Raw genomic sequence first — 57,671 nt, 5'->3', positions numbered from 1 at the left:
CGGACCTTCTTCATATAACGACGCCGGGAACGTCTTGAAAGGCACTCTCGAAATTAACTGCGCAGCGATGGGATTAGCCGAAGTAGAGTATTCAAAGTACCGTGCATCTTCAGTAATGCCATAGTCATCCACAACGGGAACAGCTATATCTTTCAGCATATATTACTCCTTGAAAATTTCCTTAGCCCTCAAGCAGAACGCCAAGGCACGCCCACACTATAAAGCGACAAAAATGCATTCCCCTACCGGATCTATGCAAAACACTATTCAAAAAAATGCGCTTGTAGTGAAACTCAAGGCGTTAGCTCAAGCGTGCGGCATCTTTTTTTGAGGCGAAGTTTCATGACAGGGAGCCGACGCCTTGCGGCGCGGACTCACCCCCTTCAAGAGGAGGATTTAAGACTGATATTCATTTCGGAACGAAGGACTCCAGCAAAACCTGATGTTCTGCCTCCAAAAGCCGCTGTTGTAGGGCTTGCTCACTCTTCTAATTCCGGGGGGGGGGGGACAAAGATCGCTGCGGACTGATCGCATACCGTGAAACTGGCCCTGCGCTGAGCGTCTCATGAAAAAATATTCACTCGCTCCATTTATCAGAACGATCCTGCTTGGTTACCCTAGTCCAATACCAAAGCACCTAAGATTCACGACGGTGAATAATCTAATCACGGGGTTATTGTCCAATCGTGGGCGAGTGAAGGTCGCGACCGAATTGAATGCGCAGTACTCATCGGGGCCCCTGGCTGCTCATTAAGCCGCGTTGGAGGCGTAGTACGCCGCAAGGATCTATGTCTTTTGCTAAAAATTCGCGCGTTTTACAGAGTATATCGATAGTTCCCAAACAACCCCGAATCATATTTTAAAGGGGATGGGGCCTCTCCCAGTAATCCGGAGAGTTATATAAAGTTTTAAGATACTCGACAAAAAGACGTACTTTGGCTGGTAAATAGCGCTGTTGGGGGTAGACCGCCTGAATATTGTAATTGGGCAAAGCAAACTCATCCAGTACTGTAACCAGTTCACCTCGCTTAAGCTCTCCTTGGATTTCCCACGTTGAGCGCCAACCAATACCGAGCCCCTGACGTATCCAGGCGAAAAGTAATTCACCATCATTGCAAGCAACGTTACCGCTGACTTTCATCGCGATCTGTCGGCCATCGCGCAAGAACGTCCAGCCCCGTTGCTGGCCACCCTGCAAATTGAAAGCCAGGCAATTGTGGTGTGCCAAATCCTCTAGCGTTTGCGGTGCACCATGCTTAGCAAAATAATCTGGCGTCCCGCAAACCACCCTCCAATTGGGGAAGAGCTTGATCGCCACGTAGTTTGGGTCAGTGACTTCTCCGATACGGATGCTCATATCGTACCCCTCGCTGACCAGGTCAATCACGCTGTCCGTAAAGTTAAAGGATAACTGGAGATCTGGAAAACGCTGCTGGAAGGCATAGACATGAGGGGCAATATGATGTCGTCCAAAAGCAGCCGGAGCGGACACCACTAAGTGGCCGCTGACTGTAGTGCTACTGTTGCTGACGCCTGATTCGACCTCGTCAAATTCGCGCATCAAATGCTTGGCCCCTTCCAGTAACTGCTCTCCCGCCTCGGTCAACTTCAAGCCTCGCGTGGAGCGATGCATCAACTTGACACCCAAGCGCTTTTCGAGCGCATCGAGTCGTCGACCAAGGATCGCCGGAGTCACCCCCTCATTCAGTGCAGCGGCGGCAAAGCTGCCCTTATGGGCGACCTGAATAAAACTGTGTAGCTCGACATAACGACCCATCGATACCTCATGTATCGGCAGAAACCGATTTTTGGCTATTCACGCCAATAATAACCTGCTCCATGCTGAGATCCGCTAATAAAAATATCGACCAGCCTGAAGGAGGCAATAATGGCCAGAATGAGAGCAATCGAGGCAGCAGTATTGGTGATGCGTCGTGAAGGCGTCGACACCGCTTTCGGCATCCCCGGCGCAGCCATCAATCCATTGTATGCCGCACTGAAAAAACTCGGCGGTGTTGACCACGTTTTGGCACGTCATGTGGAAGGTGCCTCCCACATGGCTGAAGGTTACACACGTACCAATGCCGGCAATATCGGCGTTTGCATCGGAACATCTGGCCCTGCCGGTACCGACATGGTCACCGGCTTGTACTCAGCATCCGCCGACTCCATTCCTATCCTCTGCATCACCGGTCAAGCCCCACGTGCGCGCATGCATAAGGAAGACTTTCAGGCAGTCGATATCACCAGTATCGTCAAACCCGTAACTAAGTGGGCAACCACCGTAATGGAACCCGGCCAGGTACCTTATGCCTTTCAGAAAGCGTTCTATGAGATGCGTTCTGGTCGACCAGGCCCCGTACTGATCGATCTGCCATTTGACGTACAGATGGCAGAGATCGAGTTTGATATTGATGCCTATGAACCACTGCCATTGGCGCGCCCCTTTGCTACTCGAGGGCAGGCTGAGAAGGCGCTGGCGATGCTTAACGACGCCGAGCGCCCACTAATCGTTTCTGGTGGTGGCGTAATAAATGCTGACGCCAGTGCCAAGCTTGTCGAGTTTGCCGAGCTAACCGGAGTGCCCGTGGTTCCAACCCTGATGGGCTGGGGAACAATTCCGGACGATCATAAGTTGATGGTGGGTATGGTCGGCTTGCAGACCTCGCATCGCTACGGCAACGCCACCTTACTCGCGTCCGATTTGGTATTCGGTATCGGAAATCGCTGGGCCAACCGCCACACTGGCTCGGTCGAGGTGTATACCGAAGGTCGACGATTCATTCACGTCGACATCGAACCAACCCAGATTGGCCGAGTGTTCACCCCAGACTTAGGCATCGTTTCAGATGCCGGTGCCGCTCTGGATATGTTCTTGACCGTGGCTCGTGAGTGGAAGGCCGCTGGCAAGCTGAAAGACCGTAGCGCTTGGGTGGATGCTTGCCGCGAGCGCAAGCGTACTCTCCAACGTAAGACGCATTTTGAAAACGTGCCGATCAAGCCTCAGCGTGTTTACGAAGAAATGAATGAGTTCTTCGGTAAAGACACCTGCTACGTCAGCACCATCGGCTTGTCACAGATTGCTGGCGCGCAGTTTCTTCACGTCTACAAGCCACGGCATTGGATCAATTGTGGCCAAGCTGGCCCGTTAGGCTGGACTATTCCTGCAGCATTGGGTGTGGTCAAAGCAGATCCAAGTCGCCAAGTCGTCGCATTGTCTGGCGACTATGATTTCCAGTTCATGATCGAAGAATTAGCCGTCGGTGCGCAGTTTAATTTGCCATATATCCATGTGTTGGTGAACAACTCTTATCTGGGATTGATCCGCCAAGCACAGCGTAACTTTGACATCGATTTCTGTGTCCAGTTGTCGTTCGACAACATCAACGCTCCGGAGCTGAATGGCTACGGCGTCGACCATGTGGCTGTAGTCGAAGGGCTCGGATGCAAAGCGATTCGTGTACGCGATCCAAATGACTTGCAGGCCGCCTTTGCTCACGCCAAAGAATTAATGCAGCAACATCGCGTGCCCGTGGTTGTAGAAATCATCCTTGAGCGCGTGACCAACATTTCCATGGGAACCGAGATCAATAACATCAACGAGTTCGAGGAATTGGCTCTGAGCGGTGCCGATGCACCTACCTCTATCTTGCCATTGGATTAATCTTTCCTTTCCAAGCCTTCGCCCAGACTTCAACAAAGGAGCATCACATGCCCCGATTTGCAGCCAACCTGTCTATGTTGTTCACGGAAGTGGATTTTCTGGATCGCTTCGCGGTCGCCGCAGAAGCTGGTTTCACCGGTGTTGAGTACCTATTCCCTTACGATTTTAGCGTTACCGAAATCAAGGCAAGACTCGAGAGCAACGGCCTTACCCAAGTGCTTTTCAATCTGCCAGCGGGGAATTGGGCCAAGGGGGAGCGCGGCATTGCCTGCCATCCCGACCGCATTGAAGAGTTCCGAGCTGGCGTCGATTTGGCCATCGCTTATGCCCAAGTTCTGGGCAATAAGCAACTTAACTGCTTAGCCGGTATCCGCCCTCAAAGTGTGGACCCCGAGACAATAGAACGCACCTTCGTGGCCAATCTCAAATATGCCGCCGACAAGCTGGAAGCCGCGGGCATCAAACTCGTGATCGAAGCCATTAACACCTTGGATATTCCAGACTTCTACTTGAACAACACGCACCAGGGACTCGACATCAGGGAAAAAGTAGGTAGCGCCAATCTTTTCCTGCAATACGACATTTACCACATGCAGATCATGGAAGGCGATCTGGCCAGAACTATGGCCACCTACCTGGAGGAAATTAACCACATTCAGCTCGCCGACAATCCGGGCCGTAATGAACCTGGCACCGGCGAAATTAACTTTCACTTCCTGTTCGAACACCTGGACCGAATTGGCTACCAGGGATGGGTCGGTTGTGAATACAAGCCGGCTACGACCACCCTTGCAGGCCTTAGCTGGCTGAAAACTCATAAAGTGATCTAACGGAGACTTTCCATATGGCCAAGATCGGATTTATCGGCACCGGTATCATGGGCAAGCCCATGGCTCAGAACCTGCAGAAAGCAGGTCACAAACTGTTCTTCTCTGAACACTTCGATAAAACGCCCGCCGACTTGCTGGGTGAAAATGGAGTTGGCTTAGCCAATCCAAAGGAAGTCGCTCAAGAAGCGGAATTCATCATCATCATGGTGCCGGATACTCCCCAGGTTGAAGATGTACTGCTACGCGAAAATGGTGTCGTAGAAGGCGTAGGTGCTGGCAAGGTAGTAATCGACATGAGTTCGATCTCTCCTTCCGCCACCAAAGTCTTCGCCCAGAAGATCAAAGCAACCGGGGCCACCTATCTAGACGCCCCCGTTTCCGGCGGCGAGGTCGGTGCGAAAGCCGCAACACTAAGCATCATGGTTGGTGGTGAAGATCACGCCTTTGAACGCGCGTTACCGCTATTCCAAACCATGGGCAAAAACATTACTCACGTTGGAGGCAACGGCGATGGTCAGACTGCTAAGGTTGCCAATCAAATCATCGTCGCACTGAACATTCAGGCAGTAGCCGAAGCGTTGCTTTTCGCCGCGAAAAATGGTGCCGATCCAGCCAAAGTTAGGGAAGCATTAATGGGTGGGTTTGCTTCCTCGAAAATTCTGGAAGTGCACGGTGAACGCATGATCAAAGGCACTTTCGATCCAGGCTTCCGCATCAGTCTGCATCAGAAGGATCTCAATCTGGCCCTTTCTGGAGCCCGTGAACTGGGCTTGAATTTGCCCAATACCGCGAATGCACAACAGGTATTCAGCACCTGTGCTGCGCTCGGTGGTAGTAACTGGGATCATTCGGCGCTAATTAAAGGCCTGGAACACATGGCCAACTTCTCAATTCGCGAGGAGTGATTTCTCCCCTTCAAACCCAAGACTGATTTGACCTTTCTAAAATCAAATTAGTCTTTGTCCCCCTTTTCGACCTCCCAGGCCAGTGGTGTCACGGCCCAGCAAGCATGGGAGGTCGATTTTAGTCCCGAGCCGCCGGCTTCGGCGGTTGGGGAGTGCAATCGGCTAGCAACCCAATAACAATAATTGAAGTCCGGAGCCTGATATGACCATCAATCCACTAGAGCTGATGCGCACCCTTTTCACGACTGCCATCTCCGCCTCGCATCCATATCATGTGCTGCCGCAATATTTGCCCAAAGACCGCAGCGGCCGCCTTATTGTCATCGGCGCAGGCAAGGCAGCCGCAGCTATGGCCGAAGTCGTCGAGCTTGAATGGCAAGGCGAGGTTAGCGGCTTAGTTGTCACGCGTTACGGACATGGCGCTAATTGCCACAAGATAGAGGTGGTGGAAGCAGCTCACCCAATACCTGATGTTGCCAGTCACAAAGTGGCTCAACGAGTCTTGCAACTGGTCAGTGATCTACAAGAGTCCGATCGAGTAATGTTCCTACTTTCTGGGGGCGGCTCAGCCTTGCTGGCATTACCTGGAGACGGTATCGATCTCGCGGACAAACAATCAATCAACAAAGCCTTGCTAAAATCTGGCGCCACAATCGCTGAGATGAATTGCGTACGTAAACACTTGTCAGGGATTAAGGGCGGCCGGCTGGCCAAAGCTTGCTGGCCAGCCAAAGTGTATACCTATGCGATATCGGATGTTCCTGGCGACGAAGAAACAGTAATTGCCTCCGGCCCAACAGTTGGTGATCCGACCACCTCCGCACAAGCGCTGGCGATCTTGGCTCGCTATGACATCGAGATTCCGGAAAATGTCTATGCGTGGTTACGAGACCCCCGCTCAGAAACAATTAAACCTGATGACCCGGCGCTGGAACGCAGCCAATTTCAATTGATCGCCACTCCTCAGCAATCGCTAAATGCAGCGGCCGAAAAAGCACGCGCTGCTGGCTTTACACCTTTGATTCTCGGCGATTTAGAGGGTGAGTCCCGCGAAGTTGCGAAAGTGCATGCAGGCATCGCCCGACAAATCGTTCTACACGGCCAACCAATCAAGCCACCTTGCATAATTCTGTCCGGCGGGGAAACCACCGTCACAGTACGAGGCAATGGTCGTGGCGGACGTAACGCTGAATTCCTCCTAAGCCTGACAGATTGCCTTAAGGGGCTTCCTGGTGTTTACGCACTGGCAGGAGATACCGATGGCATAGATGGTTCAGAAGACAATGCCGGAGCCATCATGACGCCCACCTCCTATGCGCGCGGCCAAGATAAAAAACTAAACGCAAGCTATGAGCTGGATAACAACAATGGCTATGGGTACTTCGCCGCTCTTGACTCATTGATCGTCACTGGGCCAACCAGAACCAATGTTAATGACTTTCGTGCCATCCTAATTCTCGAGACCCCAACAAAATGACGCCCAATAAAAAAGTTAAGATTCTTGCTACCTTAGGTCCTGCGACTAAAGGTATCGACGATATTCGTCAATTGGTGGAAGCAGGCGTCAATCTGTTCCGACTCAACTTCAGTCATGGCGAGCATGCTGATCACGCTCAGCGTTATAAGTGGATACGCGAAGTTGAGCGCCAAATGAGCCAGCCCATCGGTGTTTTGATGGACTTGCAGGGGCCGAAGTTGCGGGTAGGCAGATTTGCCGAAGGCAAGGTCAACCTGGAACGAGGGCAGGCATTGCGATTGGACCTTGACTGTACGCCAGGCGACACGCATAGGGTTAATTTGCCTCATCCGGAAATCATCGAGGCACTGAAACCAGGCATGAACCTGCTTTTGGACGATGGTCGACTTCAGTTACGGGTAACTGCCAAACACGCGGACGCCATCGACACCGTAGTCATTGCTGGTGGCGAACTGTCCGATCGAAAAGGCGTGAATGTTCCCGAGGCTGTATTGCAACTCAGCCCGCTGACTGCCAAAGATCGCTGCGATCTGGATTTCGGGCTGGAGTTGGGTGTCGACTGGGTCGCTCTATCGTTTGTACAACGTCCTCAAGACATCACCGAGGCTCGCGAGCTGATCAAAGGCAAAGCACTGCTGATGGCAAAGATTGAAAAGCCGTCTGCAGTGCTACACCTAGAGGAAATTGCTCACTTGTGTGACGCAATTATGGTCGCTCGCGGCGATCTTGGAGTTGAGGTCCCAGCGGAGAATGTGCCTCGCATACAAAAAGACATCGTACGCATTTGCCGCCAACTTGGCCGGCCGGTGGTGGTGGCTACGCAGATGCTTGAGTCGATGCGCTTTTCACCAGCGCCGACCCGCGCAGAAGTGACCGACGTTGCAAACGCTGTGGCCGAGGGAGCGGATGCCGTAATGCTCTCTGCGGAGACCGCTTCTGGTGACTATCCCTTGGAAACGGTAGAGATGATGAGCAAAATCATCCGCCAAGTGGAGTCTGGTCCAGACTTCCAAAGCCAACTGGATGTGAGCCGTCCAAAAGCTGAAGCAACAGTGTCAGACGCAATAAGCTGCGCCGTCCGCCGCATCAGTAGCATCCTGCCCGTAGCGGTGCTGGTGAACTACACTGAGTCGGGCAGTTCCAGCTTGCGCGCATCACGCGAACGACCGAAAGCGCCAATACTCAGCTTAACAACAAGCGAGAAAACGGCTCGCTATCTGACCATTGCATGGGGCGTCTACTCAGTAGTTTATCAAAACCTGAGTGAGATCGAGAATGTTACGAAGACTGCCCTAAATATCGCTCAGCATCAAAATCTCGCGAAGAAAACGGACATTGTAGTAATCACTGCGGGAACTCCATTCGGTCAACTAGGCAGTACCAATACTCTTCGGATTGAAACTATCTCATAGGGCAAATCATTACCTGCAACCTTCATCAAACCAATATGAGGGATATTGAATTATCTGCGGCCGGTCGTCTCCTAGATCTATCAGGTCGACGACCATCCGACAGAATTAGAAAGACAAAAAACCCAGAGAATTTAATTAGCGCACAGCATCGGCAGAGAACCGGAGCACTATCGAGGTCTCGAATGTGCTTAAGTCGGCTGTACGAATTTAAAAACTCAAGTAATGGCGAACGTCTTTTTCGAACAGTTCGGAATCGCGGCTGCCTCCTTATATAAACGATAGATCCGAAAAACTCACATACCCTCGCGAGTTAGCTCCCGTCGAGCGACGAAAAATAATAAAATATGTGCCTGTCTAAAGCTCGAATGATCATGAGTTAGTAACAGCTATGCCCCTAAATTAGAATCACCGCGCCGGAGACTAATCGACCGACCGCGAGTCATGTTGAGGAAGGTCATTTTCCTCGCTAAGTTCGTTGCGTTTGCACCTAATCAGTCCTTATGACCTTTTACATCCACCCTTCCAATCGCATTGTCGCACGCACCAAGCGCTGCTCTTCTTGCTCAATGTCCTTCAAATTATCTCGAATACTGTGAATATGGTCACGGGCCGCACGCAGCGCCAAGTCAGGCAGACGCTCGATCACAGCTTGGTAAATTCGTGTGTGCTGACGGTCAATTTGCCGTTTCTGCAAGGGTCGATGATAAAGATTATTAACCGAAGCAAATACGGTACTAAGCATCAAATCAGTAAGTGATCGCAGAGTATGTACCAAAACCGGATTATGCGACGCCTCACAAACAGCCAAGTGGAAGGCATGATCAAGACGAGCATGCTCGCGCGACGCAATCCCATCAGGCTGCGAATGGGAAGCAATCATCTCCTCGTAACGCCGAGTCAGCAGAACAAAATCAGCATCGGTTCCTCGTAGCGCAGCCAGTCGCGCCGACTCCCCCTCAAGCAAAGCGCGAACCTCAAGCAGGTCATAGAGAGTGCGCGGTTGCGAGCTGAACAGATGAAATAGCGGGCTTGAGTCCTCTTCTGCGGTAAGTCGAGCCACACGCGAATCGCGCCCCTGAGCTGTCTCTATGATACCGCGCCCGCGCAACACGGTAAGACCCTCGCGTAACGCAGAGCGAGAGAATCCAAGTTTTTCACACAAGCGCCGTTCGGACGGTAAGGGCTGCCCCACTTTGAGGACGCCATCCACGATCAGACGTTCAATACGCTCAGCGACTATTTCGCTGATTGGCCGCCGAGCAGCCCCTTCTTCTTCGTTCATTTTGACCTCGAGCAACTGGTAGGACCAGTTCAAACCAATCTTTCACGCTTCGAAAAATATAACGAAAACCCTATGCCATTGCTAGATATTTGCGACTGGACGATCACTGATCGCACAAAAAACTGGTAGGACCAGTTAAAAACCAATGGACTGTGGACCTCCAGGGAACAATCATGGACGACATAGAAGCAGTTCTAGGCGCCCTGGCCGACTGCAATAATAAAAACGCTACAGAGTGAATCCTTGGCATGAACATTTTGTACGATGAACGCCTCGACGGCGTATTGCCTAAAGTCGACAAAGCAGCTCTCGTCACAGAGCTAAAACAGCTGCTACCTGACCTCGAAATTCTTCACACTCAAGAAGAACTCACCCCCTACGAATGTGATGGGCTTTCTGTATACCGTACAGCGCCTTTGCTGGTTGCATTACCCGAACGACTTGAACAGGTCGAAGAACTGCTCAAGCTCTGCTATCGCCGTAAGGTACCGGTGGTCGCGCGCGGAGCGGGCACTGGATTATCCGGGGGCGCGCTTCCTCTGGAACAGGGCGTCCTCTTAGTCATGGCACGCTTCAACCGGATTATTGAGGTCGACCCTAATGGTCGTTTTGCCCGGGTACAGCCAGGTGTACGTAACTTAGCCATATCTCATGCTGCAGCCCCTTATGGGCTTTACTATGCACCCGATCCATCATCACAAATTGCTTGCACTATCGGCGGAAACGTCGCCGAGAACGCCGGTGGTGTGCACTGCTTAAAATATGGACTGACAGTACACAACTTACTCAAGCTGGACATTCTCACGGTCGAAGGCGAAAAGATGACGCTGGGAGCCGATGCTTTAGATGCTCCGGGCTTCGACTTGCTTGCACTGTTCACCGGATCGGAAGGCATGCTCGGTATCATTACCGAAGTCACGGTCAAGCTGCTGCCTAAACCTCAGGTGGCCAAAGTATTAATGGCCAGCTTTGATTCGGTCGAGAAGGCAGGCCGCGCCGTAGGAAACATCATCGCCGCAGGCATCATCCCTGGCGGTCTAGAAATGATGGACAACTTGTCCATTCGTGCCGTGGAAGACTTTATCCACGCAGGCTATCCGGTAGATGCTGAAGCAATCCTGCTCTGCGAACTGGATGGTGTTGAAGCAGACGTCCAGGACGACTGTGACCGGGTTAAAGAAGTACTAGAAACCGCCGGTGCTACCGAAGTTCGTTTGGCTCGCGACGAGGCTGAACGCGTCAAGTTCTGGGCCGGGCGCAAAAATGCGTTTCCAGCCGTCGGACGCATCTCGCCGGATTATTACTGCATGGACGGCACTATTCCGCGCCGTGAGTTACCAGGTGTTCTTAAAGGTATCGCCGATCTGTCCGAGGAATATGGTCTGCGTGTGGCCAACGTTTTCCATGCCGGTGACGGGAACATGCATCCACTGATTCTGTTCGATGCCAACCAACCTGGTGAGCTGGAGCGTGCAGAAGCCCTCGGCGGCAAAATCCTTGAACTCTGCGTCAAGGTCGGTGGAAGCATCACCGGCGAACACGGGGTGGGCCGTGAAAAGATCAACCAAATGTGCGCGCAGTTCAACAGCGACGAACTCACCTTGTTCCATGCGGTGAAGGCAGCGTTCGATCCCAGCGGCTTACTCAATCCAGGCAAAAATATTCCGACCCTGCATCGCTGCGCTGAATTTGGCGCCATGCATATTCATCACGGCCAATTGCCCTTCCCTGAATTGGAGCGCTTCTGATGCAGCATGATCAAGACAGTACTTCAACACTGCTAGAACAAGTCAACCATGCGCTCAATCATGCGATTCCACTGCGCATTCAGGGCAGCAACAGCAAGGCTTTCCTCGGTCGCCCGGTAGCAGGTGAGGTACTCGATACTCGGTGCCATAGCGGCATAGTGAGCTATGACCCAACTGAACTCGTTATCAGTGCGCGAGCTGGTACAACACTTACTGAGATTGAGGAAGTGTTGGAGGCCGCCGGGCAAATGCTGCCTTGCGAACCTCCCCATATGGGTCATGGTGCAACTTTGGGCGGCGCAGTGGCGGCTGGCCTGTCCGGACCTCGACGGCCGTGGTCTGGCTCCGTCCGTGATTTTGTTCTTGGAACCCGGGTAATAACCGGTCGAGGTAAGCATTTGCGCTTCGGCGGTGAAGTTATGAAAAACGTCGCTGGTTACGACCTTTCTCGCCTGATGGCGGGGAGCTTCGGATGCCTAGGCGTGCTCACGGAAGTTTCTTTGAAGGTCCTTCCCAAGCCTCGGGAGTGCTTAAGCCTTCGTCTCGAAATGGATGTTCATGAGGCGCTTAGTGAACTCGCGGAATGGGGTCAGCAACCGATACCAATTAGTGCCGCATGCTATGACGGTCACGCTCTGCATTTGCGTTTGGAAGGCGGTGAAGGCTCGGTTCAAGCTTCTCGTCAGCGACTTGGCGGAGAGGAAATTAATAGCGCGTTCTGGCAAGACTTACGCGAACACCGACATGCTTTCTTTGATAACACCACTCCGCTATGGCGACTATCGCTCCCAAACAATACCGCACCGTTGGATTTGCCAGGAACTCAGTTAATTGACTGGGGAGGCGCCCAACGATGGCTTAAGTCCAACGCAGAAGGCGAGCTGATTCACCGCGTGGTCATGGAGCTCGGAGGTCATGCCACTTTGTACAGCAAAGGACCGAATCCGTTTCCACCGCTGACGCAACCCCTACTTCGTTATCACCAACGACTTAAGAGCCAACTCGACCCCTTGGGAATATTTAACCCAGGTCGCATGTACGCGGAGGTTTGATCGAGCCATGCAAACGAATTTGAGCGAACAAGCCAAACTGCTGCCCCGCGCTGAAGAGGCTGAAAGCATTCTTCGGTCCTGTGTTCACTGTGGTTTTTGCACTGCAACCTGCCCCACATACCAATTGCTAGGAGACGAATTGGACGGTCCACGCGGCCGGATTTACCTGATCAAGCAAGTTTTAGAAGGCAATGAAGTTACTGCGAAAACTCAGTTGCATCTTGATCGCTGCCTAAGTTGTCGAAACTGCGAAACCACCTGTCCATCTGGTGTGCAATATCACAACCTGCTGGATATCGGTCGCGCAGTGGTTGATGCACAAGTACCACGCCCCCTCGGCCAACGGATGCTTCGCGAAAGTCTGCGCGCCGTGCTACCACGCCCAGCGCTGTTCAAGGCTTTAACACAGGCTGGTCAGATCTTCCGTCCATTCTTACCCGAGGCTTTGAAAGCCAAGCTGCCACGCCAAGCCTCTGCGGTAAAGCCTCGCCCAGTACCTCGCCACGCGCGACAGGTATTAATGCTTGAAGGTTGTGTGCAACCAACCCTATCTCCGAATACCAATGCTGCCACTGCGCGAGTATTAGATCGCCTCGGTATTAGCGTCTCACCGATTAGAGAGGCAGGCTGTTGCGGTGCGGTTGATTATCACCTGAACGCCCAAGAAAAAGGCCTTTCACGTGCACGGCAAAACATCGATGCCTGGTGGCCGGCGATTGAGGCGGGAGCAGAAGCGATAGTACAGACCGCTAGCGGTTGTGGTGCCTTCGTTAAAGATTATGGTCATCTTCTAGAAAATGATTCTCTCTACGCAGACAAGGCTGAACGTGTAAGTGCGTTAGCTAAGGATCTTGTGGAAGTACTGGGCGAAGAACCATTAGAGGATCTCCATATCAATGGCGATAAACGCTTAGCGTTCCACTGTCCTTGCACCTTGCAGCACGCTCAGAAACTCGCTGGCTCGGTCGAATCCGTGCTTAGACGTTTGGGCTTCAGCCTCACTGACGTTCCGGATGGTCATCTGTGTTGCGGCTCAGCGGGCACCTATTCAATAACCCAACCGCAACTATCCCGCCAATTGCGCGACAACAAAATGAATGCCCTCGAAAGCGGCAATCCTGAGGTGATCGTCACCGCTAATATCGGCTGTCAGACACATCTCGAGAGCGCTGGCCGCACTCCGGTGCGGCATTGGATCGAGCTAGTGGAAGAAGCCCTGAATTAGGAGATGACTCATGCAAAGCAAACCAATACTCACTCAAAAGGAAGTTACACGAATCCTCGCTGCGGGTAGAGCAGAGGCCCAACAGAATCTATGGCCAGTAACCATCGTAGTGGTAGACGACGGGGGACATCCTTTATCCCTGGAACGCCTCGATGGCTGTGCAGCAATTGGTGCCTATATAGCCACAGAAAAAGCACGCAGTGCAGCTCTCGGACGCCGCGAAACTAAAGGATACGAGGAAATGGTCAACGGCGGCCGCACAGCTTTCATTAGCGCTCCCCTACTCACCTCTCTAGAAGGTGGAGTCCCCATTGTGGTGGAAGGCCACGTAGTAGGTGCTGTCGGCGTATCGGGTGTGAAGGGCGAACAAGATGCTCAGATTGCCAAGGCGGCAGCAACAGCATTGTCATAAGCGGAACTACCCTGACGCTTTGGGGCCAGGGAGTAACAAAAACTCTCACGCCGAATGGCTGAGAAACACCATCAGGAACAACGTAGATGATCGATAGAGTGCAATGCCAGCGCCTGCAAGTGGCCCAGAATTTTAAGCGTTTCATTGACGATGAAGTACTGCCAGGTACCGGCATTGTTGCAGATACGTTCTGGAGTGGTCTCGACTCTTTAGTTCATGACTTGGCGCCTCAGAACCGAGCTCTATTGACCGAGCGAGTTCGCCTTCAAAACGAGGTAGATACGTGGCACCGCGCACATCCGGGACCTATTCGTTACATGGTCGCTTACAAGTCGTTTCTTAAAGATGTCGGCTATTTGGCACCACAGCCTGATGATGTTACGGTAACTACAGCCAATGTTGATACTGAAATCACAGTGCAAGCGGGACCGCAGTTGGTAGTGCCCGTTATGAATGCGCGTTATGCCTTGAATGCGGCCAACGCACGCTGGGGTTCCCTTTACGATGCACTTTACGGTACAGACGCGATCAGCGAAGAAAACGGTGCTCAAAAGGGATCGGACTATAACAAGATTCGTGGTGATCTAGTCATTGGCTTCGGCCGCACTTTCCTCGACCAAACTATACCTCTCGCCAATGGCACTCATGCCGACGCTTTCCGTTACCACATTGTCGACAGCCAGCTTACTGTTGAGCTTCGAGATGGCAGCTCTAGCCACCTAAGCCAACCCGAGAAATTCGTCGGCTATCAAGGCGATCCATCTGCGCCTAACGCGGTACTTCTCCAAAATAATGCTTTGCATTTTGAGATCCAGATCGATGCAAACAGCCTAATCGGAAAGTATGACCTTGCGGGGGTAAAGGATCTTTTGTTGGAAGCCGCGCTGTCAACCATCATGGACTGTGAAGACTCAGTGGCCGCAGTCGATTCTGCAGATAAAGTAGAGGTTTATCGCAACTGGCTAGGCCTCATGAAGGGTGATTTGAGCGAAACCCTGATTAAAAATGGCAAGACGATCGTTCGCCGCCTCAATCCTGATCGCGTGTACAGCAGCCCCGATAATGGAGAATTAAGCCTACCAGGTCGCTCGCTGCTGTTCGTCCGTAATGTTGGTCACCTGATGACCAACCCTGCAATTCTAGATGGCGATGACAATGAAATACCTGAAGGTATTCTAGATACTGTTTTTACGAGCCTAATCGCCGTACACGACCTCCAACGAAAAGGTAACTCCCGTACGGGTAGTGTTTACATCGTCAAACCGAAGATGCACGGTCCGACAGAGGTGGCTTTCGCTAATCAGCTATTCGGCCGCGTTGAAGAATTGCTCTCCCTTCCAGCCTACACCTTAAAGATGGGGATTATGGATGAGGAGCGTCGCACATCAGTAAATCTTAAAGCATGTATCGCTGCTGCTAGTGCAAGGGTGGCTTTTATTAACACCGGCTTTCTTGATCGGACCGGTGATGAAATGCACACGACCATGGAAGCCGGTGCGATGTTGCGTAAAGGCGACATGAAAACTACTGCGTGGATTCAAGCCTATGAACGCAACAACGTACAAGTAGGCTTATCGTGTGGTATGAGTGGCAAGGCACAAATCGGTAAGGGCATGTGGGCTATGCCAGACTTGATGGCAGATATGCTCCGTCAAAAAATTGATCATCCAAAGGCTGGCGCAAACACAGCCTGGGTACCGTCGCCGACTGCAGCAGTACTACATGCCCTCCACTATCATCAGGTAAATGTCAAAGCGGTACAGCGAGGCCTGAACACACTAAGCCTCACTGTCCAGCATGAAGAGTTGCTCAATGACTTGCTGACCGCACCAGTAGCTGCCGAGCGCAACTGGAGTGCCGAGGACATCCAACAGGAATTGGATAATAATGCGCAAAGTATATTGGGTTATGTCGTACGCTGGGTAGAACAAGGCATCGGTTGCTCCAAGGTACCCGACATACACAACGTCGCACTTATGGAAGACCGTGCAACCCTACGGATTTCTAGCCAACACATTGCTAACTGGCTGCATCATGGAGTTATCCATACAGAACAGCTTCAAACAACCATGGAACGCATGGCAAGGATTGTCGACGAGCAAAATTCTGGCGACCCAGCTTATAAACCAATGGCAGTGAACTTTGAAACTTCATACGCCTTCCGCGCGGCTTTAGACCTTGTATTCAAGGGACGCGTGCAGCCAAGTGGATACACTGAGCCTCTTTTACACGCCTGGCGTCTACGTTTCAAGAATCAAATGTGATTTTTTGATCACAATTCAAAAGTAGCATCCCCGGCCTAATAATGGACCGGGATTCGGGCGTATGCGCCTCGCCATAGGCGCAGACTCCCCGAAACTTCTACTACATGATTCCGGAGTCTTTCTGGAAAAACATGGTTCACAACAATAAAAGGAACCGCCTCATGAGTCGAACGTTACCTCTCATTAAGACATCTCAGTTTCCAGTGCACGTAACGAAAACAATTTATCGAACACCTGCATAGCAGGCAGTCAGATGATTGCTAATAAATATATTGCACAATATCGAAACCATGTAAAAACACAATAATTAGAGATTAATGAAATGAACACATGGCTACAGATGTATACGCCGCTTGGCTCTCTTGGGCTATCAGCCCTGGTTGCACTGATTCCAATCATCTTTTTCTTCCTTGCTCTTGCGGTCTTCCGCATGAAGGGGCATACGGCGGGAACCATAACTCTGATTTTGTCTATGATTATCGCTATATTCGCATTTGACATGCCTGCGAAAATGGCTTTTGCTGCCGCTGGTTATGGTTTCGCTTATGGCCTATGGCCCATTGCATGGATCATTATTACAGCAGTATTTCTCTACAAACTTACCGTCAAGAGCGGCCAGTTTGAAGTTATCCGAAGCTCAGTATTATCCATTACAGATGATAAACGTCTTCAGGTGCTCCTGATTGGCTTTTCATTCGGTGCTTTTCTTGAAGGAGCTGCGGGTTTCGGTGCGCCAGTTGCAATTACAGGTGCTTTGCTAGTCGGTTTAGGCTTCAACCCCCTTTATGCTGCAGGTCTTTGCTTGATAGCTAATACCGCACCAGTTGCTTTCGGAGCCTTGGGTGTACCCATCCTCGTTGCTGGGCAAGTAACTGGGATCGATCCGTTCAAAATTGGTGCTATGGCTGGACGACAATTACCACTGCTCTCCATCATTGTGCCATTCTGGTTAGTCGCCATTATGGACGGATGGAAAGGTATTAAAGAAACTTGGCCGGCGGCACTTGTGGCCGGTTCTAGCTTCGCTGTGACCCAGTACTTTACTTCGAACTACATCGGTCCTGAACTTCCAGATATTACCTCCGCACTTGTTAGTATTGTCTCGTTGACACTGTTCCTCAAAGTATGGCAACCAAAAGCGGCAGAGAGCAACGAAATCGTCGGCACGGTAGGAGGAGCCGCAGTCTTGGGCGGCTTCGGTGGGATACGTAACTCAACACCATCACCTTACAGCTTAGGCGAAATCATAAAGGCATGGTCACCGTTTCTAATCCTAACGGTGCTGGTTACGATCTGGACACTGAAACCTTTTAAAGCAATGTTTGCCCATGGCGGTGCCATGGAGCAATTCGTTTTTACAATTGCAATCCCTTACCTCGATCAACTGATTATCAAAGTTGCTCCAGTAGTAGCCAACCCCACCGCCATGACGGCCGTCTTTAAATTTGATCCTATTTCTGCTGGTGGTTCAGCTATTCTACTGTCCGCTGTGATTTCAGCTTTCATTTTGAAAGTTAGCTTGAAAAATGCGCTGGTGACTTTTGGCGAAACGCTAGTTTCATTAAAATGGCCGATTCTGTCCATCGGTATGGTGCTGGCATTTGCTTTCGTGACTAACTACTCAGGCATGTCTACCACACTTGCATTGGTCTTGGCGGGCACTGGCGCCGCCTTCCCCTTCTTCTCACCGTTCCTAGGCTGGTTAGGCGTTTTCCTTACAGGCTCAGATACCTCATCTAATGCATTGTTCGGTTCTCTGCAAGCTACAACTGCGCATCAGATTGGGGTCAACGACACACTGTTAGTGGCCGCCAACACCAGCGGAGGCGTGACGGGCAAAATGATTTCTCCTCAGTCCATCGCCATCGCCTGCGCGGCAACTGGGCTGGTCGGGAAAGAATCGGATCTTTTCCGCTTCACTCTTAAACATAGCCTGATCTTCGCCACATTTATCGGCTTGATCACACTGGCGCAAGCCTATGTGTTTACTGGCATGCTGGTGCACTGATTAACGCAAACCTCAACGATCACTTCCTGCGCCGGATCGTCCGGCGCTGTCTCCATGAGGCCCTCACATGACTATCGACACTTTCGACTTTAAAAAAGCCGCTTTGGATTACCACGAATTTCCAATACCAGGGAAAATTGGTACACAGCTCACAAAACCGGCGGATACGGCAGTTCACCTTGCCTTAGCTTATAGCCCGGGTGTGGCCGAACCCGTGCGCGAGATAGCAAAAAATCCGGAGAACGTTTATCGCTTTACTGGAAAAGGTAATCTTGTAGCGGTAATTACTAATGGTACGGCAATTCTTGGACTTGGTAATTTAGGCCCGCTGGCCAGCAAGCCCGTTATGGAAGGTAAGGCGCTGTTGTTCAAACGCTTTGCTGGCCTCGACGCAACCGATATCGAGGTTCAAGCAGAAGATTCGGATGCTTTCATTGATACCGTGGTTCGTATTGCCGACACTTTTGGCGGCATCAACCTAGAAGATATTAAGGCACCTGAATGCTTTGAGATCGAGAAAGCGCTCATCGAGCTTTGCAACATTCCAGTATTTCATGATGATCAACACGGCACCGCTATAGTGACAGCTGCGGGCATGCTAAACGCTTTGGAAATCCAAGGTAAAGATCTGAAAAATGCGAAAATCGTCTGCCTGGGTGCTGGCGCAGCTGCAATCGCTTGCATGCGGTTGCTAGTGAGTCTTGGAGCTCAAAAAAGTAATATGTATATGGTCGATCGGAGGGGCGTTATCCACTCTGCCCGTAAAGACCTAAATATTTACAAAGAGCAATTCATTAACGATAGTGGCCCTCTTACGTTGTTGGAGGCAATGGACGGAGCCGACGTCTTTTTGGGCCTGTCCGGTGCCAACTTACTATCACCGGAATCCTTGCTGGCAATGGCACCCAAGCCGGTTGTATTCGCCTGTTCAAACCCAGACCCAGAAATCAACCCAGAACTGGCACTCGCAACACGAGATGATTTGATCCTCGCGACCGGTCGTTCAGACTACCCAAACCAGGTAAACAATGTCCTAGGATTTCCGTTTATATTCCGCGGTGCACTTGATGTTCGCGCGAGGATAATCAATGAGGAAATGAAAATTGCAGCCGTTGAGTCGCTACGTCAACTAGCAAAAGAACCAGTTTCAGCAGAGGTCTTAAAAGCGTTTAATCTAGATCGTATGGCATTTGGGCGTAACTACATTTTACCAAAGCCGCTGGATACACGACTGCTCGCAGAAATACCTAGTGCCGTGGCAAAAGCAGCAGTCGACTCAGGTGTAGCACGATTGCCCTACCCTTCGCACTATCCTCTCTGACTTACTCAATATAGTCGCTGACTAATGTGCTAGTTAGGTCGCTATCACCACTATGGCAATGCTGACGAGATCAATGTGACAGACCTGCGCCTTTCCATTCCAGCCACGACCGCCTGCCAGTGGCTGCAGTCCCGCGCTAGACGACTAACGAAGACAATTAGTCGGATTGAAAAGGCATCCCAAGAGTAGGGGTGCTCATATATGGCCAGCGGATATAGCGGATATGCTGGCCATAGCTGCCGCTTTTTCAGTACAGGTTGGGTCGGATTGCTACCCTCCCTGAATAGCCTGAGCGCGCCTTCCGTTGCGTTTTAGCAGCTACTCTCTTGCTCATGGGCGATGACGGGACATTCATGGGTATATCAGACCGCGGAGTCAACACCTGAGAGTCGTCATCTGCGCCCCCGTCCAATGGTCGACCATTCCCGTCACCCCATCGGATGCCATAGGGATGATGGAGGGAGAGGCTGGAGACTGCTCCAAATAGGCTCTTCGTGAAATGATGTGCTGAATAAGCCCTTATAACAACTCTCATTTACATCCCTAATACGTTCTATTTGAAAAGGCCAGAAAAGATTTCTTTCAGCTTTTGAACAAACACCCCGCGAGAAGGTTCAGCCTGCTCTACTTTTTCGATTTCAGGTTTCATGGGAACCGAATTTTTTGCTTCCTGCTTCTCAAGACCCAAAATATTCACCAAATCATGCAAAACAATTTTTGGCTGTCTTACCTCACCGAACTCGAACTGAGCACCGCTATACGAATACACATTCAATACAAGCTTGTTAAATAGGTTGATGCAGCTCGAAACCCTGTGATACTCCTTAATCTGGCGCTCAATCGTATGAGGTGTGAATTTAGGATGTGCGGCAGCATGGCGTAACTTTTCCCAAGCCTTTTTCTCCGCAGTCGATATAAGTTTCTTGTCTACCAACATTCCCAGGGCTTTGGCCGCGTAAAGGTTTCCCCACCCAGCAACCTGCTTTATAATTGTATTACGTTTCGTTGGATCAATCTCAAGTGCCTTTATCTTTTCAATAATCTCGATTTTTTGCTTTTCGTATTCTTCATCCCTAGCCTCCTCTACAAGCTTCGGCATAAAAATATCTATCAAAATCCCCTCAACAGAAGTTGAGATTGTCAGATTTGATAGTGCACTCTCGGTATTAAACGCTGCAAACACACGTTTCCACTGCGAGTAGGTACTTTCAAAATACACATTGTGATTGTTTAAAACATGCCAAATATTAAAAAACAAATCATAGTGACTTTTGACGTCTATCACACCATCAATAAGAATATTTTCAGGGATTGGATGAGGAATGGACTGACTCTTAATTGAATTCCTAATGCTTCGGACATAATGCGTTAATTCCGAGCCGGACCTTTTAGACATGGCATACGCTTGTGGCAATGTGCCCGAAGTGAACCCTATATAAAATCTTAGCGCCTGAAACAGCTTATCAACATCAAAATCACCATTTGCATATACTTCAACATATTCCTTATGATCTATTATTGAAATTTCAAATTCATCACTCTTAAGAACTGTCTGATTAAAGCTCCAAGACTCACCTCCTAATGTTGAGGTGGTGGTATTGCCTTTATTCTTTGGAACCCTAGAGAGCTCATTAACTTCAAAACACAAAAAGCTTTTTCTTTGGCCCGGATAGTTGAAAGGCACCTGACTATAAATTTCCGCGAAACCAACTATAAATTTAAATGGGCGATACGTATTAAACTCTGTGATTTTTAATGAAAACCCATTAGCCTCTATTTTTTCACCATCCAAGGTAAGGCATTCAAAAAATAATTCTTGCTCAGGGTCAAAAAGATCTTTTGGGAAGTCGTTCCCGCCAAAATCAAAAGGAAAGTTTTCTGACTTTAGGCAGACAAACTCCATATAAAGAGAGCCAACACTATTAATTTTAATAATGCCATGACCTTCCAATCGCAACCCTTTGTCAATTTTTTGATAAATACAGGCCTCAATGCACTGAATGACCAGCTCACCCGAGCGAGCGATTGCAAAGCTCTTGTCTAACAACATGCGGCTTCCCTGCTGATTTTTTTTGAGCCTACGATGTCGGCACTCTACCTGTTTTAGGGAGCGTCAGTCAGTCGCTCTGCATACGTAATTCGCCTACTGGCAGCTTCTTGATGCCGAGCGAAGGCACCATCACCGCAGTCGGCAAACCAGGTGGTCGGGAAGTATGCTTCCGGTGGGCACTTGGTGGGCAATTTCACCCTGGAAGGAGGAATTCGAGAGGGAGTCTGTGCAACTAGCCGTGGAAGAATTGCAGTCAGTAGCCTTTTTAGCGGTGATTGTGATGAGCGAGCTTTTCAAAGAATTTATGCGGGACGTACCGCGGGGAGACTCTACCCGCCCCTTAAGAGAGCAGAAGGTTCCTCAGGCACGGTGGATGAAGCTCGAAGACATCGCAGCGAGCCGCACACTATCGTATGACCCTCGCCAGCCAGGGAAAAAAGTCCTGATCGGTGCACTGGGGAAGCAGCTCATTGGCATCGAGGATGACCGCCACATTCTTACCGTAGCGGGCTCCCGATCTGGTAAATCGGTTGGCTTGATCAGCAACCTGCTGTTCTATTCCGGCAGCATCCTGGCAACCGACCCCAAGGGCGAGCTGGCTGATATTACGGCAACCAGACGCGCGGGTTTGGGGCAGAAAATTTATGTCGTTGACCCCTTCGGGGTTTCCAGCAAAGCAGCCGCGAAATACCGCGCCTCGTACAACCCCATGAGCCTCCTGAAAACAGGCAGTGAAACATTCCTTGAGGATGCCGCGCTGATTGCCGAGTCGATTGTCGTGCAGTCGGCGGACCAGAAAGACCCGCACTGGGATGAGTCCGCCAAGAACTTTATCGAGGGCGTGATTATTCACGTCGTAACCTACTCTCGATACGACAAGGAGCGGCACCTCATCATGGTGAGGGAGCTGATCAAGCGGGCATTATGGGTAGAGCCGGGAGATGATGAAGAGAAGGCAAAGCCTCTCCTCTATGAGGAGATGATGGACAACGGCTACCGGCTGCAGGACCGCGCGGAAACAGAAGACATTGGCAGTGCCGTCATGGCGGCGGCGCTCGACTTTTACGGCAAGAAAGGGGCAGAGCTTTCCGGTGTTCACTCAACGGTAAACCGGCATACAAAGTTTCTCGATTACTCGGCCTTTCGCAAGGTTTTGAAAGAGCATGATTTCGACCTGTCGGAGCTGAAAAGCAAACCGTCAGGTGTCAGCATTTATCTATGCTTCCCCGCGACACGGATCGAAATTGCCAGACGCTGGATGCGGATTTTTATCAACCAACTGCTCGATACGATGGAGCGGGAAAAAACGATCCCGCCTGCCCCCGTGCTGGCATGTCTGGATGAGTTCCCGGTCCTTGGCTACATGAAGCAACTCGAAACCGCTTCAGGCCTGATCGCCTCGTTCGGCGTGAAGCTCTGGGTCATCCTTCAGGACTGGAGCCAGGGCAAAGCTCTGTACGGCGAGCGGTGGGAAACCTTTGCGGGCAACGCAGGGATCATGCAGTTCTTTGGCAACAACGATATGGCGACGACCGAATATATTTCCAAGCTGCTCGGTAAAACGCAGGTGGAAGTGGCTCGTACGGGCGAAGTCGCGCAGGACCAACAACAAAAAGGGTTATCGGGCCGGTCCGAAGCCATCGAGCTTTACGACCTGATGACGCCAGATGAAATCAGGCGGCATTTCTCCCGCAGCGATCCGTTTACACGGCAGATAATTCTTTGGGCAGGACGTCATCCGATGATGTTGCAGCGGGTGATCTGGCACCAGAAAGACGGAGTACTGGCTCCTTATCTTTAAGTACGTGGCGGGCGAGGTCGGCGCAAAGCCGACCATACCTGTTACGCAATCGCTTATCTACGACTCTTTCAAGTCGATATCCCCCCGGAGTCGCGCGAGGAACCCGAGAGGTAACGTAGGTGTAATGCTGAATTAAATTATCCCCAGCACCAACGATTGAAAACGTTGCAATGTCTGCGCGATGAAAGATCCGTTAGATGGCGAGCGTCCAACCTGACGTTGATTGCAGGAGGATATATGAGTAAGTCTATTGCAAAAAACCAAAGCGTCGCAATTACATGCGCAGTGATAGCGGCATTTCTGTTTGCTTATTTTGAAAGCATGCTGGGAGATATCGCAACCAACATTGGCATTGAAGCGTACATTGCATTCAGATTGGTTTTTACTAGCGGCGTCTACTTTCTAATTCTGTGGTTATTTTCTTTACGTAGGAATAGTGGCGGCCTGGTATTTTCACCAAAAAATATAGACATGATTTTATACGTCCGTGGTTTTATCACGGTTATTTACCTGACCTGTTTGGCTGTGGCATTTTATGGAGGAAAATCCCAAGCGTTGACATATCCATTTTTCTTTCTTCACCCTATTTGGCAATTTTTTGCAGCTCGCATGATCAACAAGAAGTGGCCATCAATCAAAAGGCAGGCTGCCCCCATAGCACTGATATTAATTGGAGCTCTGGTGTTTGCGGTTAGCCATCCAAAAAATCATACTGAGGCTCAAGGTTGGTGGCAGCAATTCTTCGAGGCTTTGCCATCATATGCGCCTGCTCTTTTGGCGGGAATTGGATTTGCGTACACTAATGAAATGTCCACTCGCATCTCAGAAAGATGCAATGAGTACCCGTATAAATTTGTCGGCGGGGTAACGATTGAGCGCATGGATGGACTTCGCATCACGGCATACACTACGTATGCATCGATACTCATACTTCCTATTATGCTGCCTATAATGACTATTATATTAAAGTATCTTGGAATGAGCACGACAACGTTAAATCTTCTTCAGTCGGAGCAGCTGCCCAGCTATGTCAGCGATCTCTCTCTGGCATGTCTGATCGTCGCAGTGGGAACTTGGGCGATAACGGAGGCTTTCGCGCGTGCAAAGCATACTACGCAAATAGCGGCTTTAGATGGACTGCTTATTCCGCTGGCCGCAGGACTGGATTATTTGCATGGGAGACTTCCGACAGATGACCCAAACTTCGTATATATGGCTGGAGCATTATTCCTGATTCTTGTCGGAGCCGTGTGGTCAGCCTTCAGACCTGAAGCAAGCTAACGCAAAGGAAACAATGCGCTATCGCATGATAGGAGCGGCTGAAAGCGCCCTTGTTTCCTGGAGGTGAACCTTGACCGGGGCTGTGTCTTGCTTGTTCTCATGCGCAATCCAAGAAACCGATGCTGCGAAGGCAACTGCTAATGCAAGCGAAACGGCAAGTCCCTGTTTCACTTCTTTGACCATTTCTGATTTCTGTTTGAGCGTAGGTTCCTGCATTTCACTGCCCTTCCAATTTTCTCTACTATCACAGCAAGAATTTAACAATATTCATTTATAAAAAAGCTGTCAAGACAAATATTATACTTGCAAATAAATGCCAAACTAACTGAGAGGACAGACAACTCTCTACCTGTAATGCCTTTAGGACTTATCCCAGCTAGGAACGCCTTGTTGAAAGGCTTGTTTAATCTGTTTTTTTGATAGAAGCACACCTACCGCGTAATCTTTTCCGCAAGAAAAAGCCAACTCGGAGGCATAGCGCCCACAATGATCTTTTATAAGGTAATCGCACTTACCGCTGCTGACCAAAATTCGGACGCACTGACGAGCACCGAAAGCTGCTGCGTAATGAAGTGCAGTCATACCAAGCTCATCCTGTTCGTTAACATTCACATCATCTTCGTCTATGCGCAACTTGGCGCTCCTAGCATATCCGCGCTTAACGCAATTGATAAGAGTCATGTGTGAGCCACCGCCCTCATACCCACTGTAGAATCTTCTCCGTGGTAAATCTCGTTGCAATTCCGCATGTTCTTTCTTTAAGTCTTTCATGATTTTCCCGAGTATCGATTAAATATTGCAGCCTTAAACTGGAAGGCCCGTCGGAATAAATTTAAATGCATTAAATAGCTGGGTCGACCCATCGGGGTGTGCCAGATAATGACGAGTAGGTAAATGTCTTAGCCCATGCCGCAGGAGGCATATATCGAGAATAGGATAGTCGCTACTGAGCCATCCAGTCTGGACATAAGCTGCACTGGGAACTGGGCTATTCTCACTTAAAAATACATGAAGACAATTATCTTCCGTAACTGCAAATCCGTAGCCGGTTCTATGCTCGCGTATTGTTGTATAGGCGTCACGCGCCTTTAGGGTATTTAATTCAAATATGTTGTGCGCACTGACCTCATACATTTCTGCTACTCGCACGAATCTTCCAGACGGATCAGCAATAATGCGAAGTGTAAAAGTCTCCCACATTCCGCCGATGCTTTCAAGGCACGCCGAATAAGTACCTTCGACATTCATGATAAAATCATTTGAGGATTCAGAACTTGCAGCCAAATATTTATGGGCGGCCAACATCCCCTTAAGATAAACGTCAACCTCTTCAAGATCACTCAGCTTTAAAAGTCCGTCATCAATTAAAAATCGCGTTACATCTTTTAATTTTGTTTGCTTTAAAACATTTGTTCCAGCCGCGAAGCGGCGTAACGACTCCGATTTAAACTCAAGCTCTTTGTCATCCAATTCGTATTTTTCGCGATTCACATCGGAATAAATTATTTCATCACGCACCTGCTCCCATGAAATTTGTTGTCCATTACTGGTCTTCGTAATCCTGTAGTAATTCAACGCGTTCCGAATTTCATCGATTTGCCACTCAGTAAATTCGATCTCTTCAACATCCATATCCCTTCCCCTTCAAACGCAATGGGCGCGAGGAACCAGCGAGGAAAGCTTCATTGACCATTGTGTCAGCGTAGCTCCTAACGCAATCAGTTGAGGACGTTGCCATGAACTCTCCGATGAAAAGCCCACTTACAGGGCGTCCCCCCACCAGGCAAACGACCGACGAAGCCGGTCTGCTGTCGTTCAAGGTTACGCCGCGCGAGCTGACCCCTATTCGGGCCAAGCTGGCGAATGGGATCAGTTCCGTCATCGGGCTGGGGCTGGCGGCGGTCAATTTCATCCCCCTGCTCCAGGAGCGTCATCTGTATCTGCAGGACCTGGTGGCGGCAATTGGGGTGACGGTGCTCGGATATTACCTGTTGCGCTGGGTGACGCTGGAAGCGTGCCGGGTAACCACCCGGATCGAACTGAGAATGGACCAGGCCAAGGTCAGACGTTTGTCGGGTTGGGAGAGCTACGACCGCCGCATCGAGCATCGTTTTGTGCTGCTGCCGCATGACGAAGCTGAACATGAACAGCGGTGTCATGACTTAGCCACCCGTAAAGCGGCAGCGAACGGCCAGGTCCTGCAACCGCCCATTTATTACGGTGATTCCTTCCATGTCGTTCTGGTGTATGCGGGTCACCGCATCGATCTCATGACCGTATATGGCAGACAGCAGGCGGCAGCCATCGTTGCCCGTTTGCAGCATTGCGACCAGATCCTTGATGCCGAGGCGAAACGCGTCGGAGCAGGAAAGAACCCCCACATCGATGGGGAATGGCCTCACTCCCCTGGAGGACTTAATGATGTTTAACCAAATCTACCCCTACTTAAAAATCGTGGCCGCCGCAGGTGGCGGGATCATCGTCGCCTGTATCGCTTTCAACTTCCTGATGTGGATGGTTGGGGCGATCTTCCGGCAGTCTTTGATCTTCATCGACTTCACGGTGCGTCTTCTCATAAAGGGCTCCAGCTGGACGGGCCGTTATCTGAAAGCTTTCGTCATCGGATTCCTGTCGCTGGTTTTCAACATCGTTTGGGGCACATGGATGTTCTTTTATCAGCCTTGCTTCCTCGCGGGCAGGAATTTGTCCCGCGCCGTTGGCCAGTACGTAAAGCTGCGTCAGTTGTTCTGGAAGTACGGACGCCAGGAATTCGCAACCTTCGGGCAATTCAAACGCCACATGCTGGGTGAAGAAGAGCCGCCACCGAAACCAGAAAAACCTGCACCAGAAAAAAGCGGTTATGCGCAGGCGCTCGAAGTGCTGGGTTTCTCGGAAAGTACGCCGCTCGACAAGACGATGCTTAAAAGCCGACATCGCGAGCTAGCGGCGATTCTGCACCCGGATAAAGCGTTTCCCAATCAGGTGTTCATGCAGCAGGTCAACGATGCCGTTGACTACATCAAGAGGGCAAGAAAATGGACATAACCAGACAGCAAAACAAGCCCCTGAGCTTGTTGGAGAAGGCCCGACAGGAACTGGCAGCGTTCAACCGCAAGCAGCTTTCTGTACCCGAGGCCGCGTCCATTCCCAATACCAGGATCACCATGCAGGAACCATCGCATGGCGAACGGATTCTCTATTGCTCCAAGGTGCCGCAAGCCTCGGCTCTTCTGATCCTGAAACTGCACGAGAAAGGCGCGGAAATCACCGACGTGATCTCGCGCCGCAATGCGCCCGCGTCCGCGCAAGGGGGCACTCAAGCCGTGCACAATGATCTGGATATGCGTGCGTTGCTGCTGGGCAACTATCAGGGCTGCCCGCACTGCGATAACCCTGAGGTGGTGCTGTGTCCCCGTTGCGGCAACCTGTCTTGCATTGGCAGTCAACCGAGGATGACCTGCCCGGTCTGTGAGCACAGCGCACGTGTGGTCAGCAGCGGGATCAGCCTGGAGGTTTCATGCGGAAAACCCGGGCAACAGGCAAGTTCACAAACGGATCAACAACTGCTGGCAAAACCGACAGGCCGACCGGCCCTGCCCCACAGGCCTGGATAGGGTCATCTAAAGTGGCAGGGCTCAGGCTGAATCGCCCGGACAGCAGTCCCTATGAGAAGTGCTCACCGCGCCCCTTCGTCCGGTACTGCGAACTTGTAGAAGAGGCCAACCGCGAGCCAGTGGTGGTAGAGCGCGACTACAACCTCACCAATGCTAAAACGACCTGGGACTATCTAACTGCACGCGAGGCTGAAATTTTCGGGATCACCCGCGCCTGCTCAATACCTTGACTTACGCCTATATGCGCTATTCTGAAGACGTGATTGGTGTGACGAACGTCGAGTACATGCCGTTCCGCGATGAAAAGCGCCCCCGCGTATTCAATGCGGATATAAAGGAGGCGAAGTGAATGCGATTTGCGTTCTGCATCTAAGCGATCTTCATTGGGGACAGGAAGGGGTCTGCACTCACTGGGAGAGTTTCGAGGATCTTTTTGTTGATAGCGTAAAGGCAGCGCTTCAGTCGTCTAAAAGTCAGAAAGTTGATCTGATTCTTTTTACTGGTGATTTGGTTTTTTCTGGCACTTCGACGCAGTATGCCGAACTTGATAAAAAAATAGAACAACTTCGAGGAAAACTAGATCTAACCTGCCCAATATTGGCAGTACCGGGAAACCACGACATGTCCCGGCCAGATAACAAAGCGCAGATTACCGAAGCGGTTTTAAAAGATTTTCGATCGGAAAGATCCAAATTTTGGAGTAATTACTCCGTAACACTGGGAGGTTGGTTTAAGAACTATGACACATGGTGGAAGCGGCAAAAACATCCGTCAAAAATCCTGTATGGCGATATACCTGGCGATTTTGCCGCAACTGTAGAAATGAACGGTCTCAAATTAGGTGTAATTGGGCTGAACACAGCTCATTTGCATTTCAAAGATTCTCTAACAGAAGGCCAGCTAGGATTAACCTCTCCACAATACCATTCAATATTCACACAAAAGGACGCTTCGGGCAATATTACGCCTCGGGAATGGTGCCGCTCGCATGATGCAGTCATATTGGCCACTCATCACCCATTAAACTGGCTTGATGCTGATTCGAAGGCATTTTTCCTGCGGGATGTTCATCGCTCTGGTGAAATTTTATTTCACGCATTTGGCCACATGCATATTCCACTATCTTCTGGAGAATCATATGGCGGAGCGCAGGAGCGATTTTCCATCCAGGCTCCATCGCTTTTTGGCATGGAGCATTTTGAAGCACCCTCAGGTGAAAAAAAAGAAAAAAGAATTAATGGTTACAGCCTAATTCGCATCGAAAAAAGCGGAGGGCTTGCAACTTTTCGGCAATGGCCGTATCTGGCAGTCATTCACCAAGGTGTAAATCCAGCCATAACTCCACACTCGGGTGATGGTGGATATAAACTACTAGAGGATGGTGGAACTAATGCACTGCCAGTTAGAAGATTAGAACCCGCCAAGACAAATAACTCCTTTGAGGACCTCTATCGAATAAAGGCTCGCTTATTTGCGGTGCAGGCTAGCGTCGAAATTAGAAACTACCAAATTCTTATGAGAAGTGAGGCGAAGAAGGGTTTTGACGGTGCTGAGCCGAGCGCCGACAGAAAAAATGTGCTTCGTGGGCTGTTAGACACTGTTTGTGATATTAGTGGGAATTGGCTGAATAGTGACCGTCCCATCGCGAGAGCAAATGTCATGAAAGCGCGCCCTTGGGAGGATAGGTATTTATCGGAAGACACCTCGCTGCGCTTCGTCTTCGGAGCAAAACAATATTCACACATACTAACTCCTTTGGAAGTCAGCAAAGACAAAGTTTATAGATGTAGTGGAAAAGGCTTTTCTTTACCAGTAGAACTTCATTCTAAAAGTGGCGCACTTTTGCGCATTCTACCTGGGGCTCCGCGTGCATTCCTCCAGAAAAAGAGGGTGACACTTGACTGCGACAGAATTGATTTTTCTAACAGCAAAATCCCAAATGCAGTTCGATCAGAGATTCTGAATGAAATTGAAAATGGAGACTACAGATTTTTAATTTGCTTTCCAGTTTTTTGCGGAGGCTATGAGTCACCGGCAGGAGTAGTTAATGTAGAGATCATGAGGGACAACGATCTAACTTCGAATCTTAATTCACATAATGTTAACACCTATTTTGCGGAGTTGGAGATTTTTCTAAGCCCCATACTAAACTTGATTGGCGGTTTAATTTAAGGTAATCATTAAAGCAACTTAAACAATGAGGATATTTAAATGCCCAAATCAAATAAGCAAGACCAAGATGAATGGGATTACAACAAATTTACTCGAGCAGATTTCGAGAAAATCGCCCGAGCTGGAACTGCTGAAATGAGCGCATATCTGCTGTCACACCCTTGCCCATCGATTAAGCGAGGCCAAGGCGAATGGGATTACAACAAGTTTACAAGATCGGATTTCGAGAAAATCGCCCGGGCAAGAACTACTGAGATGAGCGCATACCTACTGTCACATCCTTGTCCATCTTTAGAGGATACCTTGGCTAACTTGCACAGGGCCACACATAGCTCTATTAAACCTCCTGGAAATACCTAACACTATTCAGGCCGCCTGAGTTAAGAACTTGTTAATCTTATTCCCATAAACTACCTATATCCGGCCCCTGCAATCCAAGGCTGCTGGATGTTTTGATAAGTGTTATGGGAAGTGGTTCATGACAGAGCAAGAGCCAGGTTCAGGTTTTCGTGGTTCCCTTGCGGGAGCAAGGGAACCTGTGGTAGATCGGCGTAGTGATCTGCCGAATTTCGCCGATGCGGACCCCGGCGTTCCCGAAAACGATCTTCACGACATCTCGAAAACCCTATTCGGGGCGCAGGCTTCGACGGGCAAGGCCGTCTTCTCAGCCAGCCGTATGACGGTGAACCCGAACGCGCAGCAACATGCGCTACACGATCAACAAAAACGTAAAGAAGAGCGCGAAGCGCGTGAGTTGGCCAACCTCGCCCGCTGGAACACAGAGATGACCACGGTCGGCGGTGTCCAGATGACGAACGCGCAGGCACAGACTGCCCGCCAGAATGTCATCGACAACGCCGATGCCTATGCTGACTGGGCCGTTCGCAAGGGCCTTATCCGTGAGGACGAGAAGGACGAGTTCAAGGCGAGCGTCCGGCGCAAGAAAGAGCTCGAAGACAAGCGCGGGCGTGGGACGTTAACTCCAGAGGAAACTGAAGAAGAACACAAGCTGGATCGGTCGCGCGTGGGAAAGGCGATTGATGCCGCCACCGCTCAGAACCATCTTGACAAAGGCAACACGCCATCGGCCTCGGCGGATCAGGCTCGCGCAGCAGTGTCCGCAGCATCGGCCCTTGATGAGGATCGCAAATCCCCATTCCAGTCCGCGAAAGACTTGGGTACTGCCTTTGCAGCGGTCGCTCCACCCGTCGTCCGGCCAGCCTCCGCGCCTTCAGCGCCGCCAGCGCCCGAGATCACTGCTACCGGCCTCAACCTGTAGCAGAGATCATTTCAATGCAGCAAGCCCGTACTCGGTGTACCTCGGATAGGCTAAGGTCGCATTGAGGATCGTTGCCCCGTCGGGCAACGAGCTGTAGGCGATGCCGCCAACGATACCACGTGACGGATGCGCGGGATCGTCATTGATACTTCCATTGACATTGCCCGAAACCGTTACCACACCGCTGGTGGGCTGGTAGATGCCTGATGGGCCCTTCGCAACAGTGAAGCCTTGAATCATGACCCGCTCTCCAAGCGGCTCGACGCGATGAAGAACTTGATTCAGCGAAGAACAGTTTCCCTGCGGAAATTTCCCCGCTAGTTGGAGACGTTTGCAGTTCGCAACAGCGTCCTCATCTGGGGCTTTCAGAAGTGCCGCATTGGGTATTCCCGCTGAGCGGGCGTCATATAGCCGTATGTCCGCCAGTCGCTCATAAATGCAAATCTGCCCCGCCCTATCCCCCAGCGGCTGGTCTGCCTTCAGGATATAGCCGACTTTCCGGTCATCGCTCATCGTGAAGATCATTCCGAACAGGCGCTTGTCCGGCGCAATCATCTGCGCAGACGCCACCGAATGCTGGCCCTCGGTCTTGAGGCGAGCGGTCATTGCTTCAGGTGTGTCGCAATCGCCGATATCGGCGGCGTTGGCGTTACCGACGTAAACGCAAGTGGTTGCGAAAGCCAGCGAAAGAGGAAGGTATTTCAGCACTCGTGAAATAGGTGGCGCGATACCGCATCGCCGCCCTCCTGGTGAAGCCAAGCACATCGCGTCGTCACTCGAAAATGGAAGTCGTTCCTGGCTGTCCATGGAGGGAAACGCCCCCTGCCCTCGCTGCATCGCCTGAATCTTCAAAGTCGTCATATCCGGGACTCCTTGATCGAAAGAGAAGGTGATGCGTTGCATGCGCCGGTATGCACTCGGGATTCCGCCATGGGCATCACAGGGGCTCACCAGGGGAACTAAATATGACGTTCCGAAAACGAACCCTTTTGAAACCTGGTGCTGCCTGTATGTAGTTGCGTGCGGAGTCTCAGTAGCAATTGACTCTTTGAGATCTCGTGAATAGAGTCCTTAAAGGTTCCTTTGCGGAACAACAGTAAGTGCGGCTGTGTGACCCTCCTTTTGACAGCGGTGCCTGCCTGCGGGAAAGGCAGAACCATGAAGATCGGGTACGCCCGTGTATCGACAGAAGACCAGCTTCTTGACCTGCAAATCGAAGCCCTGCGACAGGCCGGGTGCGAGCGCATCTTTGAAGAGAAGAAATCCGGCGCCCTCACACGTCGCCCGGCTCTCCATGCGGCCCTGCGCACCCTGCGCGACGGTGACGTGCTGGTTGTCTGGAAGCTCGACCGCTTAGGCCGCTCGTTGCAAGACCTCATCAAGACCCTTGGGAAGCTCGAGCGGCGGGGAATTGGTTTCTGGTCAATTTCCGATCAAATCGACACCCAGACGCCAGCAGGCAAGCTTGTATTTCACATCACGGGCGCTGTGGCGGAATTTGAACGAGCATTAATTTCCGAGCGGACGAAGGCTGGGATGCTAGCCGCTCAACGAAGAGGTCGCAAACCGGGACGGCCTGCGGCCCTGACACCGAGCCAGGAATTGACCGTTCAGCGCATGGCAATTTGCGACGACATGCCTCTGGAGGTCATTGCTGCCCGCATGCAGGTCAGTAAGACCACTGTCTGGCGGGCCGTAGCGAAGATCAGGTCAGGGACAAGGCGGCCAATGCCTGAAGTTTGACCACATTTTCGGACGGCGCTCGCCTGCTCGGAAGTAGGTAACCTGATGAAATCGGTGCGGTCCGTTGATTGCCCGACAAAGACCTCAACATGCCGCGCCCCTGTGGGGATGCGGGGACGGATTATATTTCGACATTGTGATTAAGCGCCCAAGGTTAACGATTCCAAAATATATGCACCGTTTTGTATCCCTCCTCGATGATGAACACGTCGCCGTTCAACTCCATGTCACGGGCCATGGCTTCGTAGTCAATGTAATAGCGCAACACTTCGGGAATCTCCGTGGTTTCCTCAGTGAGCTCCTGCACGTAATCCGCCAGCGATTCATAGCTGCCGCAATAATCCTCCTCGGCTGCTTTCCGGGCCTCCTCAACGCTGGAAAACTGATCCAGCAGAGCCCCGCCGAACGCCGGGAATTCTTCGATAAAACAGGCGGCCTCATGCGCAGCGTCAATCCCCGCGTATTCGCCAAGGCTGTAACCATCAAAACCTTCGTAGTCGTGAATCGCGTATTCCTCCGCGTCCCCGACCGGCGATTGCGCCAGCATGGCGTTGATTTGATCCTGAATGTCTGACGCGTCCAATGTAGCGTCGATCCAAACGCCGTGAAAGTATCCGCTGTTATAGGCGGCCAGGTCTGCAACGTAAATTCTGGGTTCGGTGGTCATGGTCTTGGCTCCTTTAAGGGCTTCGGGTGCTGTGCGTGAGGTCGCACATGCACCCCTGCCCGTCGGCGAGACCGGGGAGGTAAAACGCAAGGGCTCGGTGAAGGGAGGGGGATCACCCGGCCTGCACAAACCCATGCTTTTTTATGGGTGCGGAAGGCTGGGGATACCGTTCATCGGGGCAAAGCTTCACCCTTGCGTTGCGCCAGGGGCAGCACCCCTTAGCGGCTTTTCGTTCTTGCGAAGGGATCGTCACCGGATGGCCGGGACAAGGCTTCCATTGACCCGGAGCGCATAGCGCTTAGAGCCCGGTCAGGCGGCGAACGCCGTCAGATTCGCCAATATTTTTTCCACTTCTGATGTCGCTATCAGAGAGATCACTTCTCTTTCCACCTCACGGCACGCCTCGCGTCCTTTTGTTTGACCTGTAGCACTGCCGTCGTCTCCTCCAGCAGCAAGTCATAAATGACTCCTTCTCTCGCGTTACGGCCCAGTTGGGGTGCTGCGTGGACGACGCCTGTGCTGGCACAGCGTCACAAGGCCGCGAAGGGTGGCCGAAAGACGGTGGAGACATGAAATGAAACTGATAACGATCTTTGAACTGGCCACAAAATCTGAAAGCGAACTGCGCGTGCTGTACCGGGAGGTCTTCAATGTCGCAGTACGCGGTGACCGGGAAAGCCTGGAGCATCAGAATGCTCTGGCCTCGCTGGAAAATATCCACCGCGTCATGATCTCAAGGGCATTGCGCCCTTGAGCCTTATCTACAAACGAGCTTGGCCGATCAGGCCTGGAGCCAGGATTCCACCGTGGAAGCCCCGTATTGTGCTTTCCAGTCTTTCAAAACACGGTGATTGCCGCCCTTGGTTTCCACCACTTCGCCACTGTGAGGATTTTTGTAGCGCTTCAATACGCGCGGACGCCGATGCGCGCCTGAGGACTTCTCCACCTTACGGCCAGCGGGGGCAGGATCAAGGATGGCAATCACGTCCTTTAAGCCCTTGCCATAGGACTGCATCAGGCTCGTCAGTTTTTCTTCAAACTCGATTTCCTTCTTCAACCCGGCATTGGTTTTCAATGCTTCGAGTTGAGCAAGTTGTTCTTGGAGCTCGCGTTCAGCTGCCCGAAATTCCGCCAATTTTGACACTGTACTATCTCCGTGAGGACGCACATGCGCGTGAGACGAATATAGCAAAAAACCGTTTAAAGATTCAGAGTTCAGAACAAACTCCAAAAAAACGCGAGAGTGAACTCAAGGGCCCGTCACCCCTCAAGGGCCTTCATGACAACCTTGTGGCATTATAGCCTGCACATGAGTTTTAAAATCCACCCGGCATGCTTGAATGTATTTTTTGATTTGTGATGCTTTCTAAAAACTGCTGAGGAAGAACTCTTTCAAACACATCTAGCACCATTTTCACTAACGCAAAATGCTGATCCCAGTCACCCCCTTCTACTCGCCTCCAAGCACTTGGCATATAGCGCACAAGAATTGAGAGCGCATAGAGCAACGAGAGACTGATTGCTCTGTACTCATAAACGCCCCCGAGGACAGGCAGAATCAACGCATTTCCTTGAAAAAAGGAACTATGGTGTAAAGGTAATGCTTGATACCAGTATTCGAGGCCATCATGATCGACTCTTGCTCGGTATACTTTCGACTTAGGCTCCTCCTCTACAGCTTCAATTTCTGTGAGAGCCCAACCGTTTCGTGCTAAACGCTCAGCACTGATTTTAGAGGTCTGATCAATTAGTTTTATATAGCTGCTGCCTGTCTGTTTTCCATGCAGCCTGTGACCGGCGCCCGAATCGTAGACAGCGTGAACCCATGAAGGCTCGGAATCATAGACGTCTACGAATAACTTACCCAGCTCAGGAAGAGTCGAGAATAGTTGCTCCAATGTTGCAAAGCTTCCAGAAGCAAGATTACTTAAGTCGCTGGCAGATGTCGCTTTCTTCTTGGGATAAGCGCTAACGTCATGCCCTAAAAAACTTGCCCACCGGGGGAAAAATCCTGTTGCCAATACACCTACTGTCAGCCCCCCAAAATCGTTTGTATTGGAGGCGACCGTATATAGGCCATGGCCATACTTGGTCATACCTTCCACCTCATCGAGGTCCATAGGACCGTGCGGTGCGGCCAGCATCTCCGCAAATGCTAGTGCCAAAGAGCCATAGTACAAACTGAGAATTCTTTTATTCAGGCTTTCATTTTGCGCGCTTTTGAAATAATCGGATGCGTTTCTGATAGAGAAAGCAACGCCTGCTGCCTTGCTTTCCAACTGGTGCTCTGAAAGTTCTATTCCTTCCTCTTGAGATCTTCGCAAGATTAGCTTTTTCGCCAGTGTAGTGCTGGCGAGCTGACTGAGATGAGCCCATATACCGTCTATCGGCTTTTCGGCCGTTATTTGAATGTAGCCTTTCAGAATCTTGTTTTTTATTGTGGTTTCTGTCGGTGGCGTAAGTGCCCTACTCCATTCAATCATGAGTGGAAAAAAGTCGCTTACCGGAGTTACCTTAGATTTTATTCCGTACGCAAAACTTTCAACCATATAGAGCTCGCCATTAGTAAAAATGTGTTCCACTTCGGAATCTAAAAATTTGTAGTGCCTATTATCGGTAGCGGATGAATACATTAAAGCGACTTTATGTTCCTGACTAAGCTTTGACGCGCTTACGATAAGAAACTCTCCAGGGACATGCTCTGAATCTATTTTTGCACTCCAGCCATATGATTTCAAAGGCTTTAGAATTTGCTGGTCTGCGGCCTTGCGCAAAATATCCATTCGTACAGTCGCGCCGGTGTCAATCATTAAGTTCGCCTCCAAAAATCCTTGGTGTTTAATACTTTGAGCGTGGCGACAGGACAAGCCAAGAGCATCAAAATGCCCTGGCCTCGCTGGAAAATATGCGTCGTGTAATGACCTCAAGAGCTCCGCGCCCTTGAGGTCATCCATAGGGATCACTTACTGGATGTTTTGCTTACGCCAGTTATCGACAGCAACCGAAAGGCGCTTATCTTTTACCGGTTTTTGCCATTCATCCCAGAAATTGACCGTCCCGCTATTCGGTTTGTTTTTAGGTTCATCGATTCTGATTCTACTTGGCAGCAAGCTCGCATCACCGACAACCAAGGCCTCGCCTGTATCGAGGGTCGGCAGGATGTCGCTGAACCCACCGAGGCTATCGGGAAGAAGTCTCTTGATAACGCCCTGATCCTCGGCGTTGGTCAGCCGCATAGATACGAAGTTGCTGCATTGGCTGAGCATCGTTTTATTCACCTCGGACGGACGCTGGCTTATCACCACAAGGCTGACACCGTACTTACGGCCTTCCTTGGCGATGCGCTCGAAAATATCCAGGGAAATATCGTCAGCTGATTCCGCCATGCTTCGTTGGGGCATGTAGAGGTGCGCTTCATCACACAGAAGCGCAATAGGATGGCGCAGCTCGGATGGTGTCCACTGTTGGACAGAGAATGTGACCCGCGCGACAAGGGAAACGATCAGCGGGAGAACGTCTGATGGAACCTCGGAAAAATTGATGATCTTGATACCAGCTTTACCATTTTCTCCAGAGCTTCCGAGCACGGCAGTGGTGAACTTTTCAAGCCAGGAGAAATCCAGAACATCTCCGCCGCCGTTGAACATAAAGCCAAGACGCCGATCAGAAATTTTGTTCTCAAGGCGGGAAATCATGCGTGACAGCTTTCCGTTGAAATCCCCTTGCTTTTCACCGCGAGCACCGGGAACCATCTCGACGTTGATGTCATTCAACCGGCCCATGAGGAAATCAAGGTTAAAGGGGACCGGGCTGTCGACGGTGAAGTGCTTCAGTACATCTTTCTGGCCACCATCTTCCAGGTACTTTTGTTTCGCCTGGTTGATCTCACGCGCCATAATCATGGCCTGGTTGGGCGCATTCTGGTCACTCCGGTCAACAAACATTGCCACGAGTGCTTCATACGAAAGCAGCCAGTAAGGCAGGTAAAGCACACCATCGTTAATGGTGCGCTTAGCCTCAACATCTGCTGGACCGGCCACTTTGAAGTGCTGAATGCCTTGGCCCACCAATGGCGAGTATTCACCATGAAGATCAAAAACAATGGCGTTCGCTGTAGAGAGTCCTGCCATCTGCTCAATGATCTTGGCTGTCGTCCAGGATTTACCTGATCCGGTGCTGCCGCCGATGAATGCGTGGCGCTGGAAAAACTTGTTACCGTTGAGGTAGGCAACGGCGTGTTCGTCCAGTGTGTATTTGCCCAGTGTCAGCGCATTCCCATCGGCAGAAACGCTGGAGAGCGTACGCATGAAGCCAGTAAGGTTTTCGCCCTCTAGCGAAAAGCAATTCGCGTCGATTTCCGGGACGCTTTCCAGAGTGCGGCGAAAGACGTTTTCTTTGCCGCCGTCACGATCCAGCATGGTGCCAATCAGGGCGATTTTGCACAGGTTCAGTTCTGAAGTCTGGTCGCTGATGCCATCGCCTGCGATGTCCTCGATGCCGCGCTTGCGGGTCACCTGGGTGATGAGGCCGATGAGATGCTGTCCGGGCCTGCTGCTTTGGAGCACCGCCAGATGGTTGACTTGCAACCTTTTGAGCTGGTCGACATTTTCCACGTCCACGATCACGTTTGTCGTGTCAACGGAGGCGACCTTCCCAAGTGCGTCTTTATCCTTAAAGTTAAAAATCGGCATCTCTTCTTCCTACATGATGAGTGACAGGTAACCCTCAAGACTCCAGATGTTTTTTTCAACGGTCACCGGAGTCTCATTCAAAGAGGAGTAGACGATGGACTGGTCGTCTGTTGCTCCCCGTTCTATTGCCAGGTAATTCTGCGCCTTGCCGTCAAGAATGAGCTTCCTGGCAGCGTCTGAGAGCGCATAGGTAATGATCGTGATCGGGGTATTCTGGCGCTGGCATTTAGACATGATATTCGGCTGAATATGCTCGTCGTTGAAGCCGTAGCCAATACACAGGTATGAGTTAGCAGCGGTAATGGCCAAATCGGCATTGTGAATAGTCGAGCGATATGGCTCCAAATGCGTCGTTTGATATTTCTGAGTGCCCGGGGTCACGATTGTCGGCTTGTAGTTAGCAGGTATCCCTTGAATGTTTGAAAGGGCTACGATGTCTTCAAGAGGCGATTTGAACCAGTCCAGAGAACCGTGAACCTTCCAGATATTCACCCTGCGTGCAGACTTGATTTCATTCGGTTCGGCGCGCTGCCGAAAAAACCCGTGTGAGAAGCCCGTGTAATGATGGGCCCCCTCCTGATCGCAGGCATATTCTGCCAGCCTGTCATAATTCGTAGTGACGATATTTATTTTGGTGAGGCTGCTTTTGAACATGTGGCGCAGCAGCCGACTCAGCGGAAACATCGCTTGGCTCTGAAGGCTATCGTGGAAGATTTGAATGTCTTCAGAGCTGATGAGCGACCAGGTTGCGGTGATAATCCTGGAGGTCAGCTCTTCAGTAACGGCCACCTGATGCAGTGCCGACTCCAGATCAACGCCGTCCAATAAGACCTGGCAGAATTTCTCCCAAGCCTCAATCTCGGCAGCAGACAAGCCCGAAATGTCGGTATTTTCGACCAGGTGCTTCGCAAGCGCACCCATTCCAGACATGCCATGGGCAGCAGATGCACCGCTGCCCAGGATGATGAGAGGAGCCTTACCGTAATAGTCCTGCGCTTGTTTTTCGAAATTCAGGTCAGACAAAATTCTATCCTTGTCGTTTGTGTCGATCCTAAAAACTACGCCTGACGGCCTATCAGCCTACAAGGCTCAATACCCTTGGAATCACCGAACAGAATCCTGTGCTGATTTGGATTATGGTCAGCGCTCAACATACTCCAGAGCCCGAAAGCAGACCAGCCCCGACGATTCGCCATTCTCCAGGAGAATGCTGGCCTGCGAGCCGGGCGGATTGGCCACAAATTGGCCACAAGCTCAAAAAGCCTACGGCGGACAATGGCGGATTTCTGCGGGTTTTCGCGGGTGAGTTTTTGTGGCAAAAACCACCAAAACGCTCCAATTTGAGATCAAAAACGACCGTTAAACCATTGATTTCATTATGGAGCGGGCGACCGGCTTCGAACCGGCGACCTACAGCTTGGGAAGCTATAAAAATATCAATGATTACAGATACTTAAGTGGCGCTCGCCACACACTTGCCACACGATTCTCAAGAAACATCCAAAGCCAGCAGTGACCATCAATAAAACTGGTCAAATAACTTCAACTTCGTAATGCGTATTACGACCTTCACCAGCTTGCCTAAAAATACCGAGCTCAACGAGGTTCTGGAGGTCTCGCGCCGTTGTCGCTTTTGAGGCCCCCGTCATCTTCATGTATGTCTTCGTGCGCATATGAGTGCTTTCGTCTTGGCTGTTTTCCAGCATAAAGCTGATGATACTCATCTGCCTGTCATTCAGCTTCCCGCGATAGCGGTCGAAGATTTTAGTTTTGAACAGTGCAGCATTTATTGTTTGCTCAGTATCGTTTTGAGCATCGAGAATTGTGCGCGTGAAATAAGCGATCCATTCTGTAAGGTCGTTGGAGGTTTGAGCGTCGCTCAAAGCCCCATAGTAGGCTTTTCGATTGGACTCGATGGCCTTTGACAGGCTCATGACGACAGGGCGGCCTAACCCTTGGGAAAGGGCCTTTTCCGACAAGGCACGCCCGATGCGGCCATTGCCGTCCTCAAATGGGTGGATGCTCTCAAAATAGAGATGCGCAATGGCTGAGCGGACTGCCGGGCTTTTGAGACTATTATTACCGCCAGGGGCTGTGTCGTTGAACCAGTAGATAAAGCCTGCCATTTCTTTCGGAACATCGGAGGAAGATGGCGCCTCAAAATGGACTCGCTGTTTACCAAGAGGTCCGGAGACGATTTGCATCGGGTCCTCATGACTCCGCCATTGACCGACGATGAGACGTTTGACGAAGGGAGCCATAAGCCTGCTATGCCAGTCGAACAGCATCGTCTCAGTAAGCGGGGCTGCAAAGCTTTGCCGAACGGCAACCATCAGTTCACCGACACCCTGCGCCTTTTTGTCCCCTACCTCTTCATGAGCAGGACTGAGGCCGAGATTGTTCCGGATCGAGGACATAACATCGGAGCGCTGAATGAACTCGCCCTCAATCTCGGACGTTTTAACGGCCTCCGAAACCATAAGAGAGAGAATTATTTCCTGCTGGGCATTGTCGGGCAACCCTTGCAGGAGTCCGGCGATATGGCCAGTTTTCTCTGCAAAGTCAAAAAGAAGATCTTCCACGAATGAAAGATCGTAACGAAAGTTGGGCCAATCAGGTTGTTGCCAGTTATACGTCATGAGACGAATATATCCCTTAATCGTCTCATTTCCAGCTAATTAATGAGACGGATAGCCCGATTAATCGCCTCATTAATATAGTTAATTTACTCTCTAGATGAATGAAAGGACTTATGGCCTTGGAAGCTAAATAAATATGTATAGTTATAACTACTTAGTTAGTGCTAGCCACATATTTGCCACACGCTCCTGAAGGAATATATAGGGCTAGCACAGCGCTAACGCCAACCGGCAGCGCCTCACTCATTAAGATGGACAGAGTTGCCGCACAGACAAACCTCGGGCCGTCGCGGCTCCTCCTCACCCTTGTAATGACTATATCTGCCTAACGACTTAACGTCCTGGGGTACAATTCCCGTTGGGAGGGCACTTGTGACCCGCATTTGGTCCGCAAGGCGGGCATTGCCTGGAAGGCCCGCATTCTGGAATGCACTGCTTATTATTAGGGCCACACTCCGGCTGACAGAAGGCGTCGGTAGAGCTTGTTGCCTCCGCAATTCGTTGTCTGGTTGCCCTCAACGTTTCTGAGCAGTTGATCTCCGTGAGATTGCTGAATAGTACAGAGCCTACCGGCCACTGCTTCGACATGATGCATGGGGCTACGACTCCATCAGGTCCGATGGCTAGAACCCCTTCGGCACAATGACCACAAAGCTCCGTCATCGAGCATGTATCGTTTTCTTGCGCTCGTCCAAATCCACGGATGCGATCGTACCCAATATTCATAACCCCCATCTCTGTCAGGTAGTTAAAAACAGACTGATACTCACCTGAATTCGCCTCCATCTCTATAAGCCCGACCCGCAGATCAAGGCCTGCTGCGAGAATTTTCCGCATATTCACTGTTGTGCGGCTAAAGCTTCCAACCGAACCAGTAATTCCGTCGTGCGTAAGAGCATTAGTTGAATAGAACGATGTGGCGACAGAAATCCTGTATTTTTTGAAAGTATCTATTAATACGTCGCTTACTTTAACAAGGTTTGTGAACACCTCTACAAACTCGTAACCAATTTTTGAAGCGCGCTCAATCAGCACAGGCAGGCTTTTGTTTAGTGTCGGCTCGCCACCGATAAACTGAATTTGGCGACAGCCCAAGGCATAACTTTCTTCGATCAGCCGGAGATAATCAGCCTCGGTTAGGAAGTCTCTGTCGCCACTATATGGGCTAGACCCCGAGTAACAGTGGCTGCATTGCAGGTTGCATCGATTGGTTAATTCAAGCCACAAAAAATCAAATTTCGGCTGGTTTGAAGGTACGTTACGAACAGGTTCTTCGTGCATAGCATAAAGTCTCCTTAGATCGAGAACGGTTTCAGGCATCGCCTGGTTAACGGCATTGAAACGCTGAAGCGAGCTTCAATGGCGCACAAGAAGCGTAGGTCCATCACTTCACTACTGCAAACGCAGGCTTGCATTTGGTGCTGCCAGCCTGCTTTTTTCTAGCCTAATATGTAATGTTATGCTATATCTAAAGAAAGCGAGGAGCATTGCCCCACAACACCCCTGTATTACTCGATGAAATTGTAATGAAAACGCAGGAAATCCTGCGTTACGCCACGAAATTGCATACCGACTATTTGAATCAGCGAGACTTAACGGAGTTACAAGCAGCTTTCGCTGGTTGCTGTGGCCTGGCACAGTGTGTCGCTGGATATGCATTTCAAGACCTAGGCGTGCCAGCCAAGCCGTTAGCTACTCAATCTCTTGAAGGTTACTGGATGCAGGGTCATGCCGCGCTTGTTGTCGAAGTCTCGGAAGGGCCGGATAGTGGGTGGTATCTTATCGATCCAACTTTTTGCCAATTCTGTGTAACGGAGGCATCCGAGGCTGCTCCTAGCCCTGCGAATTATCTAAAGCAAAGCGGTGCAGGCTTGGACATTATCACCTCGCTACGCAGTAGGGGTTACTTAAAATTGACGCCAGCGAACGCCGCACTTTATCTCTCCGCATTTTGCAAGGGTATAGCACCGCTCCAGTCCGACGAGGCGATGGCCTTTATGAAGAATCCGCCGCCGCATCCATATCACTTCCGCCGTGACATTGAGTGCGAGGATTACAGCCGAGAAAATCTCGCGCGATATAATCAACTAATTGATTGCAGCAGCCCGTCACTGCGTTCGATTACACGAACCCCATAACAAAAAGTCCCGTCAATCAACTTGTGACTTACTGTCTGTCATCTGGAAGATCATCCCCTGGCGACGAGTCTTTTTGTTCTCGGCCTGGCGAATGAGATGGGCATAAACATCGAACGTAGTACTGATGTTTGTGTGACCCATAAGGGTTTTGATCTTTGCAATGTCCGTCCCTTGCGCGATTAGGACGGACGCAAAGTAGTGCCGCAGCAAATACGGCGAGTACCGCGATCTGACGACTTCCTCGTCGTCAATCTTCTCAATCTTGATAACACCTGCCTTCTTACAAACCTCATCGAACCCGCGTTTGCGCCAGTTATCGAGCGATTGCCACGTCCCTGTCTCGGTCGGAAAGGCCAGATCATAGTTGTTCGGGCCTTCGTGACCTTTGATGTACTCGGACACGATGTCCAGCGTGATGGGGCTTAGCTCGATGAAACGGCGGGCTGCTGGTGTCTTGGGGACAGACAGATCGCCACTGCGATCAATGGCGCGCTCTACGTGCACACCGCCGTCGCGGAAACTGCTTCTAGCAACGGCTACATACTCCTGCGGACGCATGCCGGAATCTACGGCGAGGTACAACATTGGGCGATAGCGCTTCCAGGCATTCTTGACGCGGAGATTAGTCGAGTTGGCGAGATCGTCTGCCGCTTGCAGGAGGTCTCGTACTTCCTGCTCTGACGGAATGACTACCTCTTCGTCGTACCGTGTTTCCTGGCGCACGCCAACGCCGAGGGCAGCGTTCGACTCGACTGCGCCGCGTGTCGCCATTTCAGCAACGACTGCGTGAAAGTAGGTCAGCGTCTTGGCTGCTAGGTAGCGACCGTGTTCGTTGATCAGCCAGGATCGGAAGGCCACGACATCAGGCTTGGTGAGACCACGCAGATCTGTCTCCCACGTATAGCCCTTCATGATCCTGGCGATATAGGTGTAGTAGTCGAGGGTTGCCTTGGAGACCGGGGGCCTGCCGTCGCGCCCCTCTTTCTCACAAATGCTCAGCCACTTGTCGATGGCCTGAGGCACGCTGAGTCCGCCTCCGGCATGTGTCTCTTTCGGGGATTCCCGAAACTGCCGCGCTTCTTTGGCCGTTGCGAAAGTCTTATAGGAATAACCTGATTTCGAACCCTTGTCCGCATAGCGAACCTGGTACGTAACACCCTTCTTTCCTATCTTTTTCCTGATATCCGACATGATTCTGCATATCGCAATTAACTTTTTCGGTCAAATACACTCCGAAGACTGGCCGCATTAATATGTGCATTATTTTGAGCATTCACCTGACAACTGGTATAAATCTCCACCAAAAGGTTTTTATCAATTTTCAATCGACCATCGATGGGATCAACAAAAAATGGAAGCTTACGCTTTCCGTTTGCATCCGGGTCTGCCGCCCGCTTTATTTGCCGCTGGGTAAGCTCAACTCCGCTTTCAGCGAGTACATTTCTTGCTTGTTCAATATTCACATAGCGAGGGAATTCCATGACAATATTAATCTCCATTTTTAATTATCCAGACACAAAATTTTATTTCTAACTATATTTTAAATTCTTCAGCCGAACACCGATACGGCCCATGACTGAATAATTTATGGACTGTTTGTCCATACTTGTTTCGCAAGACAACATCCTCTCCAAACTCATTGATCGGATTAATGTACAAGGTTGCGCCCTTTAGGTGCTCAACACCAAACTCCTCCTCAAGCTCCAGGAGCTTCTCATAAAACGCCTGACGCAATTGAGGCATTGTCATGTCCCCCTTAATTATAATCTGCATTCCTAATATCTCTTTCTGTCATATACAAAAGTTCAGGATCAATATTTTAATAGTGTTACTAATTCAGTTTACAACTAATTAATTTTCACACTTTTTAGTTGTGATTCTTTCTCGATCTCTCTGCATCGATCTGCGAAAGTCCGCCACGATCCGGATAGACCTTAAGAGGAATACGAGAGGCGGCTCCCGCAACGCCCTCATGTAGCGTAGAAGCCATGATCCCGAATGGGGAAATGAGATGAACGCCTATTATTCGACGAAGGATTTATGCGAGCGTTTTCGCTGCTCAAGCCGCACGCTGTTTCGCCGCATGAAGCGAATAGCGAATCCATTTCCGGCTCCGTGCATGAAGCACGCTGGGAGCTGCAACCTCTGGGACGCCGGTGATGTTTTCGAGTGGGAGCAGCGCGAGCGCAAACGCACACTCGGTGCAATCCGGACTACAGATTCAGCATCGATTGATGGCTGGAGAATAGACGCTATGCTGGGCAGTTCTGAGGTCGGACATTAGAGAGCTTTCTCAAAACAATAGCATGAGCTGTGCCACGTTGAGATTCTGCTTCGGCAGAAACGCGACTATTGCATGTGACCATCTGAAGGCTTCTATTTGCAATCCGCATGTAAATCGCGAAATCTTCCAGCGTCACAGACTGCGACCTCGCAACCGGGCGACGAATACCAGTATTTCAGCCAGCCTCAGCGTAACCGCAAAGCGAGGAAATCAACATGTGCGCTCGCTTTTCCACTGTAGAAACGTGGCTTATTTCATATCCAGAAAGGCAGCACTGCCTCTTTTATAAGGTCCAGCTTTTTTTGTAGTGTCAGCAAGGTCAATTGCTCCTGAAGGAGCATGACCGCCTTGCTCGATCTATTGCTGGCGCGCAGTCCTACCATTCGACTTGAAGCGTAGCTCCTTAATATTTGGCACGCTTCGAGCCATTCAGCACATACACGTGGGATCGCTCAACTTTTGACCTGAAACGCGTCCATCGCAAAAGACATTTAACACCGCAGCTCACGAATATCTTTGGCAGTACAACGCGAACTGACAGAAGTTACCGCAATCTTGCTAATCCAGTCCATGTAAGCTGAAACTCCTGTATAAACACCTGGCCCCTCACCACACCCACGCCCAAAACTAACCACTCCAACTTGAGTAATTTTACTCCCTCCCCTCACATATAGCGGCCCGCCACTATCCCCCTTACAAGAATCTTTTCCGCCCCCGCCAGCACAAATAACATTTGATGGAAGCTTATCACTCAAGCCAACTGCTTTCTCGCATAACGAATTTTTTACAACCTTAATTTCCGCCTCCATGAGATAGCGAGAAACAGGATTTCCAATAGCAGTTTTCCCCCATCCAGAAATTAATAGCGCCTGCTCAGGCGCTATTAATTTAGACTCAGTCAATGCATCTGCCAGAATCACATAACCAACATCAGACACAGGCTCTTCCAACTCAATTAAAGCAATATCATCTCTGGAAGGCTTGCAACGATAATTTGGATTAATCACTGTATTTTTTGGAGCCACAAGTTTTGCGCTAACAACTAAATCAGTACTTCCATATAGTACCCAGAACCATCCCGCCCTAGGCTTCTCACAATCCAATGGATCCATCAAACAATGCGCAGCCGTTAGTACCCATTTATTATTAATCAGCGTACCACTGCAAAATATTCCATCCAAATGGGTCCTACCGGACTCAACCAACGCGACTTGCCATTGATTTCCATCCGGTTTAGCCATATGCCCGCCATGGATCAAATAATCAACTACACTTTGGGGCTCATATTCTCCGGCAGACGCGCCTTTGCAAACCATTAACAACATTATAAAAACTATAACTTTTCGAGCGATCATTACATCATTCCTCTAAGTACGAATAGAGCAATGGAAGTCCTGCACTCCTGCGACTATTGTTGGACGCTATTTTCGCCTTAATCAATTTAACCCTTGCCGCAGCTAGGTCATGCAAACTCGATTTTTCATCCTGCATTACGTCCGCCAGCTCCGCCTCCGCCTCATCTACGTCTAGATCCGAAAACACAACATCCTGGCGCCCAGTTCGTTTGGCCTCTTCCTTAGCGAGTTTATTTGCTTTAACTTTTGATGATATAACTTTATCTTGTATAGCAGTGCTCAATTCTGTCTCCGAAGCTTTTAAAGCCTCGCCCAAGTAAGCAGCAAACTTACTACCCTTACTTACTTCCGTTATAGTTGCCGACGTATTGAAAAACCCGAACCCCCGCCCCTCTAATTTTTTATCTAGCTTAAATTCCTTGCAATGTTCCTTCGTCAAGTCTGGTGTACAAAAACTGCTTGCCCACTTTTGATTACTATCATTTCTTTCGGCTTTTTCAAGCTTATGCTCGAATTCCTGGCGAGCAGCCTCCACCATGAAACCACAGCGCTCATCGTTGATGCCAAATTTTTTAGGGACTTTTGTGTTCAGTGATTGCACTTCAGCACAGTACTTTTTTACAGCATGGTCAACATCACTATCGGCATACAAGGAGGGACGAGTGGGAAGATCACTTTCAGGGCTCGGCACCAAAACGCTGTAAGCCAAAAGATAGGGAGCAATTTCTTTTTCACGCTTTTCTTTTGCTTTATTTACATCAGCCATTTCTGCTGGAAATGCAAGAGGCGAACTCTGCACCCCAAACAAACGCCAGTCCCCTTCCTTAATACCTTCTTTAATGCCGTCCCTCAGACCCACAGATTTAAAATTTATAATAGTAGAAGCAAATGGAACGCTCTCACCTAGCGCGGTTAAATTAATCGCGACTGAATAATCTCGGACAGAAGACGAAAACCACGACCTATCTTCAAATTTTTCAACCTTCAGATAAACTGGTTTAAGCTGAAAATACTTTGCCCCTTTCAATGGCACAACTTTCAGCTCTGCCCTAAAAATCGTATCGACCAATCCCTCTAGGTCTGCAATATTTGACGCCGAGGTCCCCCCAGGGGAATCATTGACATTCTTAAAGTGGCCTCGAATAACAATTAAACAACCGACATTTGATTTTACTGTCAAATCAGCATCCTGTGTCACACTATAAAAATAATCATCCACATTTCCAACACTAACTATAGACTTACTTTCCCCCGCTGCCTTCAAGGATGCTGCCGCAGCATCAATTGCGCCGGTGATAAGTTGAGGTGCAACTACTGCAATCAAGCCTCCCAGCACCAGACTGCGATTATCACCAACTTCCTTTTCGTCAATCAAAGCGGGACACTTCTGTGACCAAGCGATTCTTGTCTGCAGAGTTCTATCGCTTTCTCCAACGCTTGCACAACCGGATAACAGCAAGCAGCAAATGAGTACTGTATTTATCCGCATGGCGGCAACCCCTACGAGTAGAAGCAATACGAGCGACGCATCCTAAATGCTAGCCGTCATTCGACAAATTACAAACGGAGCATCTCAACTTTTTATCAAGCGCAAATTAAATAACAGGCTATAATTAATCGTTTTTTATTTTACCGATCTCATTTTCTTAATTTCTCCCGCCTCGAATAACAAAAGGACAGCAGCAATGCGCTGACGCCACACCTGCAGAAAAATCAGATACACCGCTCGTAAGGGGCTTCAAGTAGCGAAATAGGCCGCCATCAACGTAGCTGGCGGGCGAACGTCAATCAGGCAGTAATCTGCGCACGTCAATTAAAACGGTAGAGGAGGGACTGGGCGACGGCCGGTAATAACACGTTGAATAGGCACGAGCCGAAGAAGGCTGAATTTCCTCCCCTCCGTTCACTCCCGCGCTTGCCAATATTTCTTAACTATTGAAGTCTCGCTTCGACAGGTCGAAAAATGTACTCAATTATAATATGCACTTGATAAACTCCTCAGCCCTGGCTTACCGCCTTGCCTTGAGCATCACAGAGTGATGAGCTAAATTTAATGATCTACTGTCGCGTCGTCATGAGCGCATACTACACTCCTCAATGACACTGGAACTCCAAGGGCACCAAATGCTACGCGGCAAAAATGAGCCTCCAACCTCATCTAAATGATGCTTTATGTATTCTAAATTAGCGTCACACACTTCTATCTGGTTCTCAAAAAAGTCAACCGTGGAGGGCTCCAAGTGAAATTCCCACCCAGGATTATAGTCCACACTACTTTGAACAATGATCCCTTGCAAATGAACGCGCGTCAGTTCCTCACCGGAAATTACCCGCCTTGCGTGCAATATTTTATTAGCATCAATTAACTTAAATACGAATCGCTGGATTGACCCATCCTTGCTTAATTGCTCCATAACAAAATATGCTTCCATCATTAATCTCTCATTAGAGCGGGGACAACAAACTCCCGCATTTCCGATCAAAAATCACTAGCATTCTTATGCCGTGATAATTACGCAGTTCGCGATATACGATCAAATACACCGTCCGCTGCAGGACCACCTTCTGATGTTTGTCGAGGCTCTCGGCAATGCTGCTCCTTCTCCTTCCGTTCGTTCTCCAGCTTGCGTCTTTCTTGCTCATCCTTTTCTCTTTGTTTTTCGCGCTCCTTGTCGTATCTGTCCCATATACCCAGGGCGGCTTCCACAACAAGTGCTGCAGCCACAATCCACTCTGCAACAGCTAATGATGCTTTAACTTCAGGCAGCTGAGCAGAACTATCCAACTCACCTTTAATTTTAAGCAAATTGGCGCGATCCGCGTAAATTCTTGTGACATTAATGCCTCCTTGCAGCACCAAATATAAACCCGTTTCCGCACTACCCTCCACTCTCAAAGATTTTAGGTCTTTCGTTGAATCATTAATAGTTTTTAGCGTATCCAGCGAAAAAAAACCGTTTACAGGTTTCCACTCAGACTCCAGTCGAGGAAGTGCTCTAGCAGGAGATTCCGCGAACTCCTCGTACAAATCAAGAGTTTCTGCTAATTCCCACGCAAATCGCCCCTGATCTACCGAATTAAGTTCCTGACTTTCTTTCAACCCGGACACAACCTGCGCTATCTTATTTATACTATCCGGAGTAAGGAGCATTTCAAATTCAGTACGCAGCCTCACAATCAGGTAGGGATTTCCTGCCTCACTAATTGACCCGACCACCTTGATTTCTGCTTTCATAGTCGCCACCTATATTTCAATTTGATATTAATGAAATTCAGTCAGCACAGCTACATATAACCACTATAGTGTAGAAGGCGGAATCATAGTTTGCTGAAAAATTTTGAACGCAGATTTTGCGAAGTCTATGGTTGCTTTGGGACGAAGACTTCATAGTCCCAGATAAATTCTTATCCTGACTGAGTATTATCAGTCCAAGTATGTTGAATCGCGCTTTTTGATTAGTTCTACTGCGATGGGATTTTATAATGTTAGAGCTATGAGGCGCTGCCACCACGCGCTATAGGCGTCCTTCTGCTCCGACAGATAGTCATACTGGTCGTACACCTGCCAGCTCCCCGGAAGCTTGTGACCGAGCATGATTTCGGCGATATGGGGCTCGGTCAGGGTCGAGAAATTGGTGCGCGCGGTCTTGCGCAGGTCGTGAACCGACCAGTGCTGCATTTCGTATTTCTCATGTCGCCGCAGCCACTGCATGATGTTGTAAGGCAGCTGCAAGGGAGCCCCCGCCCCCATCGGTTTGGTTGTGCCACTGTTGGTGAACAGGAACTTGCCCTCGGCGCTGAGCGCCACGGCCTGTTTGATCAGCGCCTCAATATCCGGGGTGATCGGACGCAGAAGCGGCTTTCCTGAAGCTTTGCCCAGCTTGTGGTTTTCAGTGGGCACCGTCCAAATCTTCTTGGCAAAGTCGAAATGGCTTTTTTCGCTAAGACGCAACTCGCTGTTACGGCATCCGTAGATCAGACACAGCTTCAGGAAAATCTTGTTCTTGGTCGCCATGCGCGATTGCTCCATGGCTTTCCACACCAGCTTGATTTCATCGTCGGAAAGGGAGCGCGACCCGACGATTTTTTTGATCTGCAAGTCTTCCTTGGCGTTGATCTCCGATAGCGGGTGCGAGGGGATTAACCGGCGCTTCACACCCCATTTCAGCATCTGTTTGGCATTGACCAGGATGCGTTCGGCGATACCGGGCCTTGCTTTGGCTTGCCCCTCAAGAAGTGCTAGCCATTCGTGCAGGGTGACTTTCCCGGCAGGAAGCTTGCCGACTCTAGGGAACACATGGATCTCGAAAGAGCGCAGGATTTCGTGATGCCCCTTCTTGTTCCCTTTGCAATACGCCTCGTACCACTGGCGAAACAGCGACTCCACGGAATCTGCCTGGAGGATCGCCTGCTTCTCCAGCTGCTTCACCACCCTCGGATCGTGTCCCTGCTCAAGCTGGGAACGCAGGCGCTGCGTTTCTGCGCGCGCATCCTTGAGTGACATCAGCGGATAGGTGCCGAGATCAAGGCGGCAGGGGCGACCGTCATAGCGAAAGCGCAGCTGAAAAGTGATCTTGCCCTTCGGGGTGACGCGCACACCAAACCCGTCGCGGTCTGATTTCTCTTCACGTGTACTGCGGGGTTTGCCGTTGTTGGCCTTCAGCCATGCGTCTGAGATCGCCATAAGCTCTCCGGACTGCGTACATAATTTTCTGGGTCTTCCGAAAGGCTGTTTTGTGTACGCTGCCATGTACACAAACCCTGTGGCTCAGCTTGTCTTCGGGTGTCTCAGATTGTCGCGGTCGCGGTGATTTTCATCAATGGAATCAGTAGATAAAATCGGAATATGACGGGGCCTGTCTTCGCCTGACTCAGAGGGTAATGTCAGGGTGGGAAATAATGGCGAAAGTGCGGCGTTTCGCGACTTCGGCGGCCTGTTTGGTCATGGGAAATCGCCTGGCAGGTGATTCAAAAAAGGGCGGCGAGTATAGCGCAAACCGTCCGCCACAGACCACCGCTCGGCCCGTCGGCCGCGTCGATCAACAGAACCCTTGCAGGACATGAAGGGTGGCTAAATGCTGCCAATTATGGAACCTTTTAAAAGGTGGAGGCGTCCACTCCCCTGTTACGGCTTTCGTCAGGGGCTGAAAAATCAGCAAGTTAGCCTGACGAGGCTGCGCTTATGGCTCGATAAGCTGTACGCGTTCCGCCTGTAGGAGCGAGCCTGCTCGCGATGGACGTCAACGATAACGCCGGGTACCTGAATGTACGCGTTGTCTGGACGTTTTTCGCGAGCAGGCTCGCTCCTACAGTGGAACGCGCTCGGCACGAGCTGCTTCTCGCGAACGTTGATTTCCCGGCAGCCAGGAATGGCATGCCACACGGGACTGCGTTCGCCGACTGAAAAAAGGAGTCCGCCTGTGGCTATTCGCTATGGCAAAGGGCTGACAGGAGGCGCGCTGGTAATCGCCCTCCTGGCCCTGCTGATCCACTGGATCGGCATCAACACGATCGAACACTACCGCGACGATTTGTTGTTTTACCTGCAAGCTCATCTGATTCTTGTCCTCGCTTCCATGCTGGCCGCCCTCGTCGTGGGCATCCCCGCCGGCATCTTCCTCAGCCGCCCGACCATGGTCGGCCGCGCCGAACGCTTCATGCAGGTCTTCAACATCGGCAACACCGTGCCGCCTCTCGCCGTGCTGGCCATCGCCCTCGGCATCCTGGGGATTGGCAGCGGTCCAGCGATCTTCGCCCTGTTCCTCGCCTCGCTGTTGCCGATCGTGCGCAACACCTATGAAGGCCTGAAAAACGTCCAGGGGTCGCTCAAGGAAGCCGCCGTCGGCATCGGCATGACCCCGCGCCAGGTGCTGTGGAAAGTCGAATTGCCCAACGCCGTGCCCATCATCATCGGCGGTGTGCGCGTGGCACTGGCCATCAATGTCGGGACGGCGCCGCTGGCGTTCCTGATCGGCGCCAACAGTCTCGGCAGCCTGATTTTCCCCGGTATCGCCTTGAACAATCAGCCGCAACTGCTGCTGGGCGCGGCCTGCACCGCCCTGCTGGCCCTGCTGCTCGACGGCCTGGTGACACTGGCCAGCCGAACCTGGCTCGAACGCGGCTTGCGCCCGTCTTAAGCCTCGGTAAAGGAACGCTCATGAAGACATCAAGCTTTTTATTAGGCTGCATCCTGCTGTGCGCAGGATTTGCCCAAGCCGCGGACAAGCCGCTGATCCGCATCGGCGCCCGCGTGTTCACCGAACAGACCCTGCTGGCAGAAATCACCTCCCAATACCTGCGCGCCAAGGGTTACGACGTGCAAGTCACTGGTGGCCTGGGCAGTAATCTGGCCCGCAGCGCCCACGAAAGCGGTCAACTGGACATGCTCTGGGAATACACCGGCGTGTCGCTGGTGGCCTACAACCATGTGACTGAAAAACTCGACAGCGAACAGTCCTACACCCGGGTAAAAGAACTCGACGGTAAAAAAGGCCTGGTCTGGCTGACACCGTCGAAATTCAGCAACACCTACGCCCTGGCACTGCCGAAGAACGTCGCCGATGCGTATCCGCAGATCAACACCATCAGCGATCTCAACAGGGTCCTGCGGGACGAGGCCAAGACCAACCACCTGGTGGCTTTGGACACCGAGTTCGCCAACCGTTCCGATGGCCTCGATGGCATGGTCAAGCTGTACGGCATGAACCTGACCCGTAAAAACATCCGCCAGATGGACGCGGGCCTGGTCTACACCGCGCTGCGCAACGGTCAGGTATTTGCCGGCCTGGTCTACACCACCGACGGTCGCTTGAACGCCTTCAAACTCAAGTTGCTCGAAGACGACAAGCACTACTTCCCCGACTACACCGCCGCCCCGGTGGTGCGCCAGGCGTACCTCGATGCGCACCCGCAACTGGCCGGGCAGCTCAAGCCACTGGCCGAACTGTTTGACGACGACACCATGCGCCAGCTCAACGCGCGGGTTGATGTCGATCACGAAAGCCCCTCCGCCGTGGCCGCCGATTTCCTGCGCCAGCATCCACTGAACTGAACGAGGAAAAGCCATGGAATTCTTGAACGCCTTTTCCCATCTCGATTGGCCGCTGGTGCTGCACCTGACCTGGCAGCACATCACCCTGGTTGGCATCGCGGTGACGCTGGCGATTGTCGTTGGCGTGCCCCTAGGCATTTTGATGACCCGCTTCCCGACCCTCGCCGGGCCTTTGCAAGCCGGCGCCACGGTGCTGCTGACCGTGCCGTCGATTGCCCTGTTCGGCCTGCTGCTGCCCTTCTACTCCAAATTCGGCCAGGGCCTGGGCCCCATGCCGGCGATCACCGCCGTGTTTCTTTACTCACTGCTGCCGATCATGCGTAACACCTACCTGGCCCTGACCAGCGTCGAACCGGGCATTCGTGAAGCCGCGCGCGGTATCGGCATGACCTTCGGCCAGCGCCTGCGCATGGTCGAGCTGCCCATCGCCGTGCCGGTGATCCTCGCCGGCGTGCGCACCGCCGTGGTCATGAACATCGGTGTCATGACCATCGCCGCGACCATCGGCGCCGGCGGCCTCGGCGTGCTCATCCTCGCTTCCATCAGCCGCAGTGACATGTCGATGCTGATCGTCGGCGCCTTACTGGTCAGCCTGCTGGCCATCTTCGCCGACCTGCTTCTGCAATGGCTGCAACGTTCGCTGACTCCGAAAGGACTACTCAAATGATTGAACTTCAAAACCTGACCAAGACTTTTCAAAGCAACGGCAAAACTATTTCGGCCGTGAACGACGTAAGCCTGACCGTCAATGAAGGCGAAATCTGCGTGTTCCTCGGGCCATCGGGTTGCGGCAAAAGCACCACGTTGAAAATGATCAACCGCCTGATCAACCCGACCTCGGGCAAGATCCTGATCAATGGCGAAGACACGACCGCTCTGGACGAAGTGACCCTGCGCCGCAACATCGGTTATGTCATCCAGCAGATCGGTCTGTTCCCGAACATGACCATCGAGGAAAACATCACCGTGGTTCCGCGCCTGCTGGGTTGGGACAAACAGAAATGCCACGACCGCGCTCGAGAACTGATGAGCATGATCAAGCTTGAGCCCAAGCAGTATCTGCATCGATACCCTCGGGAATTGTCCGGTGGCCAGCAGCAACGCATCGGTGTGATTCGCGCCCTGGCGGCGGACGCTCCGTTGCTGCTGATGGACGAACCGTTCGGCGCGGTCGACCCGATTAACCGTGAAATGATCCAGAACGAGTTCTTCGAGATGCAGCGGGCGCTGAACAAGACGGTGATCATGGTCAGCCATGACATCGACGAAGCGATCAAGCTGGGCGACAAGATCGCGATCTTCCGTGCCGGCAAACTGTTGCAGATCGACCATCCGGACACCCTGCTCGCCCATCCGGTGGATGACTTTGTCAGCAACTTCGTCGGCCAGGACAGCACCCTCAAGCGCCTGTTGCTGGTGAAAGCTGAAGATGCGGCGGACAACGCGCCATCGGTCAGCCCGGACACCCCGGTGGCCGACGCGCTGGAATTGATGGACGAACATGACCGGCGTTACGTGGTCGTCACCGATGGCGAGAACAAGGCGCTGGGCTATGTACGTCGCCGCGATCTGCACCGCCAGACCGGCACCTGCGGGCAATACTTGCGCGAGTTCAATGCCACGGCCGCCTACGACGAGCATTTGCGCATCCTGTTGTCGCGCATGTACGAGTTCAACCGTTCGTGGCTGCCAGTGATGGATGCAGAGCGGGTGTTCCTGGGTGAGGTGACACAGGAGTCGATCGCGGCTTATCTGAGTTCCGGGCGTTCGCGCGGGATGAAGACCAGTATCGTCTCGCCGGCTGAGGCAGTGGTTGCCTGATAATCGAGTAAAAAACACAAATCTCTGTGGGAGCTAGCCTGCTAGCGATTGGGGAATACCAGTCAACACTGTTTTGATGATGAAATTGTCATCGCCAGCAGGCTGGCTCCCACAGGTTCTGTGCGATTTTTGAGTGATTCACAGGCCGGAAAAAAATATCAACAGTAGAGCCTGCAAAAGCCATCCACAAACACACACTTAAATAATCAAATTCCCTCTCAGTCCAGATTCTCGCAGCCAACGTCGCCGAAGTTGACGACTTTGCACTTTCTAGCGACTTGGCGCACAAAAGCGTCGAACGTGCAGGTATTTTTAACACTTCATAAATCGTTCGGAACATCCGCCTGTCATCTGTGTCAGTTAAAAAGGACTGTGTCGTTACCGTGCGACAGACGAGTGCAAAATTGCGACATTTTTTGTTGATCTCAAGCCCCTCACGCCCTAAAGTTCGCGCCGAACGTCCATGCTGGAAACGATCCATCCGGCTCAAGTACTGACGACGAGACAGCAAGGCCAAGGGAAGCAACGCTACCCATGGCCTTTTTGCTTTCGGCGACATGCCTTGGGAAGTAGGCGAACCAAAGTGGGGATACGGAGGACGTTCATTTGCACCCATTGATAATTTTAGTTTGCCAGTAGGAGTTCCCAGCATGTCGATCCAGGTCGAAGACTATTTCGCGCGCGAAACCTTTCAAAAAATGAAGGCGTTCGCCGACAAGCAAGAAACCCCGTTCGTGGTGATCGACACCGCAATGATCAGCAAGGCTTATGACGACCTGCGCGCCGGTTTCGAATTCGCCAAGGTCTACTACGCGGTCAAGGCCAACCCGGCCGTCGAAATCATCGACCTGCTCAAGGAAAAAGGCTCGAGCTTCGACATCGCCTCGATCTATGAGCTGGACAAAGTGCTGAGCCGTGGCGTCAGCGCCGACCAGATCAGCTACGGCAACACCATCAAGAAATCCAAGGACATCCGCTACTTCTATGAGAAGGGCGTGCGTCTTTACGCAACCGACTCCGAAGCCGACCTGCGCAACATCGCCAAGGCTGCGCCGGGTTCGAAAGTCTATGTGCGCATCCTGACCGAAGGCTCGACCACCGCCGATTGGCCATTGTCGCGCAAATTCGGCTGCCAGACCGACATGGCCATGGACCTGTTGATTCTCGCCCGCGACCTCGGTCTGGTGCCTTACGGCATCTCGTTCCATGTCGGCTCGCAACAGCGCGATATCAGCGTCTGGGACGCGGCCATCGCCAAGGTCAAAGTGATCTTCGAGCGCTTGAAGGAAGAAGACGGCATTGAACTGAAGCTGATCAATATGGGCGGTGGCTTCCCGGCCAACTACATCACCCGCACCAACAGCCTGGAAACCTACGCGGAAGAAATCATCCGCTTCCTCAAGGAAGACTTCGGTGACGACCTGCCGGAAATCATCCTGGAACCCGGCCGTTCGCTGATCGCCAACGCCGGCATCCTGGTCAGCG

Annotated in this window: 51 protein-coding genes and 2 pseudogenes (2 of these 53 only partly in view); 29 read left to right on the top strand and 24 right to left on the bottom strand. The window is 51.1% G+C overall.

What is annotated here, in order from left to right; genetic code table 11:
- Together ACX3YD_RS20215 and ACX3YD_RS20210 are read right to left on the bottom strand one after the other, a co-directional pair.
- Window positions 1-159, bottom strand: partial view of a cupin domain-containing protein gene (locus ACX3YD_RS20215; protein WP_082643873.1) — the start only. Its footprint begins 783 nt before the window's first position; 159 of the gene's 942 nt are visible here — the first part of the coding sequence; its start codon is at window positions 157-159; its stop codon lies off the left edge, out of view.
- A gap of 700 nt (window positions 160-859) precedes the next feature.
- The gene (locus ACX3YD_RS20210) at window positions 860-1,777 is read right to left on the bottom strand and encodes a LysR family transcriptional regulator (protein ID WP_057005185.1); all 918 of its coding nucleotides are present in this window, start codon (window positions 1,775-1,777) and stop codon (window positions 860-862) included.
- Between the two features lie 111 nt (window positions 1,778-1,888).
- Here ACX3YD_RS20210 and gcl point away from each other — a divergent pair, with 111 nt between their 5' ends.
- From gcl to ACX3YD_RS20180, 6 genes and pseudogenes are all read left to right on the top strand, one after another.
- The gene (gene gcl, locus ACX3YD_RS20205) at window positions 1,889-3,664 is read left to right on the top strand and encodes a glyoxylate carboligase (RefSeq protein ID WP_057005184.1); all 1,776 of its coding nucleotides are present in this window, start codon (window positions 1,889-1,891) and stop codon (window positions 3,662-3,664) included.
- 47 nt (window positions 3,665-3,711) lie between these two features.
- Window positions 3,712-4,494, top strand: coding sequence for a hydroxypyruvate isomerase (gene hyi / locus ACX3YD_RS20200; protein ID WP_057005183.1), 783 nt, complete (start codon window positions 3,712-3,714; stop codon window positions 4,492-4,494).
- A 14-nt stretch (window positions 4,495-4,508) separates the two neighbouring features.
- Window positions 4,509-5,399: a 2-hydroxy-3-oxopropionate reductase gene (locus tag ACX3YD_RS20195; protein WP_057005182.1), complete on the top strand. Its 891-nt coding sequence runs from the start codon at window positions 4,509-4,511 to the stop codon at window positions 5,397-5,399.
- 202 nt (window positions 5,400-5,601) lie between these two features.
- The gene (locus tag ACX3YD_RS20190; protein ID WP_057005181.1) at window positions 5,602-6,876 is read left to right on the top strand and encodes a glycerate kinase type-2 family protein; all 1,275 of its coding nucleotides are present in this window, start codon (window positions 5,602-5,604) and stop codon (window positions 6,874-6,876) included.
- A complete protein-coding gene (gene pyk / locus ACX3YD_RS20185; RefSeq protein WP_057005180.1) occupies window positions 6,873-8,288 on the top strand; it encodes a pyruvate kinase in 1,416 nt (471 codons plus the stop codon). Before ACX3YD_RS20190 ends, pyk begins: the two co-directional genes overlap by 4 nt.
- Window positions 8,289-8,432: 144 nt before the next feature.
- Window positions 8,433-8,563: pseudogene (locus ACX3YD_RS20180) on the top strand (response regulator receiver protein); the annotation flags it as partial.
- A gap of 233 nt (window positions 8,564-8,796) precedes the next feature.
- Here the strand turns inward: ACX3YD_RS20180 and glcC are convergent.
- Window positions 8,797-9,570, bottom strand: coding sequence for a transcriptional regulator GlcC (gene glcC / locus ACX3YD_RS20175; RefSeq protein ID WP_057005191.1), 774 nt, complete (start codon window positions 9,568-9,570; stop codon window positions 8,797-8,799).
- Between the two features lie 248 nt (window positions 9,571-9,818).
- Between glcC and glcD the strand changes: the two genes are divergently transcribed.
- The 7 genes from glcD (at window position 9,819) to ACX3YD_RS20140 (ending at window position 19,600) form a co-directional block, all read left to right on the top strand.
- A complete protein-coding gene (glcD, locus tag ACX3YD_RS20170) occupies window positions 9,819-11,318 on the top strand; it encodes a glycolate oxidase subunit GlcD (protein WP_057005179.1) in 1,500 nt (499 codons plus the stop codon).
- Window positions 11,318-12,370, top strand: a complete 1,053-nt coding sequence (glcE, locus tag ACX3YD_RS20165; protein ID WP_082643872.1) for a glycolate oxidase subunit GlcE — start codon at window positions 11,318-11,320, stop codon at window positions 12,368-12,370. Before glcD ends, glcE begins: the two co-directional genes overlap by 1 nt.
- 7 nt (window positions 12,371-12,377) lie before the next feature.
- Window positions 12,378-13,595 (top strand): glycolate oxidase subunit GlcF, encoded by a 1,218-nt coding sequence (glcF, locus tag ACX3YD_RS20160; RefSeq protein WP_082643871.1) that lies wholly within the window; start codon window positions 12,378-12,380, stop codon window positions 13,593-13,595.
- A 10-nt stretch (window positions 13,596-13,605) separates the two neighbouring features.
- Window positions 13,606-14,007, top strand: coding sequence for a heme-binding protein (locus ACX3YD_RS20155; protein ID WP_082643870.1), 402 nt, complete (start codon window positions 13,606-13,608; stop codon window positions 14,005-14,007).
- 86 nt (window positions 14,008-14,093) lie between these two features.
- Complete coding sequence (locus ACX3YD_RS20150) at window positions 14,094-16,271, top strand: malate synthase G (RefSeq protein WP_057005176.1); 2,178 nt, start codon at window positions 14,094-14,096, stop codon at window positions 16,269-16,271.
- Window positions 16,272-16,593: 322 nt separating this feature from the next.
- Window positions 16,594-18,279: a lactate permease LctP family transporter gene (locus ACX3YD_RS20145; protein ID WP_057005175.1), complete on the top strand. Its 1,686-nt coding sequence runs from the start codon at window positions 16,594-16,596 to the stop codon at window positions 18,277-18,279.
- Window positions 18,280-18,346: 67 nt separating this feature from the next.
- Window positions 18,347-19,600: a malic enzyme-like NAD(P)-binding protein gene (locus tag ACX3YD_RS20140; protein WP_057005174.1), complete on the top strand. Its 1,254-nt coding sequence runs from the start codon at window positions 18,347-18,349 to the stop codon at window positions 19,598-19,600.
- A gap of 553 nt (window positions 19,601-20,153) precedes the next feature.
- Here ACX3YD_RS20140 and ACX3YD_RS20135 read toward each other — a convergent pair.
- Window positions 20,154-21,650 carry a hypothetical protein gene (locus ACX3YD_RS20135; protein WP_057005173.1) on the bottom strand — a complete coding sequence of 499 codons (1,497 nt, stop codon included), beginning with the start codon at window positions 21,648-21,650 and terminating at the stop codon, window positions 20,154-20,156.
- A 226-nt stretch (window positions 21,651-21,876) separates the two neighbouring features.
- On the opposite strand from ACX3YD_RS20135, the gene ACX3YD_RS20130 reads away from it, so the two are divergent.
- Both ACX3YD_RS20130 and ACX3YD_RS20125 read left to right on the top strand, forming a co-directional pair.
- A complete protein-coding gene (locus ACX3YD_RS20130) occupies window positions 21,877-23,451 on the top strand; it encodes a type IV secretory system conjugative DNA transfer family protein (RefSeq protein ID WP_234427155.1) in 1,575 nt (524 codons plus the stop codon).
- Window positions 23,452-23,688: 237 nt separating this feature from the next.
- Entirely contained in the window at window positions 23,689-24,732 is a 1,044-nt protein-coding gene (locus ACX3YD_RS20125; protein WP_057005172.1) for a hypothetical protein, read from the top strand.
- 360 nt (window positions 24,733-25,092) lie between these two features.
- Here ACX3YD_RS20125 and ACX3YD_RS20120 read toward each other — a convergent pair whose 3' ends face one another.
- Both ACX3YD_RS20120 and ACX3YD_RS20115 read right to left on the bottom strand, forming a co-directional pair.
- Window positions 25,093-25,503 carry an ankyrin repeat domain-containing protein gene (locus ACX3YD_RS20120; RefSeq protein ID WP_082643869.1) on the bottom strand — a complete coding sequence of 137 codons (411 nt, stop codon included), beginning with the start codon at window positions 25,501-25,503 and terminating at the stop codon, window positions 25,093-25,095.
- Between the two features lie 33 nt (window positions 25,504-25,536).
- Window positions 25,537-26,364, bottom strand: a complete 828-nt coding sequence (locus tag ACX3YD_RS20115) for a hypothetical protein (RefSeq protein WP_057005169.1) — start codon at window positions 26,362-26,364, stop codon at window positions 25,537-25,539.
- 104 nt (window positions 26,365-26,468) lie between these two features.
- On the opposite strand from ACX3YD_RS20115, the gene ACX3YD_RS20110 reads away from it, so the two are divergent.
- From ACX3YD_RS20110 to ACX3YD_RS20085, 6 genes are all read left to right on the top strand, one after another.
- Window positions 26,469-27,161 (top strand): hypothetical protein, encoded by a 693-nt coding sequence (locus ACX3YD_RS20110; protein WP_057005168.1) that lies wholly within the window; start codon window positions 26,469-26,471, stop codon window positions 27,159-27,161.
- Window positions 27,154-27,777 (top strand): J domain-containing protein, encoded by a 624-nt coding sequence (locus ACX3YD_RS20105; RefSeq protein ID WP_057005189.1) that lies wholly within the window; start codon window positions 27,154-27,156, stop codon window positions 27,775-27,777. Before ACX3YD_RS20110 ends, ACX3YD_RS20105 begins: the two co-directional genes overlap by 8 nt.
- Window positions 27,768-28,346 carry a TerY-C metal binding domain-containing protein gene (locus ACX3YD_RS20100; protein WP_057005167.1) on the top strand — a complete coding sequence of 193 codons (579 nt, stop codon included), beginning with the start codon at window positions 27,768-27,770 and terminating at the stop codon, window positions 28,344-28,346. Before ACX3YD_RS20105 ends, ACX3YD_RS20100 begins: the two co-directional genes overlap by 10 nt.
- A gap of 345 nt (window positions 28,347-28,691) precedes the next feature.
- Window positions 28,692-30,518, top strand: coding sequence for a metallophosphoesterase family protein (locus ACX3YD_RS20095; protein ID WP_159439516.1), 1,827 nt, complete (start codon window positions 28,692-28,694; stop codon window positions 30,516-30,518).
- 39 nt (window positions 30,519-30,557) lie between these two features.
- A complete protein-coding gene (locus ACX3YD_RS20090) occupies window positions 30,558-30,878 on the top strand; it encodes a hypothetical protein (protein WP_454865466.1) in 321 nt (106 codons plus the stop codon).
- Window positions 30,879-30,996: 118 nt separating this feature from the next.
- On the top strand, window positions 30,997-31,797 hold the full coding sequence (locus tag ACX3YD_RS20085) for a hypothetical protein (RefSeq protein ID WP_090473879.1): 801 nt from the start codon (window positions 30,997-30,999) through the stop codon (window positions 31,795-31,797).
- 6 nt (window positions 31,798-31,803) lie between these two features.
- On the opposite strand, the gene ACX3YD_RS20080 is transcribed toward ACX3YD_RS20085, so the two are convergent.
- Window positions 31,804-32,658 (bottom strand): hypothetical protein, encoded by an 855-nt coding sequence (locus ACX3YD_RS20080; RefSeq protein WP_057005164.1) that lies wholly within the window; start codon window positions 32,656-32,658, stop codon window positions 31,804-31,806.
- 297 nt (window positions 32,659-32,955) lie between these two features.
- Here ACX3YD_RS20080 and ACX3YD_RS20075 point away from each other — a divergent pair, with 297 nt between their 5' ends.
- The gene (locus tag ACX3YD_RS20075; protein ID WP_057005163.1) at window positions 32,956-33,540 is read left to right on the top strand and encodes a recombinase family protein; all 585 of its coding nucleotides are present in this window, start codon (window positions 32,956-32,958) and stop codon (window positions 33,538-33,540) included.
- Between the two features lie 154 nt (window positions 33,541-33,694).
- Here the strand turns inward: ACX3YD_RS20075 and ACX3YD_RS20070 are convergent, their stop codons facing one another.
- A complete protein-coding gene (locus tag ACX3YD_RS20070) occupies window positions 33,695-34,207 on the bottom strand; it encodes an antirestriction protein ArdA (protein WP_057005162.1) in 513 nt (170 codons plus the stop codon).
- Window positions 34,208-34,781: 574 nt separating this feature from the next.
- On the opposite strand from ACX3YD_RS20070, the gene ACX3YD_RS20065 reads away from it, so the two are divergent.
- Window positions 34,782-34,961 carry a hypothetical protein gene (locus ACX3YD_RS20065; RefSeq protein WP_057005161.1) on the top strand — a complete coding sequence of 60 codons (180 nt, stop codon included), beginning with the start codon at window positions 34,782-34,784 and terminating at the stop codon, window positions 34,959-34,961.
- A 27-nt stretch (window positions 34,962-34,988) separates the two neighbouring features.
- Here the strand turns inward: ACX3YD_RS20065 and ACX3YD_RS20060 are convergent, their stop codons facing one another.
- The 6 genes from ACX3YD_RS20060 to ACX3YD_RS20035 all read right to left on the bottom strand — a co-directional run bounded on the left by ACX3YD_RS20060 (window position 34,989) and on the right by ACX3YD_RS20035 (window position 42,818).
- Window positions 34,989-35,351 carry a histone-like nucleoid-structuring protein, MvaT/MvaU family gene (locus ACX3YD_RS20060; RefSeq protein WP_057005160.1) on the bottom strand — a complete coding sequence of 121 codons (363 nt, stop codon included), beginning with the start codon at window positions 35,349-35,351 and terminating at the stop codon, window positions 34,989-34,991.
- 172 nt (window positions 35,352-35,523) lie between these two features.
- Window positions 35,524-37,161: a YaaC family protein gene (locus tag ACX3YD_RS20055; protein ID WP_225441874.1), complete on the bottom strand. Its 1,638-nt coding sequence runs from the start codon at window positions 37,159-37,161 to the stop codon at window positions 35,524-35,526.
- A gap of 9 nt (window positions 37,162-37,170) precedes the next feature.
- Window positions 37,171-38,898, bottom strand: a complete 1,728-nt coding sequence (locus tag ACX3YD_RS20050) for an ATP-binding protein (RefSeq protein WP_057005159.1) — start codon at window positions 38,896-38,898, stop codon at window positions 37,171-37,173.
- A gap of 9 nt (window positions 38,899-38,907) precedes the next feature.
- On the bottom strand, window positions 38,908-39,921 hold the full coding sequence (locus ACX3YD_RS20045; protein WP_057005158.1) for an SIR2 family protein: 1,014 nt from the start codon (window positions 39,919-39,921) through the stop codon (window positions 38,908-38,910).
- A 509-nt stretch (window positions 39,922-40,430) separates the two neighbouring features.
- Window positions 40,431-41,537, bottom strand: a complete 1,107-nt coding sequence (locus tag ACX3YD_RS20040; RefSeq protein WP_057005157.1) for a Fic family protein — start codon at window positions 41,535-41,537, stop codon at window positions 40,431-40,433.
- Between the two features lie 333 nt (window positions 41,538-41,870).
- A complete protein-coding gene (locus tag ACX3YD_RS20035; protein WP_159439515.1) occupies window positions 41,871-42,818 on the bottom strand; it encodes a radical SAM protein in 948 nt (315 codons plus the stop codon).
- Between the two features lie 245 nt (window positions 42,819-43,063).
- Here ACX3YD_RS20035 and ACX3YD_RS20030 point away from each other — a divergent pair, with 245 nt between their 5' ends.
- Entirely contained in the window at window positions 43,064-43,675 is a 612-nt protein-coding gene (locus tag ACX3YD_RS20030; RefSeq protein ID WP_084318072.1) for a hypothetical protein, read from the top strand.
- 12 nt (window positions 43,676-43,687) lie between these two features.
- Here ACX3YD_RS20030 and ACX3YD_RS20025 read toward each other — a convergent pair whose 3' ends face one another.
- The 9 genes and pseudogenes from ACX3YD_RS20025 to ACX3YD_RS19985 all read right to left on the bottom strand — a co-directional run.
- Window positions 43,688-44,866 carry a tyrosine-type recombinase/integrase gene (locus ACX3YD_RS20025; RefSeq protein ID WP_057005156.1) on the bottom strand — a complete coding sequence of 393 codons (1,179 nt, stop codon included), beginning with the start codon at window positions 44,864-44,866 and terminating at the stop codon, window positions 43,688-43,690.
- 17 nt (window positions 44,867-44,883) lie between these two features.
- Entirely contained in the window at window positions 44,884-45,174 is a 291-nt protein-coding gene (locus tag ACX3YD_RS20020; RefSeq protein WP_199918170.1) for a hypothetical protein, read from the bottom strand.
- A 34-nt stretch (window positions 45,175-45,208) separates the two neighbouring features.
- Window positions 45,209-45,418 (bottom strand): hypothetical protein, encoded by a 210-nt coding sequence (locus ACX3YD_RS20015; protein ID WP_225441873.1) that lies wholly within the window; start codon window positions 45,416-45,418, stop codon window positions 45,209-45,211.
- Between the two features lie 1,032 nt (window positions 45,419-46,450).
- Window positions 46,451-47,314 carry a serine protease gene (locus ACX3YD_RS20010; protein WP_082643865.1) on the bottom strand — a complete coding sequence of 288 codons (864 nt, stop codon included), beginning with the start codon at window positions 47,312-47,314 and terminating at the stop codon, window positions 46,451-46,453.
- 4 nt (window positions 47,315-47,318) lie between these two features.
- On the bottom strand, window positions 47,319-48,689 hold the full coding sequence (locus ACX3YD_RS20005; RefSeq protein WP_139272962.1) for a hypothetical protein: 1,371 nt from the start codon (window positions 48,687-48,689) through the stop codon (window positions 47,319-47,321).
- 697 nt (window positions 48,690-49,386) lie between these two features.
- Window positions 49,387-49,749, bottom strand: coding sequence for a BP74-related protein (locus ACX3YD_RS20000; protein ID WP_057005153.1), 363 nt, complete (start codon window positions 49,747-49,749; stop codon window positions 49,387-49,389).
- Between the two features lie 77 nt (window positions 49,750-49,826).
- Complete coding sequence (locus ACX3YD_RS19995; protein ID WP_057005152.1) at window positions 49,827-50,549, bottom strand: hypothetical protein; 723 nt, start codon at window positions 50,547-50,549, stop codon at window positions 49,827-49,829.
- A 243-nt stretch (window positions 50,550-50,792) separates the two neighbouring features.
- Window positions 50,793-51,998: a tyrosine-type recombinase/integrase gene (locus ACX3YD_RS19990; RefSeq protein WP_057005151.1), complete on the bottom strand. Its 1,206-nt coding sequence runs from the start codon at window positions 51,996-51,998 to the stop codon at window positions 50,793-50,795.
- A gap of 199 nt (window positions 51,999-52,197) precedes the next feature.
- Window positions 52,198-52,260, bottom strand: a pseudogene (locus ACX3YD_RS19985) (hypothetical protein); the annotation flags it as partial.
- Window positions 52,261-52,734: 474 nt separating this feature from the next.
- Between ACX3YD_RS19985 and ACX3YD_RS19980 the strand changes: the two are divergent.
- Genes ACX3YD_RS19980 through ACX3YD_RS19965 form a run of 4 tightly spaced genes read left to right on the top strand, consistent with a single transcriptional unit; the run spans window position 52,735 to window position 56,186 of the window.
- Window positions 52,735-53,451 carry an ABC transporter permease gene (locus ACX3YD_RS19980; protein WP_103404012.1) on the top strand — a complete coding sequence of 239 codons (717 nt, stop codon included), beginning with the start codon at window positions 52,735-52,737 and terminating at the stop codon, window positions 53,449-53,451.
- A 20-nt stretch (window positions 53,452-53,471) separates the two neighbouring features.
- Window positions 53,472-54,365, top strand: coding sequence for a glycine betaine ABC transporter substrate-binding protein (locus tag ACX3YD_RS19975; protein WP_103404013.1), 894 nt, complete (start codon window positions 53,472-53,474; stop codon window positions 54,363-54,365).
- A gap of 13 nt (window positions 54,366-54,378) precedes the next feature.
- A complete protein-coding gene (locus ACX3YD_RS19970; RefSeq protein WP_103404014.1) occupies window positions 54,379-55,032 on the top strand; it encodes an ABC transporter permease in 654 nt (217 codons plus the stop codon).
- Window positions 55,029-56,186 (top strand): osmoprotectant ABC transporter ATP-binding protein OsmV, encoded by a 1,158-nt coding sequence (locus tag ACX3YD_RS19965; RefSeq protein WP_458960841.1) that lies wholly within the window; start codon window positions 55,029-55,031, stop codon window positions 56,184-56,186. Before ACX3YD_RS19970 ends, ACX3YD_RS19965 begins: the two co-directional genes overlap by 4 nt.
- Before the next feature lie 88 nt (window positions 56,187-56,274).
- Here the strand turns inward: ACX3YD_RS19965 and ACX3YD_RS19960 are convergent, their stop codons facing one another.
- Entirely contained in the window at window positions 56,275-56,838 is a 564-nt protein-coding gene (locus ACX3YD_RS19960) for a hypothetical protein (protein ID WP_458960840.1), read from the bottom strand.
- Between ACX3YD_RS19960 and ACX3YD_RS19955 the strand changes: the two genes are divergently transcribed.
- Window positions 56,837-57,671 carry the 5' portion of a type III PLP-dependent enzyme gene (locus ACX3YD_RS19955; protein WP_103404015.1) on the top strand. The gene runs 329 nt beyond the window's last position, so the window shows 835 of its 1,164 coding nt (coding positions 1-835); the start codon lies at window positions 56,837-56,839; the stop codon falls past the right edge of the window. The genes ACX3YD_RS19960 and ACX3YD_RS19955 overlap by 2 nt on opposite strands.

This window comes from Pseudomonas fluorescens group sp. PF-1 (genome assembly GCF_054481335.1).
The sequence above is the reverse complement of the archived record's forward strand: the minus strand, read 5'-3'. Positions and strand labels throughout refer to the sequence as shown.

Bases quoted from the DNA above. Each gene is read 5' to 3' on its own strand.
- ACX3YD_RS20115 (WP_057005169.1), bottom strand. From the start codon at position 26,364: ATGGATGTTGAAGAGATCGAATTTACTGAGTGGCAAATCGATGAAATT.
- ACX3YD_RS20080 (WP_057005164.1), bottom strand. From the start codon at position 32,658: ATGACGACTTTGAAGATTCAGGCGATGCAGCGAGGGCAGGGGGCGTTT.
- ACX3YD_RS20100 (WP_057005167.1), top strand. From the start codon at position 27,768: ATGGACATAACCAGACAGCAAAACAAGCCCCTGAGCTTGTTGGAGAAG.
- ACX3YD_RS19970 (WP_103404014.1), top strand. From the start codon at position 54,379: ATGGAATTCTTGAACGCCTTTTCCCATCTCGATTGGCCGCTGGTGCTG.
- ACX3YD_RS20030 (WP_084318072.1), top strand. From the start codon at position 43,064: ATGAAAACGCAGGAAATCCTGCGTTACGCCACGAAATTGCATACCGAC.
- ACX3YD_RS20195 (WP_057005182.1), top strand. From the start codon at position 4,509: ATGGCCAAGATCGGATTTATCGGCACCGGTATCATGGGCAAGCCCATG.
- ACX3YD_RS19990 (WP_057005151.1), bottom strand. From the start codon at position 51,998: ATGGCGATCTCAGACGCATGGCTGAAGGCCAACAACGGCAAACCCCGC.
- glcC (WP_057005191.1), bottom strand. From the start codon at position 9,570: ATGAACGAAGAAGAAGGGGCTGCTCGGCGGCCAATCAGCGAAATAGTC.
- gcl (WP_057005184.1), top strand. From the start codon at position 1,889: ATGGCCAGAATGAGAGCAATCGAGGCAGCAGTATTGGTGATGCGTCGT.
- ACX3YD_RS20140 (WP_057005174.1), top strand. From the start codon at position 18,347: ATGACTATCGACACTTTCGACTTTAAAAAAGCCGCTTTGGATTACCAC.
- hyi (WP_057005183.1), top strand. From the start codon at position 3,712: ATGCCCCGATTTGCAGCCAACCTGTCTATGTTGTTCACGGAAGTGGAT.
- ACX3YD_RS20010 (WP_082643865.1), bottom strand. From the start codon at position 47,314: ATGATCGCTCGAAAAGTTATAGTTTTTATAATGTTGTTAATGGTTTGC.
- ACX3YD_RS20055 (WP_225441874.1), bottom strand. From the start codon at position 37,161: ATGGATGACCTCAAGGGCGCGGAGCTCTTGAGGTCATTACACGACGCA.
- ACX3YD_RS20035 (WP_159439515.1), bottom strand. From the start codon at position 42,818: ATGCACGAAGAACCTGTTCGTAACGTACCTTCAAACCAGCCGAAATTT.
- glcF (WP_082643871.1), top strand. From the start codon at position 12,378: ATGCAAACGAATTTGAGCGAACAAGCCAAACTGCTGCCCCGCGCTGAA.
- ACX3YD_RS20135 (WP_057005173.1), bottom strand. From the start codon at position 21,650: ATGTTGTTAGACAAGAGCTTTGCAATCGCTCGCTCGGGTGAGCTGGTC.
- ACX3YD_RS20105 (WP_057005189.1), top strand. From the start codon at position 27,154: ATGTTTAACCAAATCTACCCCTACTTAAAAATCGTGGCCGCCGCAGGT.
- ACX3YD_RS20125 (WP_057005172.1), top strand. From the start codon at position 23,689: ATGAGTAAGTCTATTGCAAAAAACCAAAGCGTCGCAATTACATGCGCA.
- ACX3YD_RS19975 (WP_103404013.1), top strand. From the start codon at position 53,472: ATGAAGACATCAAGCTTTTTATTAGGCTGCATCCTGCTGTGCGCAGGA.
- ACX3YD_RS20070 (WP_057005162.1), bottom strand. From the start codon at position 34,207: ATGACCACCGAACCCAGAATTTACGTTGCAGACCTGGCCGCCTATAAC.
- pyk (WP_057005180.1), top strand. From the start codon at position 6,873: ATGACGCCCAATAAAAAAGTTAAGATTCTTGCTACCTTAGGTCCTGCG.
- ACX3YD_RS20065 (WP_057005161.1), top strand. From the start codon at position 34,782: ATGAAACTGATAACGATCTTTGAACTGGCCACAAAATCTGAAAGCGAA.
- ACX3YD_RS20150 (WP_057005176.1), top strand. From the start codon at position 14,094: ATGATCGATAGAGTGCAATGCCAGCGCCTGCAAGTGGCCCAGAATTTT.
- ACX3YD_RS20025 (WP_057005156.1), bottom strand. From the start codon at position 44,866: ATGTCGGATATCAGGAAAAAGATAGGAAAGAAGGGTGTTACGTACCAG.
- ACX3YD_RS20190 (WP_057005181.1), top strand. From the start codon at position 5,602: ATGACCATCAATCCACTAGAGCTGATGCGCACCCTTTTCACGACTGCC.
- ACX3YD_RS20050 (WP_057005159.1), bottom strand. From the start codon at position 38,898: ATGCCGATTTTTAACTTTAAGGATAAAGACGCACTTGGGAAGGTCGCC.
- ACX3YD_RS20020 (WP_199918170.1), bottom strand. From the start codon at position 45,174: ATGGAGATTAATATTGTCATGGAATTCCCTCGCTATGTGAATATTGAA.
- ACX3YD_RS20075 (WP_057005163.1), top strand. From the start codon at position 32,956: ATGAAGATCGGGTACGCCCGTGTATCGACAGAAGACCAGCTTCTTGAC.
- ACX3YD_RS19965 (WP_458960841.1), top strand. From the start codon at position 55,029: ATGATTGAACTTCAAAACCTGACCAAGACTTTTCAAAGCAACGGCAAA.
- ACX3YD_RS20015 (WP_225441873.1), bottom strand. From the start codon at position 45,418: ATGCCTCAATTGCGTCAGGCGTTTTATGAGAAGCTCCTGGAGCTTGAG.
- ACX3YD_RS20090 (WP_454865466.1), top strand. From the start codon at position 30,558: ATGCCCAAATCAAATAAGCAAGACCAAGATGAATGGGATTACAACAAA.
- ACX3YD_RS20155 (WP_082643870.1), top strand. From the start codon at position 13,606: ATGCAAAGCAAACCAATACTCACTCAAAAGGAAGTTACACGAATCCTC.
- ACX3YD_RS19995 (WP_057005152.1), bottom strand. From the start codon at position 50,549: ATGAAAGCAGAAATCAAGGTGGTCGGGTCAATTAGTGAGGCAGGAAAT.
- ACX3YD_RS20040 (WP_057005157.1), bottom strand. From the start codon at position 41,537: ATGACGTATAACTGGCAACAACCTGATTGGCCCAACTTTCGTTACGAT.
- ACX3YD_RS20120 (WP_082643869.1), bottom strand. From the start codon at position 25,503: ATGAAAGACTTAAAGAAAGAACATGCGGAATTGCAACGAGATTTACCA.
- glcD (WP_057005179.1), top strand. From the start codon at position 9,819: ATGAACATTTTGTACGATGAACGCCTCGACGGCGTATTGCCTAAAGTC.
- ACX3YD_RS19960 (WP_458960840.1), bottom strand. From the start codon at position 56,838: ATGCTGGGAACTCCTACTGGCAAACTAAAATTATCAATGGGTGCAAAT.
- ACX3YD_RS20110 (WP_057005168.1), top strand. From the start codon at position 26,469: ATGAACTCTCCGATGAAAAGCCCACTTACAGGGCGTCCCCCCACCAGG.
- ACX3YD_RS20145 (WP_057005175.1), top strand. From the start codon at position 16,594: ATGAACACATGGCTACAGATGTATACGCCGCTTGGCTCTCTTGGGCTA.
- glcE (WP_082643872.1), top strand. From the start codon at position 11,318: ATGCAGCATGATCAAGACAGTACTTCAACACTGCTAGAACAAGTCAAC.
- ACX3YD_RS20210 (WP_057005185.1), bottom strand. From the start codon at position 1,777: ATGGGTCGTTATGTCGAGCTACACAGTTTTATTCAGGTCGCCCATAAG.
- ACX3YD_RS20000 (WP_057005153.1), bottom strand. From the start codon at position 49,749: ATGATGGAAGCATATTTTGTTATGGAGCAATTAAGCAAGGATGGGTCA.
- ACX3YD_RS20085 (WP_090473879.1), top strand. From the start codon at position 30,997: ATGACAGAGCAAGAGCCAGGTTCAGGTTTTCGTGGTTCCCTTGCGGGA.